The following is a 56,611-nucleotide window of genomic DNA, read 5'->3' on the forward strand; positions in this document are numbered from 1 at the left end:
GGCGAAGCGCAAGGTGGATCGCATCGACCGTTTCGTCCAACGGTGTCTTGCGTTCAAATTCACCGAGTTCTCGTCCTTCGCGCACGATCTGCAACACGAACTGCCTGACCTGCGCATCATATTTCAGTGTGCTGGGCCAGCTCTCAGACGCTGCAAATGCGGCGATGTCATAGAGCTTGCGGTCACTGAAGAACAAATTCACCCCGGTAGCGATCAGCGTTTTCACCAGGCGGCGAAAACGTTCGGTCGGCGAGATGTCCTCTACATTGATGGCTTGCTCTACTGCGGCAATGATTTCCGCCAGGCAATTGGCACAGATAGCCTCACCAATTGCCTGCTTGGAATCAAAGAACTTGTAGATGTACGCCTTGGAAAACCCGATCGCTTTGGCCAGGTCGGAGACCGTGGTTTTGCTGTAGCCGTATTGACTGAAGTGCTGATTGGCCGCTGCGACAATCTGGTCCCGGATCTCATGATCGGCTGGGCCACGGGTGCTGGGGGAAGCTATGGAGGTCTTGTTCATGCGGCTAGCTTACGCATCCGAAAAGCCCTTGACAACGGGTGACCGCTTTATAATTTCGTCACTAACTTGCAATGATAAACAGCGAGTACCCTCATCTTTTCAACGCCGCTTCGCCTTCGTCAGCTCAGCGATCAGAAAATCCCTGAACGCAGAAACCGCCGCCGGTAGATTGCGCCCCGCCATGCTTTGCAGTTCGATACGTCGTGCCTGCATGCCTTCATCAAGGATCGGCAAGCATTGCAACTGCTTGTCCGCCACCTGTTTGTGCAAGGTCATTTCGCTGGCCAGGCTGATGCCGCCCTCTTCACGGACGAAACTGTAGAGCGCGGCAACGTAATTAGTGGTCAAGACCGGATCGAACAACAACCCCTGTACACCGCAACAGATATCGAAGAGTTGCCGTATCGTAGTGTCAGCCTTGGGTAATGCAATGGGCCAGGGTTGCAACTCGGCGAGGTTGACAGATTGACGCCCGGCCAAGGGATGGGCGTTGGAGACCACGGCAAAAATCGCCCCGCTCAAGACATGTTCGACCTTGATTTCCTTTTGCGGCGTCAGGCTGAACGTCATCGCCAGATCGGCTTCACCGGAGCGAACCTTCTCGGTCGCTTCAGCGGGCGCACAGACCTCCAACGTGAAATGAATGCCCTGGTACTCACGCCTGAATGCGCTGATGCTCCTGGGCATGTATTCCAGTGCAAATCCTTCCGAGCAGGCAACATGCACATGGCCCCGCTTCAGGCCATGCAACTCGGTAATTTCCAGCACCACCTGCTCGGCCTCAAGCTGCGACTTGCGCGCATACGCCGCCAGTCGCGCGCCCGCCTCGCTGAGCACCATGCCGCGGGCACGACGCTCAAACAGGCTGGCATCCAGGGCCAACTCAAGCTTGGAAATTTGTCGGCTCACTGCTGAGGCCGCCACATTCAGCCGCACGGAGGCCTCGCTGATCGATCCGCATCGCGCGACCTCAAGAAAATAGCGCAGTGCCGTGGACTGCACGCCATACAGCTGCATCGGAGCCCCCAAGGATTGCCTTTTCGGCAAAGGAAGTATCGAAATATTGTGCTTGTGGCATTGATAGCCCTTCCCTACATTCGTGTCCAGACCAAAAAAAACAGTGCCCGACCTTTTCATCCTCCTTTACGCATTTGCGATTCGCTGCCCTTTGATTCAACCACTCTCGCCAACGGAGACGACGGCATGGGCATCAAAGGTTTCGCTTGCAGTCTTGCGCTGATGGGCCTTATCAGCAGCTTTCCGGCGCATGCCGGCAAAGCCAACGACACCCTGGTTTACGCTTCCGACAGCGAGCCTGAAAACATCAGCCCCTATCACAACGATTTACGCGAAGGCGTGATTCTCGGCCGGCTGATCTGGGACAACCTGATCTACCGCGATCCCAAAAGCGGCGAATACAAACCCATGCTGGCCACCAGCTGGAAGCAGGTCGACGACACCACCATCGACTTTGAGCTGCGCAAAGGCGTCAAATTCCACAACGGCGACGCCTTCACCGCCGACGACGTGGTGTTCACCCTCAACTACGTGGTGTCGCCCGAAGCGGAAGTCGTTACCGTGCAAAACGTAGACTGGATCAAGAGCGCCGAAAAAACCGGTGACTATAGCGTCCGCCTGTATTTGAAGAAGCCTTTCCCGCCGGCACTGGAATACCTGTCCAACGCCGTTCCGATGTTCCCCAAGCAGTACTTCGAGAAGGTCGGCCTGGCCGAATTCAGTCGCAAGCCAATCGGCACCGGGCCGTATAAAGCCGTGTCGGTGGTGGCCGGCGAAGGCGTGACCATGGAGATCAACAAGGACTACTTCCCGGACAGCCCGCAAGGCAAGCCACATATCAGCCACCTCAAGTTCCGCGTGATCCCGGATGCAGAAACCCGCCTGGCCGAGTTGATGACCGAGGGTGTCGACTGGACCTGGCGTGTGACCTCGGATCAGGCGGTCGACCTAAAGGGCATGCCGAACCTGACCGTGACCAGTGGCGAAACCATGCGCATCGGTTTCCTGATTCTTGATGCACGCGGCACCTCCACTGAAAACTCACCGATGAAGAACCTCAAGGTGCGCCAGGCCATCAACCATGCGATCAACCGCAATGCGCTGGCCACGCAATTGGTCGGTGGCGAAGCCAAGCCCTTGCAGGTTGCCTGTTATCCGGGCCAGTTCGGTTGCGATACCACCGCGGCCACGGTCTACAACTATGACCCCGCCAAGGCCAAGGCGCTGCTTGCCGAAGCCGGTTACCCCAATGGTTTCGAGACAGAAATCTTCGCTTATCGCGACCGTGATTACGTCGAAGCTATCATCGGCAACCTGCGCGCAGTGGGCATCAACGCCAAGCTGCGCTACTTGAAGTACGCCGCCCTGCGCGATCAGCAACGTGGCGGCAAGGTGCCCATGTCGTTTCAGGCCTGGGGCTCGTTCTCGATCCTCGACACCTCGGCGTCGGCCGGTACCTGGTTCAAGGGCAATCCGGACGACAATATCAAGGACCCACAAGTGCAGGGCTGGTTGCAGACCGCCGACAATGCCCTCGACCCGCAAGTGCGCAAGGACAACTACCGCAAGGCCTTGCAGCGCATCAGCGAACAGGCCTACTGGGCGCCGCTGTTCAACTACTCGATGAACTACGCCTACACCGCCGAACTCGCGTTCACGCCGTACCCGGATGAGCTGCCGCGCTTCGTCGAGTCCACGTGGAAGTAATACGTAACCTGGCGCACGGACTCTCGTGCGCCACGGACACGTCCTCACACTTGTCATCCATTGGATATGAGGAAACTTGCCATGCTTGGATTCCTTCTGCGCCGCCTGGGCATCGCGATTTGCGTTGCTATTACCGTGTCGGTGATCAGCTTTTCTCTTTTACATCTGTCCGGCGACCTCGCCACCGCCATTGGCGGACCGGAAGCCACCAGCGAACAGATCGAACAGATTCGCGTGCAGTACGGTTTGAACAAACCGCTCCCGACCCAGTACTTCAACTGGCTGGGCGATTTGCTGCGGCTGGACCTGGGCAACTCGTTTTTCTTTCAGGAATCGGTCTACAACCTCGTCGCCAGCCGCCTGCCGATTACTCTGGGGCTAGGTGCCATGGCGCTGGGAATTGCCTTGCTGGTGGCCATCCCACTGGGCGTGTTGGCTGCCGTCAAACGCGACACCTGGGTTGACCGACTGGCCTTGAGCATCGCGGTGCTGGGTCAGGCGATGCCAAGTTTCTGGTTTGCGCTGATGTTGATCGTGGTGTTCGCGGTGACGCTCAAGTGGCTGCCGGTGTCCGGCAACGCGACCCTGCTGCACTTCGTCATGCCGGCCATTGCCTTGGGCTACTACGCGACACCGGCAATCATGCGCCTGACCCGCGCCGGCATGCTTGACGTGCTCAGTTCCGATTACATCCGCACCGCCCGCGCCAAGGGCCTGCGCCCTGCCCGCGTATTGTTCAAGCATGCACTGCGCAACGCCCTGATTCCGGTAGTCGCGCTGGCGGCGGTGGAGTTCGGCTTCATGCTGGGCGGCTCGGTGGTGATCGAAACCGTGTTCTCCCTGCAGGGCATCGGGCAACTTGCCTGGGACGCCATCGCCCGTGACGACTTTCCGGTGGTACAGGCCGTGGTCCTGCTGATTGCAGTGATCTACATCATCCTCACGTTGCTGGCCGATGTGCTCAACGCACTGCTCGACCCGCGCATTCGCGTGCGCTAGGAGGCTTACATGAGCACCCCCACTACCCTCGCGATCAATGACTACCTGCCACCACCGAGCAGCATCAGCCGAGTACTTGGCAAGAGCTTGCGTCATCGTGGTTTCGCCATCGGCGCGGTGTTGTTGCTGATCATCTTCGCGGGTGCACTGTTCGCGCCGTGGCTGGCACCTTACGACCCTTATGCGCAAGACGTCATGCTGCGCATGAAACCGCCGGTATGGATGGCCAACGGCACCTGGGAATACGTGCTCGGCACCGACAAACTGGGCCGTGACTACCTCTCGAGGCTGCTCTACGGCGCACGTATTTCGCTGTTCATCGGCATTGCAGCGGCGCTGATTTCGGGCTTCATCGGCACGGTCATGGGGCTGTTGGCGGGCTACTACGGCGGCAAGGTCGATGCGTTTATCAGCTACCTGATCACCACCCGGCTGGCGATGCCGGTGGTGATGGTCGCGCTGGCCTCGGCCTCGCTGATGGGCGGCTCACTGAAAGTGGTGATCGTGCTGCTCGGCTGCCTGTTATGGGATCGCTTCGCGGTGGTGGTCAGGGCCTCGGTGCAACAGATTCGCGATGCTGAATATGTGGCGTCAGCCCAGGCGCTCGGTTGCTCGACCCTGCGCATTCTGGCCAGTGAAATCCTGCCCAACCTGGTCGGCGCACTGATCGTCGTCGCGACGCTGGAAATGGCCCACGCGATCCTGCTGGAGTCGGCCCTCTCATTCCTCGGGGTGGGCGTACAACCGCCAACGCCGTCCTGGGGCTTGATGATCGCGGAAGGCAAGCCCTACATGTTCTTTTCCCCGTGGGTCATCGCCATTCCCGGTGTCGCCCTGATGATTCTGGTGCTGGGCATCAACCTGGTCGGCGATGGCCTGCGCGATCTGATCCTGCCCGACGGCCGTAACTGATAGACCGCCGTAACTGATAGAGGGAACCGAACATGGCACTACTCCATGTGGAAAACCTGCGCGTGGACATCCCCATGGGCAACAGCCCGACGCCGGATGACATGCTGCACGCCGTACGCGGTCTGAATTTTGAAGTCGAGCGCGGTGAAATGCTGTGCATCGTCGGGGAGTCAGGCTGCGGCAAATCCCTGACCTCGCTGGCGTTGATGGACCTGTTGCCACGCAAGGCCAAACGCAGCGCGTCCCGGCTGACGCTGGACGGCATCGACATGCTCGGCCAAAGCGAGCGGCGCATGTGCGACCTGCGCGGCAACCGTCTGGCGATGATCTTCCAGGAACCGATGACCTCGCTGAACCCGGCCTACAGCATTGGCGATCAGCTCAGCGAAGTGCTGACCCAGCATCGCAAGGTCTCACGCAAGGATGCCCTGGCGCGCGCCGCGCAGATGCTGGAGAAAGTCGGGATCAGCAATGCCACCGAGCGCTTGCGTCAGTATCCGCATCAGCTTTCCGGCGGCCTGCGCCAGCGGGTGATCATCGCCATGGCGTTGATGTGCGAACCGGACCTGATCATCGCTGATGAGCCCACCACGGCACTGGACGTGACCATTCAAGCGCAGATCCTGCGCTTGATCCGCGACATTCAGAAAGAACTCGGCCTGGCGGTGATCTTCATCACCCACGACCTTGGGCTGGTGGCACGGATCGCCGACCGGGTCGCCGTGATGTATGCCGGGGAAATCGTCGAAACCGCCCCTGCCCTGCAACTGTTCGAAAACCCGCAGCATCCGTACACCCGGGGTCTGCTGGCGAGTATTCCAATCCCTGGCCGGACCAAACCGGGTGAGGCGCTGGGTTCGATTCCAGGCCTGGTGCCGAGCCTGGTCGGCGAACAGCAAGGGTGTGCGTTCCGCAATCGTTGCGGGCAAGCGATAGCGGCCTGCGCGCAACACATCCCCGAAGTCGAACAGGACGGGCATATGGCGCGCTGCCTGTTCGCCGCACCGGCCCCGGCACCGATTCGCCTTCAGGAGCGTGCAAGGTCATGAAAAAAGACATCGCTTTGGAGCTGTGTGACATCCGCCGCGAGTTTCGGATCAACACGGGCTTTTTCAAACCCGCAGCGACCCTGAAGGCCGTGGATGGCGTTTCCCTGCGCCTGATGCGCGGCGAAACCCTCGGCCTGGTGGGTGAGTCCGGTTGCGGCAAAGTACCCTGGCCAAGATGCTGCTCGGTCTGTTGCCGCCCACCAGCGGCGATGTGCTGGTCAATGGCAAACACCTGGCGGCGACTGATCGCAAGGCAATGTCCCGGCATATTCAGCCGATTTTCCAGGACCCGTACTCCTCGCTGAACCCACGCAAGACCCTGCGTGAAATCGTTACCCTGCCGCTGATCGTGCATGACATCGGCAGCACCGCCGAGCGACGCAGGAAGACCGAACAGATGCTTGATGTGGTCGGCCTGCCCAAGCGGGTGATCGACAGCTACCCGAGCCAACTGTCCGGCGGGCAACGCCAGCGGGTGGCGATTGCACGGGCGCTGATCATGCGCCCCGATGTGTTGATCTGCGACGAGCCCACATCCGCGCTGGATGTGTCGGTGCAGGCGCAGATTCTCAATCTGCTGCAGGACCTCAAGCGCGAATTCGGCCTGACCTATCTGCTGATCAGCCATAACCTGGCGGTCATCGAACACCTCGCCGACCGGGTCGCAGTGATGTACCTGGGGCGCATCGTCGAAGAACGCACGCGCGAAGCGTTGTTCGCTAAACCCGGTCACCCTTATACCCGCGCCTTGCTGGATTCGGTGCTCACGCCCGATCCGCGCCTGGGCATTCCCGACATTGGCCTGCACGGCACCTTCCCCAACCCCATGTCACCGCCGTCCGGTTGCGCCTTTCATCCGCGCTGCCCGAGCTGCTTCGCCCCCTGCAAAACGGCCTACCCGGCCAATGGTTCGCTTATCGGCGGCAACGTGCGTTGCCACCTTCACGACACTTCTGCCCAAACACTGGAGCTTGTCCACTCATGAGTCGTTCACTGGCTATCAGCAACACCACAGCGCAATTCGACAACGGCGCATTTTTCAATCTGCTCGAACGCAGCGTCGCCTTGCACACCGAAAGCCAGGCAGCGGACAGCCAGCCCGAGCTGTATCGCTACCTCAATGACTTCATCACCCCCCATGTCGAGGCAATGGGCTTCAGCGTCAAGATCTATGACAACCCGGTGGCAGAGCGCGGCCCCTTCATGATCGCCACGCGCATTGAACACCCGGACCTGCCGACCGTGCTCAGCTACGGCCACGGTGATGTGGTGCGCGGCTATGAGGCGCAATGGCGCGAAGGGCTGTCGCCGTGGCAAGTCATTGCCGAAGGCGATCGCTGGTACGGCCGCGGCACGGCGGATAACAAAGGTCAGCACCTGATCAACCTGACCGCGCTGGAACAAACGCTCAAGGCGCGCGATGGCAAGCTGGGTTTCAACGTCAAGCTGCTGCTGGAAATGGGCGAAGAAGAAGGCTCGCCGGGCTTGAATGCATTCTGTGCCGCGCACGGCAAAGAGCTTGCGGCGGATATTTTCATCGCCTCGGACGGCCCGCGCCTGGCGGCGTCACGTCCGACGATTTTTCTTGGCTCGCGCGGGGTATTCAACTTCGAGCTGGTGGTCAATTTGCGTGAGGGCGCCCATCACTCCGGCAACTGGGGCGGGTTGCTGGCCAATCCCGGCATCATCCTGGCCAATGCCATCGCGAGCATGGTCGATGAACACGGTCGGGTGAAAGTTGCGGGCCTGATGCCCGAGACACTGCCGGAGCCGGTTCGACAGGCACTGGCCGATATTGACGTCGGCGGCGGACCGGGCGATCCGGAAATCGACGCCAATTGGGGTAACCCGCAGCTCTCGCTGAGCGAAAAGGTGTTCGGTTGGAACACCCTCGACGTCATCGCCTTCAAGACCGGCAACCCTGACGCCCCTGTGCATGCGATTCCCGGCAAGGCTAACGCGCACTGCCATATCCGCTTCGTGGTCAACAGCGACTACACGACCTTTATCCCGGCGGTACGCACCCACCTGGATGCCCATGGTTTCAGCAATGTCGAGGTCAAGCAAAGCCGCATTGATGTGATGCATGCCACTCGGCTGGACCCGCAGAGCCCTTGGGTCGATTGGGCGCTCAGTTCCCTGGCACAGACCACCGGCAAAAAACCTGCGCTGCTGCCAAACCTCGGTGGCTCGCTGCCCAACGACGTGTTCGCGGACGTGCTGGGCCTGCCAACATTGTGGGTGCCGCACTCATACCCGGCCTGTTCACAGCATGCGCCGAACGAACACTTGCTGGCGCCAGTGGTCAAGGAAAGCCTGCAAATCATGGCCGGGCTGTTCTGGGACCTGGGCAACGACGCGGCACGCCTGGCTCATGAACATCGGTTACGGGAGCAGGCGCAATGAGCGCCACTCCACAACAGGCCCTGGACTGGCTGGCTGACCAGCGCCAAGCCATGGAAGCGCTGCTGCGGCGTATCGTCGACACCGACTCCAACAGCTATGACAAGGCGGGTGTCGACGCGGTGGGCGCGCTGCTCGCAGCTGAACTGGAAGCCGACGGCATCCTGCTCAAGCGCATACCGGTCGAGGGTTTTGGCGACGTGCTGCTCGCCGAAGTGCCAGGCGATTCTGGAAAACCGGTGCTGTTGCTGGGCCATCGCGACACAGTCTTCCCCAAAGGCACCACCACGACTCGCGGCTACAGCCGCGACGCCAACCTCGCCTATGGCCCCGGCGTCGCCGACATGAAAGGCGGCCTGGTGCTCAATTGCTTCGCCCTCAAGGCACTCAAGCGCGCCGGTCGGTTGCCCTATCCGGTGCAGGTTCTGTACACCGGTGACGAAGAAATCGGCTCCGGCAGTGCCAGACCCCATATCGAAAACACCGCCCGTGCCGCCCGCGCCGTGCTCAATACCGAACCCGGCCGGGCCAGCGGCAACGTGGTCAGCGCACGCAAAGGCGGAGCCACGCTGCTCATCGAAGTCAGCGGCCGCGCGGCGCATGCCGGCGTCAACCATGCCGACGGGGCCAGTGCCATCGAGGCCCTGGCCCGCAAGATCGTCAAGCTGCATGCCTTGACCGATTACCCGGCTGGCATCACCACTAACGTTGGGCTGATATCCGGTGGTACGTCGAGCAACACCGTCGCGCCCAGCGCCAGCGCCCGGCTGGACGTGCGTTTCATTGAGTTCAAACACTGGGATCGGATCTTCAGCGCAATCGAGGCCATCGTCGCCGAAGAAGAACTGATTGGCACCCGCGCCGTGCTCAAGGAAGCGACGACCTTTCTACCGATGGAAGCACGCCACAGCGAACGACTGCTGCACCTCTACCAACAAAAAGCGCTGGCGCTGGGTTTCAGCGTCGAGGGCGAATTCACCGGCGGTTGCGCCGACTCCGGCTTCACCGCCAGCCTGGGCGTTCCAACCCTGTGCGGGCTCGGCCCGGTGGGTGGCAAGGTTCACACTGAGCGTGAATACCTGGAACTGGACACCCTGGTGCCTCGCGCCCTGGCCTTGGTGGCGACCATTCTGGCGGTCGGCGATAACGTTTGAGGTCACGGGTTTCTACACATCGCCGAGGTCAGGGTATCCGACAGGTTCACAGGCAGCGCCTACCGCTGTCGGGTATCACTTCAAGTTGGCGCGAATGGCTTACTCGGGCGAAGTTTTTTACCTGTTCCACTGCCGCAAGGACGGAGCATTCGGCCGCCCCATCCGGCGCTATCGAGTAGATGCATCGTTTACCCATGGAGAGACTATGCAATAAACGCTCATCAAGTTCACCGAGCACTACAAAAGAACAGTCACTCTCGGTCACTTGCACATCAACGAGCTTGCCAGGCACGGTGTCCACCGTATCGACATGGATCAGCGCAACATTGTCAAAACAGCTGAACCCTTGATGAATCAAGTCAATATGAACGCTATCAAGTCCACACACGATGACCACGATGCGCGTGCCACTTGAAGGCTCGCGCATCCACTTCATTGCGTTGGGACGACAATCGACAGTTCGGCTCATAAGCGGTGCCTTTATTGTTCCAACAGCCGAATGGACCAGGTCCTTGGTTAAATGACGCCGCGTGCCTGCAACACGCTTTTCGCCAGGCTTCGGGTCGCCGCCAACACCGCCTCCACCTGCTGATCCATCTGCGCAGTGGAGGAAGCTACTCCTCCAAGTTCGACCACGCGCAACGGATGACCGCAAACAGATCCCAGCCACGTCATGCCGCAATTCGTGCCAGTTTCGACATCCAGTAAAAAGCTTCCGTGGGAGACGCAGCGCAACAGTTGGCTGGCATGGCACGCGTAGCCCCCAGCGGATTGCTCCGGGCTGGACCCGACCCGCAACCAGTCGAGCATCAACACCTCGGAGTGTTTGACGGCCAGATAAGCCACCTGGTCCCATTCCTCTATCGCCACGTGCAGCTTGTCGATCATGTATTGAGGCAACGCGGCGCTGGTAACGATCACCACTCCGGCATCCGCCGAAGGCTCCTTGATCCAGACTGCGGATTGCGTTATCGCATGCATGGCGGTACTCCCGACGGTTGGATAGGAGCCGCGTGCTCCGGGTGGTGATCCGACGCTGGGGTGGTGACATTCAACATTCATGCCGACCACCCCCAGCGTTTCGTGAGCAAGCTCGCGCCGAAAGGCTATTGGCGTTAATCAGCCGTTGCGGAACAGGAAGCTGTAGGCATTCAGCGCAGGCGCCCCGCCCAGGTGCGCATACAGCACTTTCGAGCCTTCGGGGAACTCACCACGGCGGACCATTTCAATCATCCCGTGCATGGATTTGCCCTCGTACACCGGATCGGTCAGCACACCTTCAAGGCTTGCGCACAGACGAATGGCTTCCAACGTGCCGTCGTTGGGCAAACCGTATTCCGGGTAGGCAAAACGTGTATCGAGCACCACGTCGTCTTCGGTGATCTCACGGCCCAGTTCCACCAACTCTGCGGTATGCCGGGCGATACGCAGGATCTGAGCCTTGGTTTTCTCTGGCTTGGCCGAGGCATCGATGCCGATAACGTTCTTCGAACGGCCGTCAGCAGCGAAACCGACGACCATGCCGGCCTGGGTACTGCCGGTCACAGAGCACACCACGATGTAGTCGAACGTGAAACCCAGTTGTTTTTCCTGCTCTCGCACTTCCTCGGCAAAGCCGACGAACCCCAGGCCGCCGTAGGGGTGTTCGGAACAACCCGCCGGTATCGGGAACGGCTTGCCGCCCCGCGCCACCACATCGTCCATGGCCTTCTCCCAGCTGGGCCGGATGCCAATGTCGAACCCGGCGGCGTCCAGTCGTACGTCGGCGCCCATGATGCGAGACATTTCGATATTGCCAACGCGGTCATACACCGCATCGGAGTAGTTCACCCAGTTTTCCTGCACCAGCACGCACTTCATACCCAGGTGAGCGGCAACGGCGGCCACCTGGCGAGTCTGGTTCGACTGGATGCCGCCGATGGAAACCAAGGTATCGCAGCCTTGCTCGATCGCTTCGGGAATCAAATATTCGAGCTTGCGCGTTTTGTTCCCGCCGAAGGCCAGGCCACTGTTGCAGTCTTCACGTTTGGCATACAACTCGACCTTGCCCCCCAGGTGTTCACTGAGGCGCTTCAAGGGCGTGATGGGAGAAGGACCGAAGGTCAACGGATAACGTTTAAAACGATTCAGGTTCATGACGCTGCTCCTTGATTACTGGACATCAAAGCGCCAGGCCGAAAGGCAAAGGTTGCATTCCAGGTTGTTTCAGGCGGGCTTCGATGAGTTCAATACTAAGAAGTTTTCTAAAAAGATGTGTTGCAAACTTTTATTGTTTAAAGAACTATAATTTCTCACTTAAAATACAAAACACACTTTAATTGCGAATAAACAATCATGAACGCAATAAACACTCGAAAGAAGCCAGGCGTATCAGCCCCGATGCCGCAGCCACTGGATCGAACCGACCGCGCCATTCTCAAGACACTGCAGCGAGATGCCTCCATCTCCAATGTGGCGCTTGCAGAGAAGGTGAAATTGAGTGCACCGGCGTGCCTCAGGCGCGTCGAAAGGCTCAAGCAAGTTGGCCTGATCAAAGGCATCGTTGCACTGCTGGACAATGTTGCGCTGGAGGCGGGGATGGTGGTGTTGATCGGCGTGGTGCTGGACCGCTCCACACCGGAATCCTTTGCCGCATTCGAGGCAGCCGCACAAAAAGTGTCCGGCTGCATGGAGTGCCATGTGGTGACGGGGGAATTCGACTACTTCATGTTGATACGAACCAAGGACAGCAACAGCTTCAACCGGCTCCACGCGGAGCAATTGCTTTACCTGCCGGGGGTTCGCCAGATTCGATCGTTCATGGGGTTGCGTCAGGTCTTGTCGACCACCCACATTCCCCTTTGAAGCGCCGCTAGTCGAGCATTCCGCCCTGCTCCCTTGCGTGCTTGATGTCTCTCGAGGGCGGGGCTCCGAAACGCCGGGCATATTCGCGGCTGAATTGAGCGACGCTTTCATAGCCGACTCGCAACGCGGCGGTGTTCACGTCTACCCGATCGGTCAACATCAGGCTGCGTGCGGCTTGCAGCCGTAACGCTTTTTGATACTGAACGGGGCTGGTGCCTGTCAGCTTGCGAAAACTGTGATGCAGCGTAGAGCTGGCCATTCCTGATAGCTCGGCGAGGTCGGCCACGTGCAGCGGTTTGTCGTAGTGATGTTTCAGCCATTCAATGGCTCTCACGATGCCCTTGTCTCGGTAACCGTCGCGCGTGACGCTGCGCAACCACTGCCCTGCACTACTTAGCAATAGCCGAACGCATATTTCCCGCTTGATCAGCTCCGACATCAAGCCTGCTTCCAGCGGCCGCTCGATCAGCGTGGCGAGTCGAGCGAATGCATCGAGCAGCTCAGTCGACGCCGCACCGGATACGAAGCCCCGCGCTTGAGTAGCCATTTCCTGCGTTGGGGGTTCCAAGGTCTGGATCACCTCGCTGAGCATGGAAAGGTTGAGCTTCAACACGACGGATAAATAGGGGGTTTCCTCGCTGGCGGCGGTAGTGCGGGCCAGTGTGGGAATGTCGACCGACGTAACGAAGAACGCGCCCTGCCCGAACTCACAGGCTTCTTCGCCGAAGGTGATCTCCTTCGCCCCCTGCAGAATGATGGCCACGCAAGGCTCATAAATGCAGTAAGTGGGCGTACCCAGGTCAGTCATTCGATAAAAGGCCAGGCCAGGAATCGATGTTTTGCAGACCTCGTTCAAACCAATCTGCCGGGTGACTTTTTCGATCAGCCGCCTGAGTGCCTGGAGACGTTCGTTGGGCTGTATGGGATCGCGCAACACCAGAGAATGCAGATGGCCGGAACCAAACTGCGAGAAGGACCCGCTCGTCATCACATGCGCCCCTGTTTACGGAATGTTCGAGTCTGCTGAGAGTGTGTGCTCAGCACAAGCATATCGGCAGGATTATGCAAAAAATATGGCGTATTAGGGTCACCCGGCTATCCCTGGTTGTTCTAACTTCTCGTACGAATACCGGCTTCGATGATCCCGTGAAACCTCGGTCGTGAAAGGAAAGTTGGATGGACAGACGAGATTTTCTTACTTACTCGGCAGTGGGTACTGTTGCAGCCGCGTTGCTGCCAGCATCGAGTGTCGCAAGTTCGGCGACCACAGCCCCAGCGCCGTCTTTACTGACGGAGCGCGGGAGCGTGATGCGGACTGAAGGCCGGCCAGTGCGCACAGACCTGCCCACCAATTCGCCCTCGCCTACCCTGCGATACATGACGCCTCAACGCTTTGGTATGGGCGGGACACAGATTGGCAATATCTTCGCACCGATCAGCGACGAGCAGGCAGGCCTGGTTCTACAGGCCGCTTGGAACGCAGGTGTAAGGCTGTACGACACGTCGCCGTTCTACGGGTTTGGCTTGAGTGAATATCGTGTCGGCCGCTTTCTGCACGGCAAAGATCCAAACGACTATGTGGTCTCCACCAAGGTGGGACGCGTATTGACTGCCGCGGGTGGCCCGCGCGCGGACCATGCCATCTGGAAGTCCCCCGCGCCCTTCAACTACCGGTATGACTACACCGCGGCAGGCGCGCGTCGTTCCGTGGAAGACAGCCTGCAGCGGCTGGGGCTGCCGCGTATCGATATCGTCTTTATCCATGACATCTCGCCCGATAACACCGAACTGGAAGGCGGCTGGGAAGCGGCGTATCAAATTGCGCGCACTGGGGCGATGGTTGAGCTTGAAAAGATGCGTGATGAGGGGCTCATCAAGGCATGGGGCTTCGGAGTCAATACGCCGAATGCTGTGGTTCAGGCAATGGCCGGTGATGACCCGACGCCCGACATCGTGTTGCTTGCCTGCCAGTATTCGCTCCTTGAGCACGGCGATGCGTTGCGCAACACCTTTCCGGCGTTGAGCCGTAAGGGCACCAGCGTTGTGGTTGGAACACCGCTGAACGATGGATTCCTGGGAGGGCGCAGCCGATATAACTTCAGCTTGGATCTGCCTGCCGGCGCGGTGGAAAAGCGCGCGCGAATCATGGCGGTTGCCAAACGACATGGCATCGACATTCATACTGCCGCCCTGCAGTTCGCGGCAGCACATCCGCAAGTGTCTGCGATCATTCCGGGGGCCCGCTCGCCGGGACAGATCGTTTCCAATGTGCAGGCGATGAAGGTCGGTATCCCAACAGCCTTTTGGGAGGAGCTCAAGAGTCGGAACCTGATCGATGCTCAAGCACCGGTCCCTTCCTGAGTAGGCGCTACGCCCGTGCTACCTGCTGATGTGGCGTTATCGTCGCTGGACTCATTTAACCCGTAACTTATCTTCCTGGTTGCTGCAACGCTATAGATAGCAGCCGCTTGATCAGCCTATTCCAGTCAATAAACTGCGCACGCGCCCAACTAAAAACACTCATCCAAGGCCGTAATAAATGAAGATTCGCACGTCTCTCATGGTTTTAGGCGGCCTGCTGGCGCTGTCCGGCAGTGGTCACTTACTCGCCGACACACTCGCGCTTAGCGTTCCATTGCCGGATCCACTCCCACAGCTAAAAGTGCTGACCCTCCTTATCGGTATACACCTGCTCGGCATGTGCTTCGGTCTTGGTGGGGCCACGATGCTGGACCTCTGGATCTTGCGTTGGATGCGCCGGGGCAGCCTCCCGGTTGAAATCGGACGCACCTTTCACTTCATCAGCGACGCGGTCACTATTGGACTCTGCCTACTGTGGCTTTCAGGCCTTGGTTTCCTTGCCCTTTACGCGATGGAGTCGCCGGAAAAGTTTGAAAACCCCAAACTCTGGGCGAAGGTCATTGTGGTGATCGTGCTGACCATCAACGGAATAATCATCCACGCGCTTGTGCTGCCAGAAGCCCTACGCGACGTGAGTCGCCCCCTGCTCTTTGGCGTGTCTCGCAAAAGAGCGGCCTTATTTCTTGCGTCCGGTGCAGTTTCGGGTGTGTCTTGGTACACGGCTTTTGCCTTCGGCATTTTTCGTGAGTTAAACAACAGTGTCACTTTCACCCTGCTGGTCATCATGTGGCTTACGCTGATAGTCGCCGCCTCTCTCGCCGCAATGCTGCTCTGGTTAAACTCTGCGGCAGGAGCCAGAAAACCTCCTTCGCTCAGTCATCCGACATAAAGATAAAGACCCGCTTGGACATTGCGTGTCACTGGGCGGTCGTCATGTGGGAGTTTGCGCGTCACTACCCGCCCTGCTCCAAAACTCTTCAGCAGATTGACTGAGGATTGCTTTCGGGCGCGTCAGATGAATTTCCAAAGGTATATCCCAGCTTTCGTCGAGTGCCCTGACTAAGCGCCCGTCCAGGATTTCTTGCTCGGTAAGGCTCTTGGGCAACCACGCCACGCCTTTGCTTTCCAGGGCCATGGACATGAGTACCGCTGCAAGGTGGCTGCTGAAAAGCGGCTTGAGGTGAAGGTAATCTTCTTTGCCACGCAATCTGTGGGCGACGATACGTCCCAGTCCAGACTCATGGGTGTAGGCGAGGTAAGGCAATGCCGCCGGCGAGGTGCCGAAGTGAGTGGAAGCACTCGCAAGCGGAACGAGGACGTCCTCCCCCACCTTCTTGCTGGTGAACTGATCAGGCGCCAGTAAAGGTGGAACGTCGGGATGGCGGTGACAAAGCAGGAACTGCACCTGGCCATGTATCAGCATCTGCTCACAGACGGCCATGCTGTCCGAGTGCAGCTTCACTGCCTCAATGGGGGCACCGTTTTCAGCGCTTCGAAGCCACTTGGGAAAAAACGTAAACGACAGCGAATGAGTTGCCGCGAATTGCAGTGATTTGGCCGCGATTCCTGCTACCTCTTGAGCCTCGTTACGCATCCTGTACAAGTGCCGGGCCGCTTCCTGGGCACTGGGCAAAATTTGCCTTCCGGCCTCGGTAAGGGTTGCGCCTTGTGGTGTGCGCACAAACAACTCGACGCCCATCCAATTCTCCAGTGACCGTACTCTTCGACTGAAGGCTGGCTGAGTAACGTGGCGTGCCTCGGCGGCACGGACAAAGCTGCCGTACTCCGCAAGCGCTGAAAGATCTTCGAGCCAAACGAGTTCCAAGGGGCCATGCCTCCTGTGCATAGGGTGCGGCATTAATAGCATTGGGCGGGTGACATCGCAAAGCATAACGTGGGGCCACAAACAACAAGAGGAGCCCGTCATGCGTATCGTAGACATCCGTGAAAAAACAGTTTCCATTGCCTCCCCAATTGCCAACGCCTATATCGATTTTTCCAAGATGACTTGCTCGGTCGTCGCTGTCATCACCGATGTGATTCGCGATGGCAAACCCGTCATCGGCTACGGTTTCAACTCCAATGGTCGCTATGGCCAAGGCGCTCTGATGCGGGATCGTTTCCTGGCGCGCATCACGGAAGCTGATCCCGACACGCTCGTCGACCATGAAAACAACAACCTGGACCCGTTCGCCATCTGGAAAACCCTGATGACCAACGAAAAACCAGGCGGCCACGGCGAGCGCTCTGTCGCGGTTGGCACCCTCGACATGGCTGTATGGGATGCCGTCGCCAAGATTGAAGGCAAACCGCTGTATCGCCTGCTGGCTGACCGCTACCGTAATGGCGTGGCAGATGACAAGGTCTGGGTCTACGCAGCCGGTGGCTATTACTACCCAGGTAAAGACCAGACCAAGCTCAAAGCAGAAATGCAGAGCTATCTGGATCGTGGCTACGACGTCGTCAAAATGAAGATTGGGGCAGTACCGCTGGATGAGGATATTCGTCGCATCGAAGCGGTGCTTGAAGTGGTGGGTGACGGTCGTCGCCTGGCGGTCGATGCCAACGGTCGTTTCGATCTACAGACCGGTATTGCTTACGCGGAAGCGATCAAGCAGTACAACCTCTTCTGGTACGAGGAGATCGGCGATCCGCTGGATTACGCACTCCAGGCAGAGCTTGCCAATCACTATGAGCTGCCCATGGCCACCGGGGAAAACCTGTTCTCCCACCAGGATGCCCGTAACCTTCTGCGTCACGGTGGAATGCGCCCTGATCGCGACTTCCTGCAGTTCGACTGCGCCCTGTCCTACGGGCTGGTGGAGTACATGCGCACCCTGAAAGTGATGGAAGAAATGGGTTGGTCTTCCCGCCGCGTAGTTCCACATGGTGGCCACCAGATGTCCCTGAACATCGCAGCCGGCCTGCACCTGGGCGGTAACGAATCCTACCCCGACGTGTTCCAGCCTTTCGGCGGCTTCGCCGACGGAATCAAGGTGGAAAATAGTTATGTCGGCCTGCCGGATATTCCAGGTGTTGGCTTCGAAGCCAAGTCCGCCTTGTACGCAGTCATGCGTGAGTTAGGCGAAGGCTGATCAACCTCGATCTGCGGTGTCTTTTAAAGGGGCCGCAGACTCAGGCGTCATCCACTGACGCCAAACCACATGCCCATCACAAAAATAAAATGAGGTGCTTCCGTGGAAATGTCCAAATCCCGCTGGTACAGCCAGCTGTATGTACAGGTGCTGATCGGTATCGTCATCGGCGCAGCGATTGGTCACTTTGAACCGCAATTCGGAGCCAAGCTTCAACCTTTTGCGGATGGCTTTATCAAACTTATCAAAATGCTGTTGGCGCCGATTATTTTCGGCACCGTCGTGGTGGGTATCGCCAAGATGGGCAGCATCAAGGAGGTCGGGCGGATTGGCGTCAAGGCGCTGCTCTACTTTGAAATCCTTTCAACCATTGCGCTGGTCATCGGCCTTATCGTGGTCAATGTCGTAAAACCAGGCGCCGGGATGAATATCAACGCTACCACGCTTGATGCCAGCGCTATCGCCAAGTACAGCCAGGCCGCCAGTGAGCAAGGCGGCACCATTGATTTCTTTCTCAACATCATTCCGGGCACCTTCATTGGCGCATTTTCGAATGGCGTCATGCTTCAGGTCATCTTGATTTCGGTATTGATGGGCATTGCCCTCGTTCAAATGGGCGAAACCAGCAAACCGCTGATCAATACCATCGACTTGTTTCTGCAAGGGCTGTTCAAGATCGTGGCAATGGTTATGCGCCTGGCTCCGATTGGTGCCGGCGCCGGGATGGCGTTCACGATAGGCAAGTACGGCATTGGTACCTTGCTGTCACTCGGCCAGTTGCTGGTCGCGCTCTACGTCACCACCTTGATTTTCATCGTGGTGGTACTGGGTACGGTTGCCAGATGGTCGGGCATGCCGCTTATGCAGTTCCTGCGTTATTTCAAAGATGAAATTCTCATCACGCTTGGCACCTGCTCAACCGAAGCCGTGCTTCCGCGAATGATGGTGAAACTTGAAAAGCTGGGCTGCAAGAAGTCGGTGGTGGGCATGGTGCTACCCACTGGATACGCCTTCAACGCAGATGGCACCTGCATTTACCTCACCATGGCGGCGATTTTTATCGCACAGGCAACCAACACGCCACTGACGTTTATGGATCAGATGATTCTATTGGGGGTCTTCCTGCTGACCTCAAAAGGCTCCGCCGGCGTGGCGGGTGCCGGGTTCATAACCCTTGCTGCAACGCTCACAACCATCCACTCCATTCCGTTGGTAGGCCTGGTCCTGCTCTTGGGCATCGACCGTTTCCTCAACGAAGCGCGAGCCGTGACCAACCTGATCGGCAACGGTATCGGCACCATCGCCATTGCCAAATGGGACAACTCCTTTGACGTCGAAGCCTGCGAGCGGGAGATTGCCGCAATGAAACACGAAAAAGCAGCGCGCAAAGCCTTGCTGCCGCAAAAGTAATCAGCACAGTTTACCGGTCATTTGCGCGTCAACCATGGCCATGACCGGTAGTGATTTCCTGGTCTGGTTCATCCCGAAGCAGGCCTCGAATGAATTGGGTGGATCCAAAAAAATGATCGAGCGATCTCATCATGAATTGCGCAAGGCGTTTGGTGATTTGCTCCAGGGAACCACGTGTAAATTTGCTGCGTCCGTATTCGATCCTATCTCGGTTCGTATGGCATCCGACCTTGGTTTTGAGGTTGCCATCCAAGGCGGTTCCATCGCCTCGCTTCAAGTGCTCGGGGCACCTGACATTGCGCTGCTCACGCTGGATGAATACGTCGAACAGGTTTCTAGAGTCGGGCGGGCCAGTCAAATCCCAATCATCGGCGACGCTGATCATGGGGTTGGTAACGCGCTTAATGTGATGCGTACAGTGACCGAGCTTCAGAAAGCCGGTGTTGCCGCCCTGACGCTGGAAGACACCCACCTACCGGCCCAGTACGACGCACAGTCGAACGTGCTTATCGACAGGGAAGAAGCCGCAGCCAAGATTTACGCTGCGCGATTTGCCCGGTCAGATGATGCGCTCGGCATCATCGCCAGAACAAATGTGGCCGTTACCACGCTGGAAGATTCCATCGCTCGCACCGCGGCCTACCAGAAGGCTGGGGCAGATGCTATTTGCCTGGTTGGCGTTAAGGATTTCCAGCACCTGGACGCGCTCACTGCGCACCTTGGCGTGCCGATCATGCTGATCAACTACAGCAATCAGGCCCTGAACGATGCCGAGAAACTGAGTGCCGCCAATGTACGGATCGTGGTCAATGGGCATGCCCCTTATCTGTGCGCAATCAAAGCGACCTACGAGGCGCTGCGCGAACAAAGCGGCGTACAGGGACGCGAACTTTCCCTTCCTGAGCTGCTATCAAAATACACGCTCTCGGATAATTATCGTGAGTGGGCCAAGACCTGCTTGACGTCAGGGCACGATTCAAATTGACCTTGAAACACCTGGGCGCAGTGACCACAAGGTCGCTGGCCATAGGCAGCCCTAACGGCTATGCGTTCTTCTTCAGGCTTTCGGGGCTGCCAGCGCACAGACCATCCATCACCAGGCTCATCAATCTGGCGAGACGCGGGCGCCATTCGCTCTGGGCATCCATTTGCCATATTCCAGCAATGGCCAGAAAGAAATCGTCGTTGGTAATCCCGCTACGAATCGTCCCCGCCTTTTCATTCGCCCTCAAGAGCAACTCGGCGGCGGCCTGGACTGGAGCGTATCCCGACTTCCCCGGGAACTCGTAAACGGACGCAGCTTGTTGAATCGCAGCAGCGAGTCCTGCCTTGGTCATTGCGTATTCAGCGAGGCAGTCCATCCATTCCCGGAGGGCCTCCTTGGGTGGTTTTGTCGCGACGAGATGTTCCGCCAACGAAGCCACCTGTTGCATCTCGAATTGATAGACCTCGAAGACCAGCTTCTCTCGGGTGGCGAAGTGGCGATAGAACGTGCCCTGCCCTACCCCAGCTTTCTTCGCAATCGTGCTCAACGCAACCGCAGGATCGCTGGTCAGCTCGTGCACAGCGACTTCCAGTATCCGTTCGCGGTTTTTCTTGGCGTCAGAACGCATCACCAATTCGTCAGTCATGGGCAAAGTTTTCCTTCAGTGCATTGCTAATCGGACAATTGTCCGGTAATTTTCATCAAGCGGACACCTGTCCGTTTAAGCGTCATTTCTGGAGTTTACTATGAACAGCACTGGCAACACGATTCTGGTTACCGGCAGCACCTCGGGCATCGGCCTCGGTCTGGCGCTCAGGCTTCACAAGGCGGGTAACACCGTCATCATCGCGGGACGTCGCAAGGCGCTGCTCGACAAGATCGTGTCGGAGCATCCAGGGATTGAATCAATCGTGCTGGACGTCTGCGATCCACAATCCATCCAACGCAGCAGCAAAGCGCTTGCGATCAGCCATCCGAACCTGAACGTTCTCATAAACAACGCCGGGATCATGCACTGGGAGGATCTGACTGATCCGCAAAGCCTGAGCACAGCCGAAGATATCGTAACCACCAACTTACTGGGCACGATTCGTATGGTCTACGCGTTCACTCCCCAGTTGATCAAGCAGCCCAGCGCAACGATTGTGAATGTCAGTTCGGCCCTGGCATTTGTCCCGCTGCCTGCAACACCGACCTACAGCGCAACCAAAGCCGCAGTTCACTCGTTCACTCAAAGTCTTCGAGTGCAGCTGGAGAACTCGCCGGTTGAGGTTATAGAGCTCGCGCCGCCGGGTGTGCGTACCACTTTGCTCGGGCAGGAAAACGATGAACACGCCATGCCTTTGGAGGAGTTCTTGGATGAAATCTTCGAACTGCTCGAGATCTCTCCGACCCCAAGCGAACTTGTCGTCGAACGCGCCAAGCCCTTACGGTTTGCTGAAGCGAGCGGGTCCCATGACGAGGTATTGAAAATGCTGGCGGGCTACAAACCACCGGCAGAATAATGTCAACCGTGTGAGTAGCCTCTGCTGCCATCGCGGTCACGGCTTTACCGCGCTTGCCGCGGGCAGCCTTGAAGACTCATGGCGTCAGCAACCCGGTACACCTGCCTATTGCACCGAACTGAAGTTGCCAGAGTTGAGGTTTGCCTTGTGCGCGGCAGATAAGTTGAAGGCGCCTCAAAACCGGGACGCCCTGATGGCCAAGTTCATGACGCCCGGTGGCCATTTCACCCACGAGGACATTGTTGCCATGAATCGGCAACTGACCGCCTGACTATCGGAGTGAATTTCCTATTCTCTCCTGTATTAACGTGTCAGGGCTCGGAAGCCCCTTATGAAACCTGTCGAGAGCGTTGTTCATCCAAAATTCTTGGCAGATTGTCTTCGATCCAGTCAGCCAGGCCTTCAACATGGCGGGCTACCTCAGTTCCCATAGGGGTGAGGCTGTACTCAACGTGAGGTGGCACAACCGGATAAGATTTGCGTAGAACGAAGCCATCAAGTTCCAAAAACTGAAGGGTCTGCGCAAGCATCTTTTCGCTGACGCCTCCAATCTTGCGACGCAGATCGCTGAAGCGATGCGTACCCGCGAGCAAGGCCACCAATACTAATACTCCCCACCGGCTGCTGACGTGTTGGAGTACGATCCTTGATGGACAATCCGGGGCGAATAATTCGCCGCTGTGCAGTCGGTTGGCCAATGTTGCGGGAGGGGTTGCTCCAGAGGACTCGGAATCCGGCATGTTCACTTACCTTTAGGTGCGTACTTACGAAAAGTTAGCTAAGGCCATATTCTGCCGGCTCTATCAAATTTTGTAAAAGGATCCACCTCATGATCGCCGTCACCGGAGCCACCGGCCAACTTGGCCGCCTCGTTGTCGAGAAACTCAAGCAAAAAGTACCCGCGTCGAACATAGTCGCGCTGGTGCGCAACCCTGACAAGGCGAGTGATCTTGGGGTGGACGCACGTGTTGCCGACTACGACAGTCCGAAAACGCTGGTCGCGGCGCTCAACGGAGTCGACACGCTGCTACTCATTTCCTCAAGCGAAATAGGCAAGCGACTTTCGCAGCATCGAAATGTCATCAACGCAGCAAAGCAGGCCGGTGTGAAGCGCGTTGTTTATACAAGTGTACTGCACGCTGATACCTCTTCATTGGACCTCGCCGAGGAGCATCGGCAAACGGAAGCAGAGCTCAAAGCGTCGGGGTTGGCATTCACGATAGTGCGTCATGGTTGGTATACCGAGAACTACACCGGCTTTATCGCTGGCGCGTTATCGGCCGGTGAATTAATCGGCAGCGCAGGTGACGGAAAGATTTCAGCGGCGACACGGGAAGATTTCGCCCAGGCGGCTGCCGTAGTGCTCACCCGCGACGATCAAGAAGGGAAGATTTACGAGTTGGCGGGAGACTGCGCCTGGACGTTATCGGAACTCGCAGCCGAGGTTTCTCGGCAAACGGGTAGGAACATTCCCTACAAGAACTTGCCTGAAACCGACTACGCCGCTGCGTTAATCAATTTCGGCCTCCCGGAGCCACTGGCACATGCACTGGCGGGCTACGATGTCAGCGCGTCCAAAGACGCGCTTTTCGATGACAGCCATCACCTTTCGACGCTGATCGGCAGAGCCACAACTTCACTTTCGGCTGCAGTGGCAAGCGCTCTCAAAGGGCAATGATCGCAGAACACCGTAGCGCCGCCTGTTCGCAGAACGATCGCCTGAGCAGCCACGCCAACAAAGAGCGCAAGGGCTGTAAACCCCTGCGCACCTTTGAGCAATGGCGAATTCGGGTCATTGACGATCGGGCGACCAGCAAGCCTGAAGGTTATTGCTGGTGCATGACTGCTCCAAACCGGCGCCCGTCAAAAATCGACGGTAGCCGATAGTTGCAAGGTGCGTGGATACCCCGGGGAAAACGCACTATAAGAGGCCACGCCGGACCAATACTCACGGTCGAACACGTTCTGTACCGTGGCGCGGAAAGTCGTCGGCCGCCCTTCTATTTTGGTGGCGTAACGCGCGCCGGCATCAATGCGGGTCCAGGAATCGAGTTGCTGAGTGTTGGCCTGGTTGACGTATTGGCTGTCGGTGTAGATCGCGCCGCCGGTGAGGGTAAAACCGTCCAGCCACGGGGTGTCGTATTCCGCCCACAGATTGGCCTGGATATCGGGTACGCCGACCGGCTTGTTGCCCTGGTTGGCGGCAGTCGCCGATTTGGTCAGCTCGCCATCGAGGAAGGTCACACCGCCCATCAAGCGGGTGCCGGTGGCCACTTCGCCGAACACGCTCAGTTCCAGGCCACGGTTGCGCTGTTCGGCCTGTACCGAATACACGCCATTGGCGCCCAGTTCGCCGGCAGGTTTCTCGATCTGAAACAACGCCAGTGTGGTCATGAAGGTGCCGTGCTCATACTTCACCCCCAGTTCGTGCTGCTTGGACTCATACGGCGCAAAAGTTTCCCCGGCGTTGCTCGCCGTGCCCGGTGCCGCGTCGCCCTTGCTCAGCCCTTCGACGTAGTTGTAGTAAAGGGAGACGTCCTCCCAAGGCTTGACCACCACACCCAGCAACGGCGTGGTGGCGTTGGCGCTGTAACGCGAGCTGACGGAGCCGGCGGCATTGTAGTTACGTGACTCGATAAACTGCCGGCGCACACCCAGGCTTAGTTGGAGACGGTCGTCGAGCATCCCCAAGGTGTCGGTCAAGGCCACGCCGGACAACTCCGACTCCGAGATCCGCAGCACCTTGGGCGTGTTGATGTATTGCTTGGGCGTGTCCACCGGGTGGTAGATATTGGAGAGGATTGTCGTGCCGTTGTTGATGCCCCGCGACAGCTCATCCTGGTAACGGGTCGCCATCAGCGTAGTGGTATGGGTGACCGGGCCGGTGGCGAAGAGTCCACGCATCCCCACATCGGCGGTAGAACGGTCGACGTTGAATTTGTAATAGCCCGGCACATTGCTGGTGTCACCGGCATCATTGAGGATGCGCGGCACCTGGTCGGACATGCGTTTCACATCCGACTTGCCGCCGCCTGCATGGGCGAACACGGTGAGGTTGTCGCTCAGGTCATATTCACCGCCGAGCAATGCGGACTGTTCCTTGGTATCCGACCAGCCCCACTTTTGCGGCAGGCTGGTGCGGCCATTGGGGGCGGATGGCACGTCAACGCCCGGTGCGATGCTGAACGGGCGTGAGGCGCCCTCGAAGCTTTCTTTCTGGCTGATGTAGTCGAGGTTCAGGCGCAGCCGCTCGCCACGGTAATCCAGGGCAATCGCACCGATCCCTACGTCGCGATGCTGGTCGTCCACGGCCGTGTCGCCACCCTGCAGGCTGCCGTTAAAGCGCACGCCGAACTGGTTTTCCGCACCAAAACGCCGACTGATGTCCAGGTGCCCGCCCGCCTGGGAGTCCGACGCGTAGCTGCCGGTAAACCGGGTCAGGTCTTCCTCCAACGGCCGCTTGGGCACGATATTGATCACCCCACCCACGCCACTGTTGGGCGAGATGCCGTACATCAAGGCGCCCGGCCCCTTGAGCACTTCGATACGCTCGGCGTACTCGGTAAAAGCCCGGTAGTTGGGGGCTACGCCGTACACACCGTCGTAGGCCAGCTCACCCAGGTTGCCTTCGCCGATGGCAAAACCGCGAATGAAAAACGAATCGACGATACCGCCCGTCTGCCCCGTGGAGCGCACCGAAGGGTCGCGTTCCAGGGCATCGGCTACGGTGACGGTTTGCAGGTCGGCAAGGGTTTTGGCGGTGTAGCTGGTGACGCTGAACGGCGTGTCCATCACGTCTTTGTTGCCCATCATTCCAAGCCGCGCGCCGCGCGCCACCTGCCCACCGGAAAGGACCTCGGGCAGCGCCGTCGGGCCGTTGTAGCGGCCGTCGATCCTGGTGGTGTCGAGGGTCAGGCTGGGCTTGCTGTCATCCGTGACGGCAGGCGTTGGTGTCTCAGCCCAGGCATTGGCGCCCGCTGCGACCATGACGAAATTCAACAGGGCCGTTCGAATGGCAAGTGTTAACGCGCGTTCACCGCAGGGCCGACTGGCAACAGGCATGACGAGAGGATCCTTTCAACGAGAGAAAATGGGAATCACTCCTAATGCCAGTCGACGTGCGAAAAAGTATCACCCTCCCGTTTAATTTTTTTGCACGGTGCGCAGGGTTGTACTGGACGCCGCGTTCCTCCCACACTTGCATGAAATGGCCCTGTGGCTGACCAAGGAGTACTCATGTCCCAAGCAGGTGCCATCCAGGGTTCGCGTGTGAGAATCCTCATTTATCTTCTGTTCGCGATCCAACTGGTCTCCATGGGCGCGATGGAAATGAGCGGGGCGTTCTGGCCCGTGCACCTGCGCGGGCTGGCCTCCTCGGAGTCGGTCTTCAGCTTCGCCAGCATCGCCGTGTACGTCGGGCCGATGCTGGGCATCATGCTGACCAGTGCATTCTGGGGCCGTATCGGCGATCGCTACGGGCACAAATTGATGATGATCCGCGCACTCGCGGGGTTGTCCCTGACCCAGCTCGGGCTGGCGTTTTTCAGCGACATCTGGGTCATCCTAGTGCTGCGTTTCCTGCAGGGCGCCTTTGCCGGCTATATCGCCCCGGCGCAGGCTTACGGGGTGAGTATCGAAGCGCCGTCGCGACGAGCGCGGCTATTTGCGATCCTGCAGATATCGACCAATGTCGGCTCACTGCTGGGTGCGGTTGTTGGCGGCCTGATCCTCGATTACGCGACGTTTTTCTGGATCAACATCGTCGCCTCGATGCTCTGCGCACTCTGTACCGTCATCGCCGCCGTGACATTGCCGGATGTGCCCCCTGTACCCAAGCAACCGACGGTGGCCACCCGCACGCCGGCCGCAGGCACCGACAGCGTATGGCGCAGCTCTCCCCTGCTGTCACTGCTGTGCGTCATGGGGATCCTGCTGCTGGCGCGCATGCTGCCGCAGACATCGTTCTCGCTGTACGTAAGCTCGACGTTCAAGGTCAGCAACTCCGTCGTCGGCCTGTGCTACGGGTTGCTGGCGCTGGGTTTTATCCTGTCGGCAACGGCATGGTCGCGCTACTTCGAGCATCGTTCCCAGGCAGAAACCCTGCAACGCATCACGTATATCGTCGTGGGTTGCATCGCCTTGACTGCCGTGGCGGGCGTAACGCGCAGCCCCGTGGTATTTATCGTCGCCTACTTCATTTGGGGGGTCCTGCTGGGAGCGACCACCCCCGTACTGATGGCATTGGTCTCGAAAACCGCCGACAGCTCGCGACAAGGCTACGTACTGGGGATTGCCCAAAGTACCGCGCAGTTCGCCTCGATTGCCGGCATCTCCATTGGTGGCTTGCTGAGCCAGGTCTACGGCCTGCAATACACCTATCTTTTCGTGTGCCTGGCCTATGCAGTGGCGCTGATTCCCATGGTCGCGTTGCGGTACTGGTCGGTGTCCGCGCCGCCCAATCGCTGATTAACGCCTCGATACGCATGTCACACGCCTGATCACCGGACATGATCGCGCTTGCGCTCACGTCGGTTTGTCAACTAGCATTGGGAATACTTCTCAATTACAAACAAATCTGCCGCCATGAGCGAAACCTCTTCCGCGAATCACCTCAATCACCTGCGCGCCATCGAGGCCCTGTACAGCGGGCATCACGGCTGGCTGTATGCCACGCTGAAGAGAAAACTGGGTAACGCCATGGATGCGGCGGATCTGGCCCAGGACACCTTCACCCGGATCCTGGCCTCACAAGTCACGGTGATCGACCAGCCACGGGCGTACTTGAGCTGCGTGGCCAAGGGCATTCTGGTCAACTGGTACCAGCGCAAGGCGCTGGAACGCGCCTACCTGGATGCACTGGCGAACGTGCCTGCCCACGAAGCGCCGTCGCCCGAAGCGCACTTCATGGTGCTGGAAACCCTGCACGAAATCGACGCCATGCTCGATACCCTGGCGCCGCTGGTCAAGCGCGCCTTCCTGCTGTCGCAGATCAACGGCCTCAAGTACGACGACATCGCCGAGCAGCTGGGTGTATCGCTGATCACCATCAAACGTTACATGAAGCAGGCCTTCGTACAGTGCCTGATGCTGGTGGAGTGAATGCTCGGTCTGCGCAAGGAACCGCCGCTGGACCCGCAGGTACTCGAAGAAGCCGCCGACTGGCTGATGCGCTTGAGCGAACGCGAACTGAGCGACCACGAACGCGCCGAATGGGAGCGCTGGAAGGTCAGCAGCCCGGAGCGGGATCGCGCCTGGTCGCGTGCACAATTGCTGCAGAGCAAGTTCGGCGGCCTGCCGTCGTCCCTGGCAATGTCGGCCCTGGACCGACCAAACAGCCCGGAACGTCGTGCAGCGCTGGGCAAGCTGGCGATCCTGCTGGCGGTGATGCCCGTGGGTTGGGGAAGCTGGAAGCTGGCGCAATCGCAGCAATGGTCAGCGGACTACCGTACCGACGTTGGCCAGCGCCGCGAACTGACCCTGGCCGATGGCTCGCGCATCACCCTGAATACCGATACTGCCATCGACGTCGTATTCGACGAGCGCCAACGGCTTATTCACCTGCGCGAAGGCGAAATCCTGGTGCAGACGGCCGTGGACACAGCCCCTCTGCCCCGCCCTTTCCTGATCAGCACCCGCCAGGGGCGCATGCAGGCGCTGGGCACACGCTTTACCGTACGTGAAGTGAGCCCACGCACGCACCTCGCGGTAATCGACGGCGCGGTGAGCGTGATATTGGCCGATAACCGCCAGACCCCGCCGCTGATCGTCAACGCCGGGCAACGCACCGACTTCTCCTCACAGACCTTTGGTGACCTGGCGCCGACCGATCGCTACATCGGTTCATGGACCCAAGGCATGTTGATGGCCGACAAGATGCGCCTGGCGGATTTCGTCGCGGAACTGACGCGCTACCGCCGAGGTTTCCTGCGCTGTGATCCCGCCATCGCCGACCTGCGCATTTCCGGGGCCTTTCCGATCAGTGATACCGATCGCACCTTAAGCATGCTGGTGCACACCTACCCCGTGCTGGCGAACAGTCATTTGCGCGGTTATTGGGTCACCCTGTCGCCCGCCTGAGCTCACGCAAAAATAAACCGTGGCCAGGGTGATACTTTTTTCGATCTCGACTGGCAAACACATGAACAGCCTTTTCCTCTCGTCCATTGGGTCATCCTTTCATGCTCGTAGCACGGCCCCTGCGTCCGGCTCGTCCGTTCAAACCGATGGTGCACGGCGTCGTGCTCAGCCTGCTGCTGGCCAGTGCTGTGCGCGCGCCGGCATTGGCGGGGGAACCGGCCCAATTGAACGCGGTCGCTGTGCAGACCTACCACATTGCCCCCGGCCCGCTCGGCGCTACGCTCTCAAGCTTTGCCGTGGACGCCGGCATTGCCCTGTCGTTCCAGCCGTCGATCACCGAGGGGCTGATCAGTCCCGAACTGAGCGGGACCTTCTCCACGCAGGAGGCCGTCACGCGTTTGCTCGCAGGCAGCGGCCTGGAGATGGTGTTGCGCAGCGATGGCAGCTACACCCTGGTCCTGCGCAGGGTCACGTTGTCGGCCACCACCGTGGAGGCGGCGCAACAACATACCGATAGCCTGCCGCCGGTGTACCCGGGCGGCCAGGTGGCCGAGGGCGGGCGTCTCGGCCTGCTCGGTAATACGGATGTGATGGACGCGCCCTTCAGCATCAGCACCTATACCGCGTCATTGATCAAGGACCAGCAGGCGACAACCGTGGGCGACGTGCTGGAGCGCGACTCCTCGGTCCGCTCCACCGGCCAGACGGGGGGTATCGTCGATTCATTCTTTATCCGTGGTTTTCCGGTGGGCGAAGGCAACCTCGGGGAACTCGCGTTCGACGGGGTGTACGGCGTGGCCTCCAATTACCGGGTATTCACCGACTACGCCGAACGCATCGAAGTGGTCAAAGGCCCCGGCGCCCTCCTCTACGGCATGTCCCCCAACAGCGCCGTCGGCGGCGTGATCAACGTGGTCCCCAAGCGCTCCCTGGACGAGGACCTGACCCGCGTCACTGCCACCTATGCCCAGGACCTGCAACTGGGCACCCACATCGACCTGAGTCGGCGGTTTGGCCAAGACCGTCAATTCGGCGTGCGCGTCAACGGCCGTGTGCAGCAGGGTGACACCGTCATCGACAAGCAATCGCGGGATGTCGGAGTCAGTGCCATCGCCCTGGATTACCAGGGCGATCGACTGCGCACCAGCCTGGACCTGATCGCCCAGCAAGAGCAATTTGACGCCGCGTCACGGCCCTTCCTGATCGCTTCCGAGGTGCCGATTCCCCACGCCGCCAACGGGCGAACCAACGTCAGCCAGGATTGGGGCTGGTCCAAGACCCGCGACGAATCGGCCTTGCTGGGTGGCGAGTATGACGTGAGCGACGCACTGACCCTGTTTGCCCATGCCGGCGGTGGGCAGTCGAACGTGGCACGCCTGTCCGACCAGACCCCGACCATCATCAACACCGCCGGCGACACCTCGTCGATTCCCGGCTACTACAAATTCAAGGTCCGGCGCTACACGGTCGACACCGGTGCCCGCCTGCGTTTCGACACCGGGCCGATCAGCCACAGCACCACGCTGCAAGTCACGCGTTATCGCGATGAGTTGTCGCGCGGCATCCTCTCAGGCCCGCCGATCCTGTCGAACATTTACCACCCTATCTCACGGCCCGAGGTAGACATTGCAACGCCTGCCACGCCAAAAGTCTCGGCGACCGAATTATCCGGCGTCGCGGTTGCCGACACTTTGTCGATGCTCGATCAGCGCCTGCAGGTGACTGCCGGCCTGCGCAGACAGACCATCCGCTCCAACAACTACAACGCGGCAGGCGCGGTGACGACGGCTTACGACGACGGCAAGACCACGCCGTTGTTCGGGGCAGTTGTCAGGCCGTGGGAGCATGTATCGCTCTACTACAACTACCTGGAAGGCTTGAGCAAAGGCGATATCGCCCCCGCCACGGCCTCGAACGCAGGCCAGGTCTTTGCCCCCTACGTTTCACGCCAGCATGAGGTCGGGGTCAAGCTCGACTACGGCACGGTCATGTCCACACTCGCGCTGTTCCAGATCACCAAACCCAGCGGCGAGCTGTCAGGCACCACCTTTGCGGTACAAGGCGAACAGCGCAACCGGGGCCTGGAGTTGAACGTATCCGGTGAGGCCGGCCGAGGCACACGCCTGCTCGGCGGCGTGACGTTGCTGGATGCACAGCTGACCAAAAGCGGAGTAGCCGCCAACCGGGGCAACACCCCGGTGGGGGTGCCCAAGGTGCAAGCCAACCTCTGGGCCGAGTGGGACGTGCCTTGGGTCGAGGGGCTGACGTTGACCAGCGGCGCGTTGTACACCGCCAGCCAATACGTGAACCAGGCCAATACCCAGCAGTTGGCCCCCTGGACCCGCTTCGATATGGGCGTGCGCTACAGCACGCGCATCGCCCAGCGGCCGACGACCTTCCGCGCCACGGTACAGAACGTGTTCGACCGTGAATATTGGTCGGGCGTCGCCTCCTATGGTGCGTTCTCTCAAGGCTCGCCACGCACCCTTCTACTGTCGACCACGGTCGATTTCTGAAACCTTCGGCCCGGCACGGCTATCTGCACCGCCACCCGGCTCGACCACTGCAAAGGCTTTAACCATGGTTACCATTGTTCGACGCAGCCACGCCTTCGCCGGGCTGCTATTTGCGGGTTTGTTGGGATGGGCACTGCCGTCAACGGCGGCCGAGCCGCAGGCAACGCGCAGCACCGTCACCGATTTGCTCGGGCGCCAGGTCAAGGTGCACCTGCCGGTCCGGCGGGTCATTCTGGGGGAAGGTCGTCAGTTGTACCTGGTTGCCGCGCTGGATACGCAAAACCCCATAGAGCGAATCGTCGGCTGGCGCAAGGACCTGATCCAGTCCGACCCGGACACCTATGGCGCTTACCTGCGTAAATTTCCCGCCATCGCCAAAATCCCCACCTTTGGCGGCTTTGAAGACGGCACCTTCGATATCGAGCAGGCCATCTCCCAGCGCCCGGACGTGATCATCCTCAATATCGAGGCCCAACACGCCACCGAGGATGCCCGGTATATCGAAAAGCTCGACGCCTTGGGGATTCCGGTGGTGTACGTCGACTTTCGCAACCACCCGATGCAGAACACCGAACCGACCATGCGCCTGTTCGGCCAGTTGTTCGGCAAAGAAGCGCGTGCCGAAGCATTTATCGACTTTCGCAACCAGCAGATCCGCCGCGTCACCGACGTGATCAACGCGCAACAGCCTAAGCGCCCCAACGTGTTCATCGAACGTATCGGTGGCTACACCGACGATTGCTGCCTGAGTTTCGGCAATGAAAACTTTGGTCTGTTCGTCGATATGGCCGGTGGCAACAATATCGCCAGAAACGTCATCCCCAGCACCTTCGGCCAGCTGAACCCCGAGCAGGTGGTGGTCGCCAATCCGGAACAGGTGGTGGTCACCAGTGCCAACTGGGAAGCCTTTGCCCCCGGTGGCCATTGGGTCGGTGTGGGCCCCGGTGCCGACATGGCGCAAGCCCGGCGCAAACTGGCCTGGTACACCCGGCGCCCGGCCTATGCCGGGATCAAGGCACAGGATGACCAGGCGTTCCACGCGATCTGGCACCAGTTCTACAACAGCCCGTATCAGTTCGTGGCCATCCAGCAGTTGGCCAAATGGTTTCATCCGACACTGTTTACCGACCTGGACCCTGAAGCCTCGTTCCGCGAATTGCACGAACGATTCCTGCCAGTGCCCTATGAGCCGGGTTACTTCGTGAGCCTCAAACCATGAGCGCGGTGATTCAACGCGACACCTACCGGCGCCTGGTGCTGCGCAAACGCCTGATCCTCGCGGGCCTGACCCAGCTGCTGTTGTGCAGCGTGCTGCTTGACCTGGCCCTGGGGCCGGCGCGCTACAGCTTCAATGAAGTACTCGGTGCACTCTTTGCGCCGGACAGTGCGCCGGCGCAGATTCGCGTGGTGATGTGGGACATCCGCCTGCCCATCGCCCTGATGGCGGTTGCCGTGGGTGCGGCATTGTCCCTGGCCGGAGCGCAGATGCAGACCATCCTCAACAACCCGCTGGCCAGCCCCTTCACCCTGGGCATTTCCGCCGCCGCCAGTTTTGGTGCGGCCATGGGGCTGGCGTTTGGTGTGGCGCTGTTTCCGTTGGCGGCGCAGTACATGGTGCCGGTCAACGCGTTCATCATGGCCATGCTTTCGGCGCTGCTGATTCACTTCCTGAGCATGCGTCGCGGGGTCACCGCGGAAACCATCGTGCTGCTGGGTATCGCCCTGGTGTTCACGTTTAACGCGTTGTTGGCCCTGGTGCAGTTTTTCGCCACCGAGCAAGCCGTGGCGGCCGTGGTGTTCTGGACCATGGGCAGCCTGACCAAAGCCACCTGGCCCAAACTCGGGGTGATCTGCCTGGTGATCGTGATCACCCTGCCGATCTTTGCCAAACGCGCCTGGGCCCTGACCGCACTGCGATTGGGCGACGACAAGGCCGCCAGTTTCGGCATCAACGTGCGCAGCCTACGCTTTCAGACGCTGATCATGGTCAGCCTGCTTGCCTCGTTCCCCGTGGCCTTTGTTGGCACCATCGGCTTTATCGGGCTGGTCGGCCCGCATATTGCGCGAATGTTGATCGGCGAGGACCAGCGCTTCTTCCTGCCGGCCTCGCTGCTGACCGGCGCACTGATTCTGTCCGCCAGTTCAGTGGTGAGCAAAACCCTGATCCCGGGCGCGATCTTCCCGATCGGGGTGGTCACTTCGCTGATCGGCGTGCCGTTCTTCATATCTCTGATCCTCAGCGGGAAGAAAAACTCATGGTGAAGATTCAACTGCAGGACCTGGGTGCCCGTTATGGCCAGCGCACGATCATCCGTGGCGTTACCACGGCCGCGTTCACCGGCGGCCAGGTGGTCGCGGTAGTGGGGCCCAATGCGGCGGGCAAGTCCACCCTGTTCAAACGCATGGCCGGGCTGATCGACGGGCCTGGGCAGGTGATCCTGCAGGACTCGAAAAAGGGCCGGCAGGGCATCTGCTATATGCCCCAGGGCTTGAATGCCAGTGCGCGGTTGACGGTCTACGAATCGGTGCTCCTGGCCCGCAAGCAACTGTCGCCGCAATGGGCCGTCCACGATGACGAGTTGAACCTGGTGGACGAAATGCTCGAGGCCCTTGGCATCAGCGACTTGTCCTTTCGCAACCTCGGCGAACTCAGCGGCGGCCAGCAGCAACTGGTGTCCATCGCCCAGACCTTGGTGCGCGAGCCGGAAATCCTGCTGATGGACGAGCCCACCAGCGCCCTCGATATGCATCGTCAGGTGCAGGTCTTGAACTTCATGGGCGCACTGGCCCGCAAACAGCAGGTCATCGTGTTTATTGCCCTGCATGACCTGAACCAGGCGTTGCGCTTTGCCGACCAGGTATTGGTGATTGCACACGGCACCGCACAGGGCAGCGGCGCGAGTCATGAGGTGATCACCGAACGCATGCTGCGCGAGGTGTACCAGGTTGAGGCGCGGATTGAGCAGTGCAGTCGCGGACAACCACATATTTTGATCGACGGGATAACGTGACAGCGTACCCAACGCCAAACTACGACCGCGCGTGCACAGACAGGGTTAGCGGCAGCTCAGGCAATGACACGCTCTGGAGCGCCGTCAGCCCAAGCAACGGGTACCCTGGCGACTGTCGACGCCACCAGGTCACTCACGGTATCAAGTCGGCCGATTTGCTCCGCTGAGAGCTGCAGTGTCAGCGCTCCAAGGTTATCGGTAAGTTGGCCAAGTGAGCGCGGGCCGATGATGGGAACCGCACCATGCGTGCCTGCCCAAGCAATGGCAACCTGGCCCGGGCTGACGCCGTGTTCGCCCGCTATAGCGACTACCGCGTCCAGCGTCTGCGTGCGCTGTGCCGAGTTCTCCGGCTGGAACACCCGGCCTGCGAACCCTTCAGCACGCCCCTTTTCACCTTGCCGGTACTTTCCGGTCAACATACCGCCGCCCAGGGGCGACCACGTCACGATGCCGAGACCGAGCGCATGCGATGCCTTGAACAAATCGGCCTCGGGCTCGCGATGTACCAAGCTATGTTCGAACTGCGCAGCCGCAATCGGAACGACATGGGAAAATTCGGCCAGCGTGACCGCGCGGGCGAGACGCCAGGCGGGGAAGTTCGACAGGCCCGCGTACAGGATCTTGCCGGCACGCGCCAGGTCCTCGAAGCCTCGGACGATTTCCTCAAGGGGCGTGATGCCATCCGGGTGATGCGCCCAGTAAATATCAATCCGATCGGTTTTGAGCCGTTTCAGGCTCGCCTCCACGGACGCCACCATGGCCTTACGGCTGTTGCCGGTGACCAGTCGGTTGGCATTCTGCGCTGCGCCATTGCTGAACTTGGTGGCGAGCACAAAATCCTCACGCCGCCCTTCCAGCAAGGTACCGAGCAGTTCTTCGGATTGCCCGAATTGGTAGACGTCCGCCGAATCGATGAAGTTGCCGCCGGCTTCGGCATAAGCGTTGAACACCGCTTTGCTGGCGTCGGGATCGGCGCCATAACCCCAGCCTGTGCCGAAGTTGCCCGTGCCGAGTGCCACCTGTGAAACCTGCAAACCGGTTCTTCCAAATGATGTGTACTTCATGCTGTGCTCCGTCAACTCAATCGGCCATGTTGTCGTGATCGACTGGACGCATGCCAGCCTCGACAGCACCCGCCAGCAACCTGCGAATCACCTCGATAGTGGTCCCCTGCGCGTGGGTGACCTTCATCTTCAAGATCTCTGTAGAGATACCATCAGTGAAGCCTACACGCTTCATTGATGTCAATCGCAATCAAAGATCTTGACGACGAAGATTATGATCGACATCATTCGATGTTCGCGGCCATGGTCCAGTAAAACGTCGCCGGGACGCGCAAAGACGTGGTCACCTCACCAGGAGAAGACGATGACATTCAAGGCACTGCTCGCCAGCAAGACCGACGACACCATTTCCACCCGCTTGGTCGACTTTGAGGACGAGGATTTGATGCCGGGCGACGTCACCGTCGCGGTCGAATACTCAACGGTTAACTACAAGGACGCGATGGCGCTCAGTGGCCGGTCACCGATCATTCGCAAGTTTCCGCTGATTCCGGGGATCGACTTTGCCGGTGTCGTAGAGTCGTCGACCTATCCCGGCATCGTGGCCGGAGACCGTGTGCTGGCCAACGGCTGGGGTCTCAGCCAGACTCACCACGGCGGCTTCGCCCAAAGAGCGCGCGTGAGCGGTGACTGGCTGGTCAAGATTCCGGCAGCCTTTTCGGCCCGGGATGCCATGGCAATCGGCACCGCGGGGTACACCGCCATGCTGTCCGTGCTGGCGCTGGAACATGGCGGTCTGACCCCCGCGCATGGCGACATCCTGGTGACCGGAGCCAATGGCGGCTCAGGATCGGTAGCGATTGCCCTGCTGTCCAAACTTGGCTATCGGGTGATCGCATCGACCGGGCGGCTTGATGAGGCCGATTACCTGCGCGCACTTGGCGCGAACGAAATCATCGACCGCCACACCTTGTCCGCACCGGGCGCACCGATTTCCGAAGAGCGCTGGGCGGGCGCCATTGACTCGGTCGGTAGCCATACGTTGGCTAACGTGCTGGCACACATCCGATATCGTGGCGTGGTCGCAGCCTTCGGACTTGCACAAGGCGCGGATCTGCCCGCCTCTGTGCTCCCCTTCATCCTGCGCAACATCACCCTTGCTGGTATTGATTCGGTCAATGCGCCTCAGCAGATACGGCTGCAGGCTTGGTCGCGCCTTGCCAGTGACTTGGATCTGGACAAGCTTGCCCGAACCTCGAAGGTGGTTGGCCTCGCCGACGTTCCCGACATCGCCAGCCGCGTACTCGCAGGAAAAATTCAGGGGCGCACCATCGTCGATGTGAACGCGTGACGGCGGCGTTTTTTTCCAGTACCACCACGAGCTTGTACCCGGAGCGCTGACCTTCCTCAATGAATGAAACAATCCAATGAGCAGGCGCGCCCTGGCGCGCGGACGCTATACGCCGACCGACGATGCGCGCACGTCGCTTGCGGTGCGCCCATAGTACGCCTTGAAGGCCCTGGCGAAATGCGCCTGGCTGGTAAACCCTTGGCGATAGGCAACTTCGGCAATGTCCAGCCCGCGACTGTCCGCCTGGCTCAGCAGACGGAGCGCTCCCTGTAAGCGCTTTTCCAGAATAAAACGATGGGGTTGTGTGTCTTCCAGGGCAAATAGCCTGGCCAGGTGGCGTGTGGAGACGCCGGTTTGATGAGCCACCCGTTCACAACTCAATGCAGGGTCGGACAGTTGCTCCAGGATGCATTGCTTGGCGGCCAACAGGTAGGACGCACTGAGCGCGTTGATCCGACGGTTACCCATCTGACCCGCAATAATAGTCCCCAGCAGCTCAAGAGCATCCTCTTGATAGTTGTCCGCCCCTTGGCTGAGCGGCTGCTCGAAAAAACCGCCGGTGCGCTCACTCAATGTCCTTAGCAGTAAACGCTGTGTGCCGGTGTGTGCGCTGATCTTCACGGCGTGATCAAAACGGCGCAGACAGCGGGAGGCAAACACGTCCTGGGGGATATCGAAGATAAACTTGTGCATCGAAGCGGAGAAGCCGAACAGGTAGGGCTTGTCGGTGCGATACACCATCATCTCGCCCGGTTCCAGCAGATGGCAGTTGCCGTTCTGAAAGAAAAACGACGCACTGCCCATGACCAGCGATACGAACACCGACTCTTTGGGCACGGTGCGAATCATTGAACCATCACGCTCGATGACGTGTTGGGTACCGGCAATATGGGCGACCCGCAGCCGGTCCAGACTCAGATTGTCCTCCCGCGCGCTGAACCCGGTTTCGCTGAAGGAAGAGCACTTCAGGCCGACCAGCGTCGATGCGTTGTACTGTTCCCAGAATGCCACGCGCTGATCCAGCGGAAGGTCATCGGTACTGGCACGCTGGGTATCAAGCAAGGCGACGGTTCGGGTCATTTTTTATTCTCGTTTTTATTGACTGCTCGGCCCCACACAAGGCGGATTACGGGGCCTGCAGCGCCCCATTAACCGCCCACCCAGGCACGCTGTCAATCGGTAGCCGATACAAAACCACGGCAACCGATGAACTGAAAATATCTGTCCGATGCAGACAACAATGACGTCAGTTTCGATCAAACCGCAGCGCCCCGTTCTCCCTAGAGTGGCCCCTGTATTCCAACAATCAGAGGCCCAACATGCCCGAATTAGCCCGCAACGAATTTTGGAAAGACCTGCAGCCCATCGCGAACTGCTTCAAGCCCGATGCCAAGCCTGAGGTTTACCTGCCGAATGCCGCCAGTGATGATCTGCGGCTCTACGTGCCCTTCACCGAGACGGTTTCTTCACGCCCTCTGTGGATCTCCCCCAGCGAAAACCGCTGGTGCGACATCTTGATGTCCAGCCATGCCGGCCTGGTCAATCGCCACTACCACCCGCACGAAGTGTTCGCCTACACCCTGTCGGGCAAGTGGGGCTACCTGGAGCACGACTGGACCGCCACCGCCGGTGATTTCGTTTATGAGACGCCCGGCGAGGGTCACACCTTGGTGGCCTATGAACACGAGGAACCCATGCGCGTGTTCTTCATCGTCAAGGGGCCGCTGATCTGGCTCGACGAGCACGGCGAATCCACCGGCTACTTCGACGTGCACTCCTACATCGCCCTGTGCCGTGAACATTACGAAAAGGTCGGCCTGGGCGCTGATGCAGTGGACCGTCTATTCCGTTAAACCCCGTGCTGCGGAGAACCGTCATGGCTCACAAAAATAATAAAGCCAGTTATGAAAATGTCCTGCTCTGCGTGTTGTTCCTGACGTTTGGTTTTGTGTTTTTCGATCGTCTAGCGCTGTCGTTCCTGTTTCCGTTCATGGCTGAAGAGCTGCATCTGAGCAACAGTCACCTCGGCATGTTGTCTTCGGTGCTGGCCTTGGCCTGGGCGATTTCCGGCACGCTGGTCGGCGCGTGGTCAGATCGCCGGGGGGTGCGCAAGCCGCTGCTGATCGCGGCGGTCATCCTCTTCTCGCTGTGCTCGGCCCTCTCGGGGCTGGTCGCGGGATTCCTTAGCCTGTTGCTGTTTCGCGCCATCATGGGGTTGGCCGAGGGCCCAATCCTGCCGTTGTCTCAATCGATGATGGTGGAGGCGTCATCGCCGCATCGCCGGGGCCTGAACATGGGCTTGCTGCAAGGCTCGGCAGCGGGCCTGTTGGGCGCGGTGATCGGCCCTCCGGTGTTGATAGCCCTGGCCGAGGCTTATGGCTGGCGACATGCGTTCATTGTGTCGCTGCTGCCAGGACTGCTGATCGCATGGCTCATCTGGCGTTATGTGCGCCAGGATGAACCTCGCCAGGCGCCGGTGAGTAACGTCAAGCTCACCGGGCAGCGACTGGCACTGCTTAAAAGCCGCAACATCGTGCTATGCACATTGATCAGTTGCGTGTTTCTGACCTGGTTCGTGATCCTGATCTCCTTTACCCCGACGTTTCTGGTCAGTGTCCGCGGTTACAGCGCGCCGAGCATGGGCACGATCATGAGTTGCCTGGGTGCGGCATGGGTTGTGTGGGGATTTGTGGTGCCCAGCATCTCCGACCGTATCGGCCGCCGTCCGACGCTGGTGCTGTTCTCGCTGATTGCGGCCTGCTGCCCGATAGCCCTGCTATTTGCGCCGTCGCCGATGATACTCGGCGTGCTGATGGTGCTCACCTTCACCGGGCTTGGCTGCTTCACGCTGTTCATGTCCACCATTCCGGCTGAAACCGTCCCGCGTGAAGTCATGGCCACGGCGCTGGGCATGATCATGGGCGTTGGCGAACTGGTAGGAGGGTTCGTGGCGCCGACCGTTGCCGGGTTCGCTGCCGATCAGTTCGGGTTGTCGATTGTGATGTGGATCTCCTGCGGCGGCGCCTTGCTGGCAGCAGGGCTGTCCCTGCTGCTCAAGGAAACTGCGCCTGGCGTGCTGCAACGCCGATCAATGCAAGCCTGCACACAGCGTGCGTGATCCGAGATCACCACGCTGCTCCATTTGCTCATCACAACAACAATAAAATGAGTCCCAGACCATGCACCCTACTCTTCGTTTGTGCGCGTTTTTGTTCCTGGTGTTTACCTACCCCCAAGCCTGGGCACTGGACCGAGAAGGTCCACTGGCCGGCCTGGGCGAGCATTTGGCCGACTATGGCATCCAGCCCCATGTGCAATTCACCAGCCTGTCGATGAAAAACCTCGACACCGGCCCGCGCCCCTACAGCTTCGGCAACAGCGGTGACCTGTACATCGGCGCAGACGTTAACCTCGCCACGCTCAGTGGCCTGGACGGCGCAGCCCTGCATTTCGAACAAACCGTCTTTATCCTCGATAACGGTACCGGCCAACCGACCGGGAACAAATGGCAAGGTGCCGTCGGCAGCTATTTTGGCGGTGCGCCCTTGCACAATGACATCGCCAGCAATCAGTTAAGCGTGTTGACCTACGAGCAAAAATGGCTCGACGGTCAGCTCGACCTGCACGTCGGACGGACCAATGGCCGACGGTACTTCTACATCTATAACTGCGAAACGGGCGTCACCTGCACCGACCCGATCCTGGACGCTTCAAGTGGCATGTTGCCGCCGCCGTTCGGCGCCTGGGGTGGCTACCTGAAGTATCAAGTGAACCCGCGTTTTTACGTGCACGCGGGTGCGTTCGAATCCAACCCGGTGGATTACCTGAAAAAGCGCAAAGGCCTGGACTTCAGCACTGACGACGCGAGTGGCACCAGCTTTCTGCTGGGCATTGGCAGCAAGCCGGGCGATGACACCACCCAGTACGAACTGAATGCGTACTTCAACTCGTCCAATCAGGTCGACCCATTGACGGGTGCCAGCGACCACGGCACGGCCGGCGGCTTCTTCAAGTTCCGCCAGACGCTATGGCGCGGCGGGCAGCAAGGCGTTCAGGTATTCGGCTCGCTGTCGGCGGCGGCTGACGATAAACAACCCTTCAGCCATTTCGCCGAAGCCGGGCTGACCTACCTTGCCCCCTTTGATCGGGCGCAGGACAAGCTCAATCTCAAAGCCAGCTACCTGCAAGTCAACGACCATCAGTTGCAGTTCCAACAACGCCTGCGCACGGCGGCCGGCGGCGATCCTGAATTGGGTGAGCGCAATGTCTACGCCGTGGAAGCCAACGGCCATTTTGCCTTGACCCGCCACCTGGCGATCGAACCGAGCATCCAGTACATCATCAATCCGGACAACTTCTACAACCCGGGTGCGACGCAATTGAGCAACAACGGCTTCGTGGTTGGCCTGCTGGTGGTGCTGGATGTGGGTTCGGTACTGGGTCTGTAAGCCTGTGCCTTGAATACAACGTTTAACTGACTCCATGGGGTAACGATGACTATGTTCAGCAGCACTCTGTTTGAAGGCAAGGTCGCGCTCGTCAGCGGCGGGACGTCCGGGATTGGCCAGGCGGCCGCCGAGTACCTGGCCCGGCATGGCGCCAGGGTCGTGGCGATCGGCTTGGGCGCCGACGCGACAATCGTCGCCGAGGGAGTTGAGCTCGATCTTCGCGAGGTTAACGTCACCGACGATGATGCGCTCAAAGGCGTGATCCAAAGCCTGGACCGCCTGGATATTCTGGTACCGGCCGCGGGAGGCACCCTGGGCGAAAAGGAGATGGAATGGGAGGCCTTCAACCAGGTGTTGTCGGTTCAACTCAATGCCGTTTACCGCCTCATCAACCTGGCGCATCCGCTGCTGGCCAGGCAAGGTGGGTCGATCATCAACATCGCGTCGATGTTCTCCTACTTCGGCGGGGGGAAACTGGTGGCTTACTCGGCAGCCAAAGGGGCGGTTGTCCAGATCACAAAATCCCTGGCGGAGGCTTACGCCCCTGACAACATTCGCGTCAATGCCGTGGCGCCGGGATGGATTACCACACCCCTGCTGGCGAAAATCGATGATCAACCGAGGATCGACCGCTTGCTGTCTCGCACGCCCATGAAGCGCTTCGGCAGTGCCGAAGAGGTCGCTAAGGTGATTGCCTTTCTGGCTTCGGATGCGGCGTCATTTGTGACCGGTGTGGTGCTGCCGGTGGATGGCGGTTACCTGACCACGGCTATCTGAAGACGCGCCTGAGGTCTCCCGGCCTACTGCTCGCTGCCTGGCGATAACGGCAAGGAAGCCGATACCCGGGCGTGGCAAACCTCGATTATTTCATCGGCGAGCGGCGAATCATCCGGACACGCTCGCGACAACACAATCGCGCCGACAGCATGAGCCAGTACGTCGATCATCTTCGCTCTCGTCTCGCCCGGCGCAGCGCCTTCGACGGTTGGATACTTTTGCACCAGCGCTTGCAGCATGCGGTCTATGCCTTCGGCGAAGGCACGCTTCAGCTCATCTGACTGACGCGCCGCGTCTCCACACAGGGCCGCCATGGTGCAGCCCTCGCCACGCCGGTCACGGTGATCCTTCGACACGTAGATATCGATGAACGTCTGAATATCAAGCGCTTCGGTGCCGGCCAGCGAACGGGAAAAACTGCAGGCAGCAGCCTCGGCCATCAAATCGGCCTTTGAGCCGAAATGCTTGTAAAAACCTCCATGGGTGAACCCCGCAGCGCCCATCAGATCCACCAAACCTACGCCGTCGAACCCTCGCTCACGAAACAACACGGAGGCCGTCTCGACGATGCGCTCGCGATTTGCCTGCGCCTGCGCTTTGGTCACTTTCACCTGCGATACCTCGATTCTGCTCAAAAACCCTACGCCATAGTACATAGATGTTGGTCGAAATCAAAATAATTGACAGCTTAGATTACGATCACCATCATAAAGGCGAACCTAATCCATCTCCAGCCACAGCCACAGAAGAAACCTCACATGACCGATCAGAATCTGTTTACCGCCTATACCCTTGGCTCGCTGACCCTCGCCAACCGCATCGTGCTCGCGCCACTGACACGCAATCGCGCTGGCACTGGACTGGTGCCCAGCGAGTTCGCCCCCACTTACTACAGCCAGCGCGCTTCAGCCGGGCTGCTGATTACCGAGGCCACCCAGATTTCGGCGCAGGCCCAGGGCTACCAGGACACACCCGGTCTTTACACCCAGGCGCAGATCGACGGCTGGCGCCGGGTCACCGACGCCGTGCATGCCAAGAGCGGCAAGATTTTTGTGCAGCTGTGGCACGTTGGCCGGGTCTCCCATGTAGACCTGCAACCGGGCGGTGCCGCGCCAGTAGCACCGTCGGCCATCCGTGCCCAGACCAAGACCTTCGTCAATAACAGCTTTGCCGACGTGTCCGAGCCACGCGCGCTCGAACTCGACGAGTTGCCCGGCATCGTCAACGATTTCCGCCAAGCGGCAGCAAACGCCATTGCGGCCGGCTTCGACGGCGTGGAAATTCACGGTGCAAACGGCTACTTGCTCGATCAATTCATCAAGGACGGCGCCAACCAGCGTACCGATGCCTACGGTGGCTCGATCGAAAACCGAGCGCGTCTGTTGCTGGAAGTGACCGCCGCCGTGGTCGCCGAGATTGGCGCGAACCGCACCGGCATTCGCCTTTCGCCGGTCTCGCCCGCCAATGGTGTATCGAGCAGTGAGCCGCAGGCTCAGTTCGATTACATCGTCGACCAACTCAATGCGCTCGACATCGTTTACCTGCACGTCGTCGAAGGCGCGACCGGTGGGCCACGCGACGTGGCGCCGTTTGATTTCGACGCCTTGCGCCAGCGCTTCCAGAACACCTACATCGCCAACAATGGCTACGACCAAAACCTGGCCAGCGCGCGGCTTGCGCAGGGCAAGGCTGACCTCATCGCCTTTGGCCGCCCGTTTATCGGCAACCCGGATCTGGTGGAGCGGCTCAAGGCCGGTGCGCCGCTGTCCGCCTTCGACCCTACCACCCTCTACGGCGGCGGTGCGGCGGGCTACATCGACTACCCGACACTGGCCGAATCAAGCGCTGCAGCCAACTAGGCAGTGGCTGATCGGGCTCGTCTCACTGCGTGTTCCTCAAGCAGTCCGCTGTTGCACAGTGTTATCCAGCCCAGGCGTGATCGTTCTGTAATCAAAGCTGGCTCGTTTGGTGCCAGAACACAGGTAATGGCACCAAGCGCGCCATTTATACGGAGTTACCTAAACCTTCCCGGATACACACTTCGGTCGGTTCAACAACTGACGGCACACGGGTAAGGCGGGAGCGCGCAAAAGGCTGGAAAGATGAAGCTGACTAACGATAAGCGCGACATCAACGAGTGCGTTGAATCAATCGCAGCCGCAACACACGATACAAAACACACAGGCCCACATCAGGATCAAGCGCCACAACGTGAAGACGCGACACCTGCGCAGTCGCCGACCAATAACGTGCCCGAAGCCGCTGCTCAGCCGGTAATCGTCTGGCGTAGCTTGATGTTGCAGCAGTGAAGCTGCGAAGTTGCATGGCTACGTCAACACCCGTCGCAGTGCCGCCAGAAATGGAGCCCGGTGCGGACAAAGTGTGGCGGTCAATAAAGAAGATGTCGCGATTCAGATCAGGCTGAAGGCCGATAAGCCTATGGCCAACCCAGTAACGGATGTTGTGCAAGGAACGCATCCAAATGCCTTACGACATAGCCCGGCGCGGAATCGGGAAAGAAATGCCCGCCTGGAATTGCGGCGGCGTCCAGGGCCGTAAAACGCTCCGACCAGGTGGCGGGAATGTCATAGTGTCGCGCCATCGCTCCGGACGCTCCGTAGAGAATCTGCGCGGGGATCGCACTACGTCGTCCTTGATCAATCGCGTCGTCCGCGAAATCGACCGCCAGTGCAGCGCGATAATCGTTGCAATAGCCGGCGATGGTCGCCGGGTCTCTCCATGATTGCCGGTACGCCAGCAGTTGCTCAGCATTGAAGTCTTCAGGCCCGGCCGCGCCCCATCCAAAAAGGCAACTCTCGAAGAAGAAATCAGGATCAGCCTCGATCATTCGTTCTGGAAAAGGCGCTGGCTGGGCCAGGAAGAACCAGTGCCAGTAGCTTTGCGCGACTTCCTTGCGCAGATCGGTCAGCAACACCGTCGTTGGCACAATGTCCATCAGCGTCAGGCTGGCGACCGAATCGGGGTGGTCGAGCGCCAAGCGATACGCCGCTCGAGCACCGCGGTCGTGACCGACAAGGTGGAACCTTGCATGCCCGAGTTCGCGCATTAGCGCCAATTGGTCCAACGCCATTGTCCGGAACCCGTAGTTTGCCAAGCTGGCCAGGGCCGTGGGCTTGCTCGAGGCACCGTATCCGCGCAAATCCGCGCAAACGACCCGATAGCCTCGCGCAACCAGCGCGGGCGCAATCTGCGCCCAAACGGCCATGGTTTGCGGAAAGCCGTGCAGCATCAGCACCGGTTCACCTTCACCTGCAACGACACAAGCGATTTCAACTTCACCTACGTTGATCTGAAGCTGCTTGAACCCTTCAAACATAAGCCCTCCCCAAAGCCACAAGCTATATTTTTTGTATAGCATTCACGGTATACAAAACGTATAGTTAAATCAATGGCGATACCCGACCCACTGCAAGCAGCGAGCAGCACATGACAACGGCTATGCGTTCACCAGCAGAAGGTGCCCAATCGATAGCGACCCGGTCAGCGGAGCTGCCGGATGGAAGAGCTTCTGGTATTGAGCGGTGGGTGCTCGTCTATCCAACGCATCGCGCTACAAATCGGCTGAGCGAAATAGGTACAATAAGTCATGACAAACAAAACCTATGGTCAACTCTGCCCAATCGCCCGGTCGCTGGATGTGCTCGGAGACCGCTGGACGCTGCTTTTGATCCGCGAATTCCTGCTCGGTCCCAAGCGATTCAAGGACCTGCTCGCGATTCTGACCGCGATGGGTCCAAACCGGCTCTCAGAACGTCTCGCCATGCTGGTGCAGAACGGCGTTATTCAACCCGTCACGCTACTCACGCCTGCCGCTACGCCCGCTTACGAGCTGACGGAGCTTGGCGAGCGACTGCGCACGCCAGTGCTCGCGCTGGGTTTCTGGGGGCTGGGCTTGCCGGTCGACGAGCGCATCGATCCGTCCAGTGCGCGAGCAGAACTCATAGCGCTTTGCCTGACCGGCGCGAACGATCCGACGGCGAGCGTTGGTTTGCAGGAACTGTACGAATTTCAAGTGGGGCCGGAAGTCTTCCATATTCGAGTCAGCGACGGCAGCCTGTTGGCGCGGTCCGGGCCCTGCACGGAGCCGGTCGACGTCAAGATCCAGTGCGACATGGACACCTTCATTGCACTGGTTCTACGCCACATCACGCCAACCCAGGCGCTTCGCGAAGGACGCGCAAAACTGCTGCACGGCGATCGCCCAGCGTTTACGCGAGTGTTCAAAGTCCTCGAGTACAAGCCCTAAGCCCTGGGCTACTCCACCCTGACACTTACCTGCATCCGATGCCATTCGGTGGTAACCCCGTGCACGTCAAGCGCTCATGCGGCGTGTAACCCCTTGTAGAGAACTCACCATGACCGCCTCCTCACCTGAAGAAAACTTGCTGAACCGGCCCTTATACCTTCCGAACGGCAGCGCTATCCGCAATCGCCTGGCCAAAGCGGCCATGAGCGAAACGCTGGGCACCTACGACAATCACCCAACATTGAAGCTGGTCGAACTGTACCGACGCTGGTCCGCGTCAGGCATCGGGTTGCTCATCACCGGAAACGTCATGATCGACCGGCGTGCACTCGGTGAGCCAGGCAACGTGGTGATTGAGGATGAAACAGACCTGCCGCTGCTCCATCAATGGGCCCGTGCCGCAACCGGGCAAGGCGCAGCGATCTGGGTGCAGCTCAATCACCCGGGCAAGCAGTCGACCAAAGGCCTGAACCGCAGCAACCTGGCACCCTCCGCCGTGCCGTTCCGCAAGGACATGGCCTCTCTTTTCGAGACGCCACGCGAGGCCACAACGGCCGAGATCGAAGACATCATTCAGCGCTTTGGACGCAGCGCAGCCATCTGCAAGAAAGCCGGCTTCAGCGGCGTGCAAATCCATGGGGCGCACGGTTATCTGATCAATCAGTTCCTGTCGCCCCACCACAATCGGCGCACGGATGAGTGGGGTGGCAACTCGGAAAAACGCCGGCGTTTCGTGCTGGCCGTCTATAGAGAAATCCGGCGCCAGGTCGGTACCGATTTTCCGGTCGGCATCAAGCTCAATTCAGCCGACTTCCAACACGGCGGCTTCACTGAACAGGAGTCCATGGCAACGATCCATGCACTCGCCGAAGCCGGCATCGATCTGATTGAGATTTCCGGCGGCACCTATGAGGCACCCGCCATGAGCGGCGGCCTCGAAGCCACTAAAAAAGCGTCCACCGTTGCGCGTGAGGCTTACTTTCTAGAGTTTGCCGAGAAGGTGCGCGCCTCGATCAACGTCCCACTGATGGTCACAGGCGGTTTCCGCAGTGCCGCTGCAATGAACGCTGCACTGCGCTCCGGAGCACTGGACGTCATCGGCCTGGCGCGGCTGTTAGCGATTGATCCCGAAGCACCGGCCGCCCTGTTGCAAGGGCAGGACAGCGCGCAGCGAGTACGACCGATCACCACCGGCATCAAACAGATTGATCAGATGGGGGTCATGGAAATTCTCTGGTACACGCTGCAGCTCAAGCGAATCGCCAGTGGCGGTAATCCAAAACCCGATGAAAGCGGGCTTTGGGCGTTTGCCAAATCGGTGCTGAAAAGTGGCTGGGGCACCTTCCGTACGCGGCGTGCGCGCGCATGAGCCCGGCCGTCGCTGATGATGCCTGCACAACATGACAACCTCTTGGAGGACTTCAACATGAGCTATACGCATCTAAACGCCCCTACCCTCTATGTCGACGTCGATGGGGACACGTTTGCCTATCGCCGCTGGGGCAATGACAAGACAGACCAGCCGCCCCTGTTCTTCCTCCAACATTTCCGTGGCGGCATGGATCATTGGGACCCCATCATGACGGATGGGCTGGCGGCGGGACGCGAGGTCATTCTCTACAACGGTCGCGGCGTTGCCTCCTCTTCCGGCAAACCGCGTAACCGCATTGAGCTGATGGCCGACGACGCGGCCGCAGTGATCCGCGCACTCGGTCTATCAACAGTCGATGTGCTGGGTTTCTCGCTTGGCGGTTTTATCGCCCAGGACCTGACACGGCGCCATCCCGACCTCGTGCGCAAACTGATGCTGCTGGGTACCGGGCCGCGTGGTGGTAACCCGGACTCAGACCCTGGCGTGCTGGAGGCCGCACCACGGCCCATCCCCACCGTGGACGATTTTCTGTTTCTGTTTTTCGGTCGATCCGAAGCGGCGCGACAGGCAGGCCGCGAGTTCTGGGAGCGCCGTCATCAGCGTGTCGATCAGGATCCCCCCAGCTCTGTGCAGGTGATGCAGGCCCAGATCGAGGCCCATATGCACTTTATGCCCAAGCTGGACCCCGATGCTCCGTTCGAGCATCTACGTGCGATCAAACAGCCAACGCTCATCCTCAACGGCATGAATGACATCATGATTCCAACGGTCAACTCCTGGTACATGGCCCAGAACATCCCGAACGCCCAGTTATTCCTGTACCCGGATGCGGGCCACGGCGCCCAATTCCAATGCCCTGAGCGCTTTCTGAAACACGCCACCGCGTTCCTCAGCGAATAACCCCTACGGAGCCAGCACATCATGCTGAAATTCAAATTTTTGTTGTGGGCGCTGACCCAGCTGTTACAGCGAGCCATCAAGAAAAACCCCGGCTGCGCAAAACTGGTTAATGGCAAGTCGCTGGTCTTTCAGATTCGAACAGAGGATGGCGTGGGTCGCTACTTCACCGTTGCGAACGGAAAGATAAAATCCGCCGCAGGTTTAACGCAAAAGCCGGCATTCACGCTGTCGTTCAGAAACGCAGAAAGAGGCTTCGCCATACTGTCGGCTAAAGACAGCAAGGATGAATTCCTGACAGGCTTGCGTACAGGCGATCTGAACATCAGCGGTGATTTTGTTGAGGTGATGTGGTTCCAGGGATTAACAGAATACTTGCAGCCGACCAAAGACCCCGCGCAGGTCTTTTTTACCACGCGCTAGGGCTCGACACACTCAACTCTGGAGAAAAACCCATGCATCGCTTATTTGCAATGGCCGTGCTGTGCTTCACGTTTGCAGCAACCTTCAATACGGCATCCGCCCAGACCCAGACAGTGGGCGCCACCGCGCCAAGCCCATCATCAAGCGAATCTAGCCCAGGGGGCGAATGGCGAAATGTGCGCACCCAGTTCGTCTCCACAGGTGGTGTTTACTACGCCTATCGTGAGCTTGGACAGAATCAGGGTGGCACGCCCGTCGTGTTCCTAAACCACTTGGCCGCCGTGCTGGACAACTGGGATCCGCGTGTCGTGGACGGGATCGCGGCGCAACACCACATTATCGTGTTCGACAACCGTGGCGTCGGCGCTTCAACTGGCGAACCCGCGGCAACCATCGAACAGATGGCGGATGACGCAATCAGCTTCATAAAAGCCAAGGGCTACACGCAGGTCGACCTGTTCGGCTTCTCGATGGGAGGCATGATCGCCCAGGAAATCGTGCTCAAGGAGCCGCAACTGGTGCGCAAAATCATCCTGGCCGGTACCGGCCCGGCAGGTGGCGAGGGCATCAGCACCGTCGCCGGCGTCTCCAATAGAGCCCTGATCCGGGGCCTCTTCACGTTCCAGGATCCGAAACAGTTTCTGTTCTTCACCCGTACCGCTAACGGAATCGCCGCAGGCAAGGCGTTCCTGGAGCGGCTGAAAGAGCGTTCTGAAAAGCGCGACGATGAGATCAGCTTTTCCGCATATCGCGCGCAGTTAAAGGCCCTGCGCGCCTGGGGCCAGAAAGCACCCGCCGATCTCTCTGTCGTCAAGCAACCGGTGCTTATCGCCAATGGAGAAGACGACCTGATGGTGCCAATCGAAAACTCGCGTGATCTTGCACGCAGGCTCCCCCACAGCGAATTGATCGTCTACCCTGATGCGGGCCATGGAGGCATCTTTCAGTTTTACGCCGACTTCGTACCCGCTGCGCTCACGTTTCTCGCTCGCTAACACACGCTTGCATTCGCCTGGCTCAAACGTCAGGCGTCGCTGACGCGCTCGCTGCTGATGCCTCCCCCCCAAAACAATAAATTGGTCGGTCCAATTTTCATTAAATTAAATTGGTCTTGCCAATAATTTTCTCGGTGTGTAGCTTTAAAGCCCTGTCCCGCTGTACGACATTCGTCGCCTGCGCCCCGGCCAAGGAGCATCAACATGCTGACTGTCATCTGTAACGAACCTCACTCGTTAACCGCCGTCGAGCGTGAAAAACCGCTCAGAAAGTCAGGGGAAATACTCATCCGCATCAAGCGCGTCGGGGTCTGCGGCACCGACCTGCACATTTTCACCGGCAATCAGCCCTACCTCGAATACCCACGCGTGATGGGCCATGAGTTCTCCGGGGTGGTGGAAGAAGCTGACAGCGCCAGCGACCTCAAAAGTGGTGATGTCGTCTATGTGATGCCCTATCTTTCCTGCGGGACATGCATCGCCTGTCGCCAGGGCAAGACCAATTGCTGCACGCATATCCAAGTACTGGGGGTTCACCGCGACGGTGCCTTTACCGAATACCTGAGCATCCCCCGTGCGTTCGTTCACAAAGCCGTGGGCGTGTCCCTTGACCAGGCCGCGATGATCGAATTTCTGTCCATCGGCGCTCACGCCGTACGTCGTTCAAACATCCAGGCGGATAAACGCGCGCTGGTGGTCGGCACCGGGCCGATCGGCATGGCCGCTGCGATCTTCGCCAGCCTGCGGGGCGCTCAGGTCACAGTTCTGGATACGCGGGACGACCGCCTATCCTTCTGCAAGGAACACCTGAAGATTCACGCTGCGGTGAAAATCGGCGAAGGCGACAAGGAGCGCTTGGCGGCACTCACCGAGGGTGATTTCTTCGACGTGGTGTTTGATGCCACCGGCAATGCGCGGGCCATGGAGCGCGGGTTTGAATTCATCGCGCACGGCGGTACCTACGTGATGATTTCGGTGGTGCGCGATTCCATCACCTTCTCCGACCCTGAATTCCACAAGCGCGAAGCCACGTTGATGGGCAGCCGCAACGCCACCCACGAAGACTTCCAGTATGTGGAAGAATGTTTGCGCAACGGATTGATTCCGCACGCCGCCCTCAATACCCATCGACTGACGCTCAGCGATGTCCCCAGCGCGTTCGCCACATTGCTCGACCCGAAACAAGGCGTCGTCAAAGCAATCATCGAGTGTTAGGAGAGAGGTGATGAGTGATAGTCAATCCCTGCTTGTGTTGACCCCCGGTGACGATGTTGCCGTGGCTCGAGGCGATATCGCCGCAGGCCAACACCTCAGCGCCGACGGTATTGCGCTGATCGCCCGGCAACCGATTCCATCCGGCCACAAGATCGCCCTGCGTTCGGTGTTGGCTGGCCAACAGGTACTCAAGTACGGCCAGACCATAGGCCTGGCCACCCACGGCATCGAACCCGGTGATTACGTCCATGTACACAACCTGGACATGCCCGCCACCACCGCCGAACACAGCGTGCAGAACCTCTATGTACCCACGGTGTTCAGCCATGAACCGGCGACCTTCGAGGGGTTTGTCCGCGATGATGGCCGCGTCGGTACACGCAATTACATCGGTGTTATTTCCAGCGTCAACTGCTCGGCAACCGTCTGCAAACACATCGCCAATGCGTTCTCTCCCGAGCGCCTGAAAGACTTCCCTTACGTCGATGGAGTGGTCGCAATTACCCATGGCAGCGGTTGTGGCATGGGGGCGAACGGTGAAGGGATCGACATCCTCAAACGGACCTTGCGCGGCTACGCCAATCACCCCAATTTTGCCGGGGTGTTATTGATCGGCCTGGGCTGCGAAGTCAACCAGCTGACGCCTTTGATGAATGAACTGGGGGATCGGCCAGCCACGCTCAAGGCCAGTTTGATCATTCAGGAAGCGGGCGGTACTCGCGAAACCGTACAGCGTGGCATCGCGCATGTTGAAGCGATGCTGCCCATCATCAACAGTTTCCGGCGTACCACCGTTGCGGCCAGCCATCTCAGCGTGGGATTGCAATGCGGCGGCTCGGATGGTTACTCAGGCATTACCGCGAACCCGGCACTCGGGGCAGCGGTAGACCTGCTTGTAAGGCACGGCGGCAGCGCCATTCTTTCGGAAACGCCAGAAATCTATGGCGCTGAACACCTTTTGACGGCGCGCGCCGCATCGGCCGAGGTGTCGGCAACGTTGATGGCGCGAATCCATTGGTGGGAAGCCTACGTGCGCCACAATGACGGTGACATGAACAACAACCCCTCCCCTGGAAACAAGGCCGGCGGGATCACCACCATTCTGGAAAAATCCCTTGGCGCCGTGGCGAAAGCCGGCACCACTGGATTAATGGGCGTTTACCACTACGCGGAAACGATCGATACCTGCGGACTGGTATTCATGGACACACCAGGCTACGACCCCGTATCGGCCACCGGCCAGGTGGCGGGGGGCGCAAACCTCATCTGCTTCACCACTGGCCGTGGCTCGACCTACGGGTGCAAACCCACCCCCTCTTTAAAGATTGCCACCAACACCCGCCTGTTCCATCGCATGGCGCTAGATATGGACTTCAATGCCGGCGGTATTGTCGATGGCCTGGAATCGGTGGCGCAGGCCGGTGAGCGGCTGTTTCAACTGATGCTCGACACCGCTTCCGGACGCCCCACGTGCAGCGAAGAAAACGGCTTGGGCGACAATGAGTTCCTACCCTGGCAGATGGGCGCGGTGATGTGAAACGAACAGCCACTGACTATGGCTGTGGTAGCCTTCGCAAACTTCCCGATGGACGCCGTACCGATGGCCGCACCGACAAACGCCTCTGAGCGAAAGCCGTATCAAAAAATCGCCGACCAACTTCGAAACTACATCTTGCAGGGGGATTTCAAACCCGGCTCAAGGCTTCCTCCCGAGCGCGATTTGACGCAACGCCTCGGTGTTTCCAGACCCTCCCTGCGCGAAGCGCTCATAGCCCTGGAAATAGAAGGCGTCGTCGACATCAAGATGGGCTCAGGCGTGTACGTCAGAACCCTGGCCCTGGAAGGAACAAATAACACCGTAACGCTCGGCGAGAGCCCCTCGGAACTTATGCAGGCGCGTGCCTTGATCGAAGGTGAGTCGATAATTCTGGCTTGTCTGCATGCTAGAAAAAGCGACTATCGCTACCTTCAGGAATGTATTGATGCCATGCGCGCCTCCATCGAAAAGGGTTTGCCGCCCTTGGAGGATGACCGCAAGTTTCACCATCGCCTGGCTAAAATGAGTGGCAACTCGGCTTTGGTCCGGATCATCACGGGGCTCTTTGATGAACGTCATAACCCTATTTCAGCGCACCTCAGCAGACATTCAGAGAACGCGTTGACCTGGGAAGCGGCCGTCATCGAGCATGAAGCAATCCTTCACGCCGTAGCCCAAAAAGACGTGCTCGGCGCACAAACCTCAATGCGCCAGCATTTGAGCCGTTCGGAAAATCGTTGGCTGCAAGCGCTGGAGCCGCAAGAGCACACGGCCAATGGGCAGCACAAGTAGCCAACGGTTTGCACGCTGGCGACTTGCTCCGTTTTCATGCCATCAAAGCAGTTGTTGGCGCACCGCCAATTCCACACCGCGGATTTCCGCCAGGCCCTTGAGACGACCGATCAGCGAATAGCCGGGGTTGCTTTTACGCTGCTGATCGTCGAGCAGTTGATGCCCGTGGTCCGGGCGCAACGGCAAGCGCGGGCCACCTTCGCGCTCACGCCGGCGCTCTTCGGCCACCAGCGCTGCGATGACCCCGACCATGTCGACATCGCCGTCCAGGTGGTGCGCTTCGTGGAAGCTGCGCGGGTCGGCCTCGCGGCGGGTTGAACGCAGGTGGGTGAAGTAGATGAACGGCGCAAATTGCTTGGCCATCGCCACCAGATCGTTGTCTTCACGCACCCCATAGGAGCCGGTGCAGAACGTCAGGCCGTTGGCCGGGCTTGGCGCGGCGTCCAGTAACCATTGGGCATCTTCGGCAGTAGAGAGGATGCGCGGCAAGCCGAGCAACGCCCGCGGTGGATCGTCCGGGTGAATCGCCATGCGCACACCCACTGCCTCTGCCACCGGCACCACCGCGCGCAAAAAATACCCCAGGTGTTCACGCAGCCTGGCTTCATCGATGTGCGCGTAGGTGCGCAGCAAGGCGCGAAAGTCGTCCAGGCTGTAGTGTTCTTCGGCACCGGGCAAACCGGCAATCAAGGTATTGACCAGGCTTTCGCTCTGGGCGGGCGTCAGTTGCTCGAAGTAGGCCTTGGCCCGCTGGATGTCCTCGACGCTGTATTCGGCGTGTGCCTCCGGGCGCTTGAGGATAAACAGGTCGAACGCAGCAAACGCGGTGTGATCAAAACGCAGCGCCCAACCGCCATCCGCCAACTCCCAGGCCAGGTCGGTACGGGTCCAGTCCAACACGGGCATGAAGTTGTAGCACACGATATCGATGCCGCAGCTCGCCAGGTTGCGCACGCTTTGCTGGTAGTTGGCGATGTACTCATCGCGCCGACCGCAGCCGCGCTTGATGTCTTCATGCACCGGAATGCTTTCCACCACCGACCAGCTCAAGCCTGCGGCTTCTATCATCTGTTTGCGCGCCGCGATGGCCTCCACCGGCCAGACTTCGCCATTGGGGATTTCGTGCAACGCGGTGACGATACCGGTCGCACCGGTTTGGCGGATGTCCGCCAGGGAGATCGGGTCTTTGGGGCCAAACCACCGCCATGTCTGTTCCATGTTGTTCTCCGTTCTTATCAGGGGTGTGATGCAAGGGTGCGCACAATGTTGCCGATGCCGTCGCGGACCAGCGCACCATAGGCAGCGTGCACGCCCGTGCGAAAGGCCGCGTGAGCGGACAATGCGGCCGGGAACACTTCGTCCAGATCCAGAAAGGCATCCACCAGCGATGCGCCTTCGAACCTGCCTGCGAGATCGGCAAAAGTCGCACTCAAGGGATCGTCAATCGCCTGCGTCGAGCCGCCAGGCAGCGGTTGCGTACAGTAGTGAATCCATGCTGCGATCCCCAATGCCGTGCAGGCGATGCCGCGTCCGTCCTCAAGCAACTGCTGCGCGCCGAGCAACCAGCGCTGGGGCAGTTTCTGCGAGCCGTCCATGGCGATCTGGCGCAAACGGTGTTGCAGGCTGTCATTGGCAAAACGCGCCTTAAGATCGTGGGCGTAGCGCACCAGATCGATACCCGCCGGCATGTCCAGGGTCGGCGCGGCTTCCTGAGTCATGTAGCGTTCGATAAAACCCGCCAAGGCCGCATCATTCATGGCCTCGAACACCGACGCGTGACCGACCAACAACCCCACATAGGCCAGCAACGAATGGCTGCCGTTGAGCATGCGCAGCTTCATCGTTTCAAATGGGCGCACGTCGCCCACCATCTGAACGCCCTCCTCCTCCCAGTCCGGACGCCCGAGAGGAAAGTGATCTTCGATCACCCATTGGCTGAAACGTTCACAGACCACGGCCGCACGGTCGTGGCAATCCAGTTGCTGTTCCAGTCGCGCGAAGGACTCGCCGTCCATGGCGGGGACGATCCGGTCAACCATGCAGCCAGGGAACGCCACATGCTCGTTGACCCATTGCGCCAACCCTGCGTCCTGCATCGCCGCCAACCCACTCACTGCCTGGCGAGTGCGCTGGCCGTTGTCTGGCATGTTGTCGCAGCACAACACCGTGAAGGCAGGAATGCCTGCGGCGCGGCGGCGACGCAAGGCTTCGAGGACAATGCCGGGCGCTGTGCGCGGCGCCTGCGGATGCGCGATGTCATGGACAATCGCCGGATCTTCAGTGCGCAACTGCCCGGTGGCTGGGTTCAGGCAGTAACCTTTCTCGGTGACAGTGAGGGTGACGATCCGCGTCTGCGGCTCAGCCATGCGTTGCAACAACACTGGCAGCTCATCGCCGCCCTCACCCACATACAAGGTCTGGCGCACTACACCGATCTCCCGCAGCGTCACTTGCTCGCGGTCGCGATACTCGGCCACATGGTAGCGACCGTCCTGCTCACGCAATTGATCAACCAATGTGCGATTCGAGCGCAGGTTGGCGCTGCACAGCCCCCAATCACTTTCACCCTGGCGATTGAGATGGCGTTGCAGGTAGACCGCCTGGTGGGCGCGATGAAACGCCCCCAGGCCAAGATGCACAATCCCGATCTCACGGACAGAGCCGGTAGAGGGCACACGGTTCACAATAGGCATCGACACGCTCCTTTCATGACGGGTTATGGCCGGCTAAGGACCGAGACTGGTTGCGGGCTGTGTGTCGGCGAATTACCGCTATCCGCCGCCGAAAGCGGTTTGACATAGCGCGCTACACACACGGCGCCAATCACGGTCAACAGTCCCGCCAGCAAAAATGCACTGGTGAACGAACCGGTGAATTGCACCAAAAAGCCCGTCAAGGTCGGGCCAATGATGCCCGAGGTGTTAGCCAGAAAATGCATGAAGCCACTGACCCCACCCACTCGTGC

The 56,611-nt window shown here is 59.4% G+C and carries 54 protein-coding genes and 2 pseudogenes (2 of these 56 running past the window's edge); 38 read left to right on the top strand and 18 right to left on the bottom strand.

Annotated elements, in window-relative coordinates; all coding sequences use genetic code 11:
- Both AB1462_RS07540 and AB1462_RS07545 read right to left on the bottom strand, forming a co-directional pair.
- Positions 1 to 523, bottom strand: partial view of a TetR/AcrR family transcriptional regulator gene (locus AB1462_RS07540; RefSeq protein WP_090404517.1) — the 5' portion only. The gene continues 98 nt to the left of window position 1, outside the view; the window shows 523 of its 621 coding nt (coding positions 1-523); its start codon is at positions 521 to 523; its stop codon lies off the left edge, out of view.
- Between the two features lie 99 nt (positions 524 to 622).
- Positions 623 to 1,540: a LysR substrate-binding domain-containing protein gene (locus AB1462_RS07545; protein WP_090404520.1), complete on the bottom strand. Its 918-nt coding sequence runs from the start codon at positions 1,538 to 1,540 to the stop codon at positions 623 to 625.
- Positions 1,541 to 1,726: 186 nt separating this feature from the next.
- On the opposite strand from AB1462_RS07545, the gene AB1462_RS07550 reads away from it, so the two are divergent.
- The 7 genes and pseudogenes from AB1462_RS07550 (at position 1,727) to AB1462_RS07580 (ending at position 9,764) form a co-directional block, all read left to right on the top strand.
- Positions 1,727 to 3,247, top strand: a complete 1,521-nt coding sequence (locus AB1462_RS07550) for an ABC transporter substrate-binding protein (protein ID WP_367246491.1) — start codon at positions 1,727 to 1,729, stop codon at positions 3,245 to 3,247.
- An 81-nt stretch (positions 3,248 to 3,328) separates the two neighbouring features.
- Positions 3,329 to 4,246 (top strand): ABC transporter permease, encoded by a 918-nt coding sequence (locus AB1462_RS07555; RefSeq protein ID WP_027603429.1) that lies wholly within the window; start codon positions 3,329 to 3,331, stop codon positions 4,244 to 4,246.
- Positions 4,247 to 4,255: 9 nt separating this feature from the next.
- Entirely contained in the window at positions 4,256 to 5,158 is a 903-nt protein-coding gene (locus AB1462_RS07560) for an ABC transporter permease (protein WP_367246493.1), read from the top strand.
- A 32-nt stretch (positions 5,159 to 5,190) separates the two neighbouring features.
- Positions 5,191 to 6,207 (top strand): ABC transporter ATP-binding protein, encoded by a 1,017-nt coding sequence (locus tag AB1462_RS07565; RefSeq protein ID WP_259194048.1) that lies wholly within the window; start codon positions 5,191 to 5,193, stop codon positions 6,205 to 6,207.
- Positions 6,204 to 7,192, top strand: a pseudogene (locus AB1462_RS07570) (ABC transporter ATP-binding protein). Before AB1462_RS07565 ends, AB1462_RS07570 begins: the two are co-directional and overlap by 4 nt.
- Positions 7,189 to 8,613, top strand: a complete 1,425-nt coding sequence (locus AB1462_RS07575) for a M20 family metallopeptidase (RefSeq protein WP_259194050.1) — start codon at positions 7,189 to 7,191, stop codon at positions 8,611 to 8,613. Before AB1462_RS07570 ends, AB1462_RS07575 begins: the two are co-directional and overlap by 4 nt.
- Positions 8,610 to 9,764, top strand: coding sequence for a M20 family metallopeptidase (locus AB1462_RS07580; protein WP_367246495.1), 1,155 nt, complete (start codon positions 8,610 to 8,612; stop codon positions 9,762 to 9,764). Before AB1462_RS07575 ends, AB1462_RS07580 begins: the two co-directional genes overlap by 4 nt.
- A gap of 46 nt (positions 9,765 to 9,810) precedes the next feature.
- Here the strand turns inward: AB1462_RS07580 and AB1462_RS07585 are convergent, their stop codons facing one another.
- The 3 genes from AB1462_RS07585 to AB1462_RS07595 all read right to left on the bottom strand — a co-directional run bounded on the left by AB1462_RS07585 (position 9,811) and on the right by AB1462_RS07595 (position 11,900).
- Positions 9,811 to 10,233 carry a hypothetical protein gene (locus AB1462_RS07585; protein ID WP_090404541.1) on the bottom strand — a complete coding sequence of 141 codons (423 nt, stop codon included), beginning with the start codon at positions 10,231 to 10,233 and terminating at the stop codon, positions 9,811 to 9,813.
- Between the two features lie 47 nt (positions 10,234 to 10,280).
- On the bottom strand, positions 10,281 to 10,745 hold the full coding sequence (locus AB1462_RS07590) for a transketolase (RefSeq protein ID WP_090404544.1): 465 nt from the start codon (positions 10,743 to 10,745) through the stop codon (positions 10,281 to 10,283).
- Between the two features lie 138 nt (positions 10,746 to 10,883).
- Positions 10,884 to 11,900, bottom strand: a complete 1,017-nt coding sequence (locus AB1462_RS07595) for a 1-aminocyclopropane-1-carboxylate deaminase (protein WP_315337719.1) — start codon at positions 11,898 to 11,900, stop codon at positions 10,884 to 10,886.
- A gap of 198 nt (positions 11,901 to 12,098) precedes the next feature.
- Between AB1462_RS07595 and AB1462_RS07600 the strand changes: the two genes are divergently transcribed.
- Complete coding sequence (locus tag AB1462_RS07600) at positions 12,099 to 12,608, top strand: Lrp/AsnC family transcriptional regulator (protein WP_259194053.1); 510 nt, start codon at positions 12,099 to 12,101, stop codon at positions 12,606 to 12,608.
- A gap of 7 nt (positions 12,609 to 12,615) precedes the next feature.
- On the opposite strand, the gene AB1462_RS07605 is transcribed toward AB1462_RS07600, so the two are convergent.
- A complete protein-coding gene (locus tag AB1462_RS07605) occupies positions 12,616 to 13,596 on the bottom strand; it encodes an AraC family transcriptional regulator (RefSeq protein ID WP_259194054.1) in 981 nt (326 codons plus the stop codon).
- 188 nt (positions 13,597 to 13,784) lie between these two features.
- On the opposite strand from AB1462_RS07605, the gene AB1462_RS07610 reads away from it, so the two are divergent.
- Complete coding sequence (locus tag AB1462_RS07610; RefSeq protein WP_315337717.1) at positions 13,785 to 14,969, top strand: aldo/keto reductase; 1,185 nt, start codon at positions 13,785 to 13,787, stop codon at positions 14,967 to 14,969.
- Positions 14,970 to 15,147: 178 nt separating this feature from the next.
- Positions 15,148 to 15,858 (top strand): hypothetical protein, encoded by a 711-nt coding sequence (locus tag AB1462_RS07615; protein ID WP_315337716.1) that lies wholly within the window; start codon positions 15,148 to 15,150, stop codon positions 15,856 to 15,858.
- A 42-nt stretch (positions 15,859 to 15,900) separates the two neighbouring features.
- Here the strand turns inward: AB1462_RS07615 and AB1462_RS07620 are convergent, their stop codons facing one another.
- Complete coding sequence (locus AB1462_RS07620; protein ID WP_259194057.1) at positions 15,901 to 16,794, bottom strand: LysR family transcriptional regulator; 894 nt, start codon at positions 16,792 to 16,794, stop codon at positions 15,901 to 15,903.
- Between the two features lie 100 nt (positions 16,795 to 16,894).
- Here AB1462_RS07620 and AB1462_RS07625 point away from each other — a divergent pair, with 100 nt between their 5' ends.
- The 3 genes from AB1462_RS07625 to AB1462_RS07635 all read left to right on the top strand — a co-directional run bounded on the left by AB1462_RS07625 (position 16,895) and on the right by AB1462_RS07635 (position 20,459).
- Positions 16,895 to 18,064, top strand: a complete 1,170-nt coding sequence (locus AB1462_RS07625) for a mandelate racemase/muconate lactonizing enzyme family protein (RefSeq protein ID WP_259194058.1) — start codon at positions 16,895 to 16,897, stop codon at positions 18,062 to 18,064.
- A gap of 102 nt (positions 18,065 to 18,166) precedes the next feature.
- A complete protein-coding gene (dctA, locus tag AB1462_RS07630; protein ID WP_259194059.1) occupies positions 18,167 to 19,474 on the top strand; it encodes a C4-dicarboxylate transporter DctA in 1,308 nt (435 codons plus the stop codon).
- 112 nt (positions 19,475 to 19,586) lie between these two features.
- The gene (locus AB1462_RS07635; protein ID WP_315337733.1) at positions 19,587 to 20,459 is read left to right on the top strand and encodes an isocitrate lyase/phosphoenolpyruvate mutase family protein; all 873 of its coding nucleotides are present in this window, start codon (positions 19,587 to 19,589) and stop codon (positions 20,457 to 20,459) included.
- Positions 20,460 to 20,517: 58 nt separating this feature from the next.
- On the opposite strand, the gene AB1462_RS07640 is transcribed toward AB1462_RS07635, so the two are convergent.
- A complete protein-coding gene (locus AB1462_RS07640; RefSeq protein WP_259194060.1) occupies positions 20,518 to 21,105 on the bottom strand; it encodes a TetR/AcrR family transcriptional regulator in 588 nt (195 codons plus the stop codon).
- 100 nt (positions 21,106 to 21,205) lie between these two features.
- Between AB1462_RS07640 and AB1462_RS07645 the strand changes: the two genes are divergently transcribed.
- Together AB1462_RS07645 and AB1462_RS07650 are read left to right on the top strand one after the other, a co-directional pair.
- Positions 21,206 to 21,964, top strand: a complete 759-nt coding sequence (locus tag AB1462_RS07645; RefSeq protein WP_259194062.1) for an SDR family oxidoreductase — start codon at positions 21,206 to 21,208, stop codon at positions 21,962 to 21,964.
- 40 nt (positions 21,965 to 22,004) lie between these two features.
- Positions 22,005 to 22,235, top strand: a pseudogene (locus tag AB1462_RS07650) (3-hydroxyisobutyrate dehydrogenase); the annotation flags it as partial.
- A gap of 58 nt (positions 22,236 to 22,293) precedes the next feature.
- Here the strand turns inward: AB1462_RS07650 and AB1462_RS07655 are convergent.
- Positions 22,294 to 22,704, bottom strand: a complete 411-nt coding sequence (locus AB1462_RS07655; protein ID WP_090404560.1) for a helix-turn-helix domain-containing protein — start codon at positions 22,702 to 22,704, stop codon at positions 22,294 to 22,296.
- A gap of 89 nt (positions 22,705 to 22,793) precedes the next feature.
- Between AB1462_RS07655 and AB1462_RS07660 the strand changes: the two genes are divergently transcribed.
- Positions 22,794 to 23,642, top strand: coding sequence for an SDR family oxidoreductase (locus tag AB1462_RS07660; RefSeq protein ID WP_367246500.1), 849 nt, complete (start codon positions 22,794 to 22,796; stop codon positions 23,640 to 23,642).
- A 185-nt stretch (positions 23,643 to 23,827) separates the two neighbouring features.
- Here the strand turns inward: AB1462_RS07660 and AB1462_RS07665 are convergent, their stop codons facing one another.
- A complete protein-coding gene (locus AB1462_RS07665) occupies positions 23,828 to 26,026 on the bottom strand; it encodes a TonB-dependent receptor (protein ID WP_367246501.1) in 2,199 nt (732 codons plus the stop codon).
- 174 nt (positions 26,027 to 26,200) lie between these two features.
- On the opposite strand from AB1462_RS07665, the gene AB1462_RS07670 reads away from it, so the two are divergent.
- The 7 genes from AB1462_RS07670 (at position 26,201) to AB1462_RS07700 (ending at position 34,568) form a co-directional block, all read left to right on the top strand.
- Positions 26,201 to 27,430 (top strand): MFS transporter, encoded by a 1,230-nt coding sequence (locus AB1462_RS07670; RefSeq protein WP_367246503.1) that lies wholly within the window; start codon positions 26,201 to 26,203, stop codon positions 27,428 to 27,430.
- 117 nt (positions 27,431 to 27,547) lie between these two features.
- Positions 27,548 to 28,063: a sigma-70 family RNA polymerase sigma factor gene (locus AB1462_RS07675; protein WP_259194068.1), complete on the top strand. Its 516-nt coding sequence runs from the start codon at positions 27,548 to 27,550 to the stop codon at positions 28,061 to 28,063.
- The gene (locus AB1462_RS07680; protein WP_090404575.1) at positions 28,064 to 29,041 is read left to right on the top strand and encodes a FecR domain-containing protein; all 978 of its coding nucleotides are present in this window, start codon (positions 28,064 to 28,066) and stop codon (positions 29,039 to 29,041) included.
- A 101-nt stretch (positions 29,042 to 29,142) separates the two neighbouring features.
- Positions 29,143 to 31,557 carry a TonB-dependent siderophore receptor gene (locus AB1462_RS07685; protein WP_367246505.1) on the top strand — a complete coding sequence of 805 codons (2,415 nt, stop codon included), beginning with the start codon at positions 29,143 to 29,145 and terminating at the stop codon, positions 31,555 to 31,557.
- Positions 31,558 to 31,621: 64 nt separating this feature from the next.
- On the top strand, positions 31,622 to 32,776 hold the full coding sequence (locus tag AB1462_RS07690) for an ABC transporter substrate-binding protein (RefSeq protein WP_090404581.1): 1,155 nt from the start codon (positions 31,622 to 31,624) through the stop codon (positions 32,774 to 32,776).
- Positions 32,773 to 33,819 carry a FecCD family ABC transporter permease gene (locus tag AB1462_RS07695; RefSeq protein ID WP_367246507.1) on the top strand — a complete coding sequence of 349 codons (1,047 nt, stop codon included), beginning with the start codon at positions 32,773 to 32,775 and terminating at the stop codon, positions 33,817 to 33,819. Before AB1462_RS07690 ends, AB1462_RS07695 begins: the two co-directional genes overlap by 4 nt.
- A complete protein-coding gene (locus AB1462_RS07700; RefSeq protein ID WP_367246509.1) occupies positions 33,813 to 34,568 on the top strand; it encodes an ABC transporter ATP-binding protein in 756 nt (251 codons plus the stop codon). The genes AB1462_RS07695 and AB1462_RS07700 overlap by 7 nt, the downstream gene beginning before the upstream one ends.
- 56 nt (positions 34,569 to 34,624) lie before the next feature.
- On the opposite strand, the gene AB1462_RS07705 is transcribed toward AB1462_RS07700, so the two are convergent.
- Positions 34,625 to 35,632: an aldo/keto reductase gene (locus AB1462_RS07705; RefSeq protein WP_315337711.1), complete on the bottom strand. Its 1,008-nt coding sequence runs from the start codon at positions 35,630 to 35,632 to the stop codon at positions 34,625 to 34,627.
- Between the two features lie 16 nt (positions 35,633 to 35,648).
- On the bottom strand, positions 35,649 to 35,807 hold the full coding sequence (locus tag AB1462_RS07710) for a hypothetical protein (RefSeq protein ID WP_315337710.1): 159 nt from the start codon (positions 35,805 to 35,807) through the stop codon (positions 35,649 to 35,651).
- 129 nt (positions 35,808 to 35,936) lie between these two features.
- On the opposite strand from AB1462_RS07710, the gene AB1462_RS07715 reads away from it, so the two are divergent.
- A complete protein-coding gene (locus AB1462_RS07715; RefSeq protein ID WP_315337709.1) occupies positions 35,937 to 36,923 on the top strand; it encodes an MDR family oxidoreductase in 987 nt (328 codons plus the stop codon).
- Positions 36,924 to 37,028: 105 nt separating this feature from the next.
- On the opposite strand, the gene AB1462_RS07720 is transcribed toward AB1462_RS07715, so the two are convergent.
- Positions 37,029 to 38,003, bottom strand: a complete 975-nt coding sequence (locus AB1462_RS07720; protein ID WP_315337708.1) for an AraC family transcriptional regulator — start codon at positions 38,001 to 38,003, stop codon at positions 37,029 to 37,031.
- 239 nt (positions 38,004 to 38,242) lie between these two features.
- Here AB1462_RS07720 and AB1462_RS07725 point away from each other — a divergent pair, with 239 nt between their 5' ends.
- From AB1462_RS07725 to AB1462_RS07740, 4 genes are all read left to right on the top strand, one after another.
- Positions 38,243 to 38,776: a 2,4'-dihydroxyacetophenone dioxygenase family protein gene (locus tag AB1462_RS07725; RefSeq protein WP_108538433.1), complete on the top strand. Its 534-nt coding sequence runs from the start codon at positions 38,243 to 38,245 to the stop codon at positions 38,774 to 38,776.
- Positions 38,777 to 38,799: 23 nt separating this feature from the next.
- Positions 38,800 to 40,041, top strand: coding sequence for an MFS transporter (locus tag AB1462_RS07730; protein WP_367246512.1), 1,242 nt, complete (start codon positions 38,800 to 38,802; stop codon positions 40,039 to 40,041).
- A 61-nt stretch (positions 40,042 to 40,102) separates the two neighbouring features.
- A complete protein-coding gene (locus AB1462_RS07735) occupies positions 40,103 to 41,371 on the top strand; it encodes a carbohydrate porin (RefSeq protein ID WP_315337706.1) in 1,269 nt (422 codons plus the stop codon).
- A 45-nt stretch (positions 41,372 to 41,416) separates the two neighbouring features.
- Positions 41,417 to 42,148 (top strand): SDR family NAD(P)-dependent oxidoreductase, encoded by a 732-nt coding sequence (locus AB1462_RS07740; RefSeq protein ID WP_367246514.1) that lies wholly within the window; start codon positions 41,417 to 41,419, stop codon positions 42,146 to 42,148.
- A 23-nt stretch (positions 42,149 to 42,171) separates the two neighbouring features.
- On the opposite strand, the gene AB1462_RS07745 is transcribed toward AB1462_RS07740, so the two are convergent.
- Positions 42,172 to 42,759, bottom strand: coding sequence for a TetR/AcrR family transcriptional regulator (locus AB1462_RS07745; RefSeq protein WP_315337704.1), 588 nt, complete (start codon positions 42,757 to 42,759; stop codon positions 42,172 to 42,174).
- A gap of 147 nt (positions 42,760 to 42,906) precedes the next feature.
- Here AB1462_RS07745 and AB1462_RS07750 point away from each other — a divergent pair, with 147 nt between their 5' ends.
- On the top strand, positions 42,907 to 44,007 hold the full coding sequence (locus AB1462_RS07750; protein WP_315337703.1) for an alkene reductase: 1,101 nt from the start codon (positions 42,907 to 42,909) through the stop codon (positions 44,005 to 44,007).
- A gap of 243 nt (positions 44,008 to 44,250) precedes the next feature.
- Positions 44,251 to 44,457, top strand: a complete 207-nt coding sequence (locus AB1462_RS07755; protein WP_367246516.1) for a hypothetical protein — start codon at positions 44,251 to 44,253, stop codon at positions 44,455 to 44,457.
- 128 nt (positions 44,458 to 44,585) lie between these two features.
- Here AB1462_RS07755 and AB1462_RS07760 read toward each other — a convergent pair whose 3' ends face one another.
- Entirely contained in the window at positions 44,586 to 45,485 is a 900-nt protein-coding gene (locus tag AB1462_RS07760) for an alpha/beta hydrolase (protein WP_315337701.1), read from the bottom strand.
- Between the two features lie 270 nt (positions 45,486 to 45,755).
- On the opposite strand from AB1462_RS07760, the gene AB1462_RS07765 reads away from it, so the two are divergent.
- The 8 genes from AB1462_RS07765 (at position 45,756) to AB1462_RS07800 (ending at position 53,646) form a co-directional block, all read left to right on the top strand.
- Positions 45,756 to 46,415, top strand: a complete 660-nt coding sequence (locus AB1462_RS07765) for a winged helix-turn-helix transcriptional regulator (protein ID WP_231807658.1) — start codon at positions 45,756 to 45,758, stop codon at positions 46,413 to 46,415.
- 109 nt (positions 46,416 to 46,524) lie between these two features.
- Positions 46,525 to 47,784, top strand: coding sequence for an NADH:flavin oxidoreductase/NADH oxidase family protein (locus tag AB1462_RS07770; RefSeq protein ID WP_367246518.1), 1,260 nt, complete (start codon positions 46,525 to 46,527; stop codon positions 47,782 to 47,784).
- A gap of 57 nt (positions 47,785 to 47,841) precedes the next feature.
- On the top strand, positions 47,842 to 48,687 hold the full coding sequence (locus AB1462_RS07775; protein WP_367246519.1) for an alpha/beta fold hydrolase: 846 nt from the start codon (positions 47,842 to 47,844) through the stop codon (positions 48,685 to 48,687).
- A 21-nt stretch (positions 48,688 to 48,708) separates the two neighbouring features.
- Positions 48,709 to 49,107 carry a helicase gene (locus tag AB1462_RS07780; RefSeq protein ID WP_074845484.1) on the top strand — a complete coding sequence of 133 codons (399 nt, stop codon included), beginning with the start codon at positions 48,709 to 48,711 and terminating at the stop codon, positions 49,105 to 49,107.
- Between the two features lie 32 nt (positions 49,108 to 49,139).
- Positions 49,140 to 50,102: an alpha/beta fold hydrolase gene (locus AB1462_RS07785; protein ID WP_367246521.1), complete on the top strand. Its 963-nt coding sequence runs from the start codon at positions 49,140 to 49,142 to the stop codon at positions 50,100 to 50,102.
- Between the two features lie 204 nt (positions 50,103 to 50,306).
- Complete coding sequence (locus AB1462_RS07790; RefSeq protein WP_367246523.1) at positions 50,307 to 51,317, top strand: zinc-binding alcohol dehydrogenase family protein; 1,011 nt, start codon at positions 50,307 to 50,309, stop codon at positions 51,315 to 51,317.
- Positions 51,318 to 51,327: 10 nt separating this feature from the next.
- Entirely contained in the window at positions 51,328 to 52,854 is a 1,527-nt protein-coding gene (locus AB1462_RS07795) for a UxaA family hydrolase (protein WP_367246524.1), read from the top strand.
- 63 nt (positions 52,855 to 52,917) lie between these two features.
- A complete protein-coding gene (locus AB1462_RS07800) occupies positions 52,918 to 53,646 on the top strand; it encodes a FadR/GntR family transcriptional regulator (protein ID WP_367246526.1) in 729 nt (242 codons plus the stop codon).
- Between the two features lie 42 nt (positions 53,647 to 53,688).
- On the opposite strand, the gene uxuA is transcribed toward AB1462_RS07800, so the two are convergent.
- The 3 genes in view from uxuA to AB1462_RS07815 are tightly spaced (at most 23 nt apart) and all read right to left on the bottom strand, a layout consistent with a single transcriptional unit that may run on beyond the window.
- Positions 53,689 to 54,864 carry a mannonate dehydratase gene (gene uxuA, locus AB1462_RS07805; protein ID WP_367246528.1) on the bottom strand — a complete coding sequence of 392 codons (1,176 nt, stop codon included), beginning with the start codon at positions 54,862 to 54,864 and terminating at the stop codon, positions 53,689 to 53,691.
- Positions 54,865 to 54,881: 17 nt separating this feature from the next.
- Positions 54,882 to 56,339 (bottom strand): mannitol dehydrogenase family protein, encoded by a 1,458-nt coding sequence (locus AB1462_RS07810; RefSeq protein WP_315337692.1) that lies wholly within the window; start codon positions 56,337 to 56,339, stop codon positions 54,882 to 54,884.
- 23 nt (positions 56,340 to 56,362) lie between these two features.
- Positions 56,363 to 56,611: the 3' end of an MFS transporter gene (locus AB1462_RS07815; protein WP_315337691.1), read on the bottom strand. 1,044 nt of this gene lie beyond the right edge of the window; only the last 249 of its 1,293 coding nucleotides appear in the window; its start codon lies off the right edge, out of view; the stop codon is at positions 56,363 to 56,365.

The organism is Pseudomonas sp. SB113, assembly GCF_040754745.1.
GTDB classification, from domain to species: domain Bacteria; phylum Pseudomonadota; class Gammaproteobacteria; order Pseudomonadales; family Pseudomonadaceae; genus Aquipseudomonas; species Aquipseudomonas grimontii.

Bases quoted from the DNA above. Each gene is read 5' to 3' on its own strand.
- AB1462_RS07545 (WP_090404520.1), bottom strand. From the start codon at position 1,540: ATGCAGCTGTATGGCGTGCAGTCCACGGCACTGCGCTATTTTCTTGAG.
- AB1462_RS07550 (WP_367246491.1), top strand. From the start codon at position 1,727: ATGGGCATCAAAGGTTTCGCTTGCAGTCTTGCGCTGATGGGCCTTATC.
- AB1462_RS07555 (WP_027603429.1), top strand. From the start codon at position 3,329: ATGCTTGGATTCCTTCTGCGCCGCCTGGGCATCGCGATTTGCGTTGCT.
- AB1462_RS07560 (WP_367246493.1), top strand. From the start codon at position 4,256: ATGAGCACCCCCACTACCCTCGCGATCAATGACTACCTGCCACCACCG.
- AB1462_RS07565 (WP_259194048.1), top strand. From the start codon at position 5,191: ATGGCACTACTCCATGTGGAAAACCTGCGCGTGGACATCCCCATGGGC.
- AB1462_RS07575 (WP_259194050.1), top strand. From the start codon at position 7,189: ATGAGTCGTTCACTGGCTATCAGCAACACCACAGCGCAATTCGACAAC.
- AB1462_RS07580 (WP_367246495.1), top strand. From the start codon at position 8,610: ATGAGCGCCACTCCACAACAGGCCCTGGACTGGCTGGCTGACCAGCGC.
- AB1462_RS07585 (WP_090404541.1), bottom strand. From the start codon at position 10,233: ATGAGCCGAACTGTCGATTGTCGTCCCAACGCAATGAAGTGGATGCGC.
- AB1462_RS07590 (WP_090404544.1), bottom strand. From the start codon at position 10,745: ATGCATGCGATAACGCAATCCGCAGTCTGGATCAAGGAGCCTTCGGCG.
- AB1462_RS07595 (WP_315337719.1), bottom strand. From the start codon at position 11,900: ATGAACCTGAATCGTTTTAAACGTTATCCGTTGACCTTCGGTCCTTCT.
- AB1462_RS07600 (WP_259194053.1), top strand. From the start codon at position 12,099: ATGAACGCAATAAACACTCGAAAGAAGCCAGGCGTATCAGCCCCGATG.
- AB1462_RS07605 (WP_259194054.1), bottom strand. From the start codon at position 13,596: ATGACGAGCGGGTCCTTCTCGCAGTTTGGTTCCGGCCATCTGCATTCT.
- AB1462_RS07610 (WP_315337717.1), top strand. From the start codon at position 13,785: ATGGACAGACGAGATTTTCTTACTTACTCGGCAGTGGGTACTGTTGCA.
- AB1462_RS07615 (WP_315337716.1), top strand. From the start codon at position 15,148: ATGAAGATTCGCACGTCTCTCATGGTTTTAGGCGGCCTGCTGGCGCTG.
- AB1462_RS07625 (WP_259194058.1), top strand. From the start codon at position 16,895: ATGCGTATCGTAGACATCCGTGAAAAAACAGTTTCCATTGCCTCCCCA.
- AB1462_RS07635 (WP_315337733.1), top strand. From the start codon at position 19,587: ATGATCGAGCGATCTCATCATGAATTGCGCAAGGCGTTTGGTGATTTG.
- AB1462_RS07640 (WP_259194060.1), bottom strand. From the start codon at position 21,105: ATGACTGACGAATTGGTGATGCGTTCTGACGCCAAGAAAAACCGCGAA.
- AB1462_RS07645 (WP_259194062.1), top strand. From the start codon at position 21,206: ATGAACAGCACTGGCAACACGATTCTGGTTACCGGCAGCACCTCGGGC.
- AB1462_RS07655 (WP_090404560.1), bottom strand. From the start codon at position 22,704: ATGCCGGATTCCGAGTCCTCTGGAGCAACCCCTCCCGCAACATTGGCC.
- AB1462_RS07660 (WP_367246500.1), top strand. From the start codon at position 22,794: ATGATCGCCGTCACCGGAGCCACCGGCCAACTTGGCCGCCTCGTTGTC.
- AB1462_RS07665 (WP_367246501.1), bottom strand. From the start codon at position 26,026: ATGCCTGTTGCCAGTCGGCCCTGCGGTGAACGCGCGTTAACACTTGCC.
- AB1462_RS07670 (WP_367246503.1), top strand. From the start codon at position 26,201: ATGTCCCAAGCAGGTGCCATCCAGGGTTCGCGTGTGAGAATCCTCATT.
- AB1462_RS07675 (WP_259194068.1), top strand. From the start codon at position 27,548: ATGAGCGAAACCTCTTCCGCGAATCACCTCAATCACCTGCGCGCCATC.
- AB1462_RS07680 (WP_090404575.1), top strand. From the start codon at position 28,064: ATGCTCGGTCTGCGCAAGGAACCGCCGCTGGACCCGCAGGTACTCGAA.
- AB1462_RS07685 (WP_367246505.1), top strand. From the start codon at position 29,143: ATGCTCGTAGCACGGCCCCTGCGTCCGGCTCGTCCGTTCAAACCGATG.
- AB1462_RS07690 (WP_090404581.1), top strand. From the start codon at position 31,622: ATGGTTACCATTGTTCGACGCAGCCACGCCTTCGCCGGGCTGCTATTT.
- AB1462_RS07695 (WP_367246507.1), top strand. From the start codon at position 32,773: ATGAGCGCGGTGATTCAACGCGACACCTACCGGCGCCTGGTGCTGCGC.
- AB1462_RS07700 (WP_367246509.1), top strand. From the start codon at position 33,813: ATGGTGAAGATTCAACTGCAGGACCTGGGTGCCCGTTATGGCCAGCGC.
- AB1462_RS07705 (WP_315337711.1), bottom strand. From the start codon at position 35,632: ATGAAGTACACATCATTTGGAAGAACCGGTTTGCAGGTTTCACAGGTG.
- AB1462_RS07710 (WP_315337710.1), bottom strand. From the start codon at position 35,807: ATGAAGCGTGTAGGCTTCACTGATGGTATCTCTACAGAGATCTTGAAG.
- AB1462_RS07715 (WP_315337709.1), top strand. From the start codon at position 35,937: ATGACATTCAAGGCACTGCTCGCCAGCAAGACCGACGACACCATTTCC.
- AB1462_RS07720 (WP_315337708.1), bottom strand. From the start codon at position 38,003: ATGACCCGAACCGTCGCCTTGCTTGATACCCAGCGTGCCAGTACCGAT.
- AB1462_RS07725 (WP_108538433.1), top strand. From the start codon at position 38,243: ATGCCCGAATTAGCCCGCAACGAATTTTGGAAAGACCTGCAGCCCATC.
- AB1462_RS07730 (WP_367246512.1), top strand. From the start codon at position 38,800: ATGGCTCACAAAAATAATAAAGCCAGTTATGAAAATGTCCTGCTCTGC.
- AB1462_RS07735 (WP_315337706.1), top strand. From the start codon at position 40,103: ATGCACCCTACTCTTCGTTTGTGCGCGTTTTTGTTCCTGGTGTTTACC.
- AB1462_RS07740 (WP_367246514.1), top strand. From the start codon at position 41,417: ATGACTATGTTCAGCAGCACTCTGTTTGAAGGCAAGGTCGCGCTCGTC.
- AB1462_RS07750 (WP_315337703.1), top strand. From the start codon at position 42,907: ATGACCGATCAGAATCTGTTTACCGCCTATACCCTTGGCTCGCTGACC.
- AB1462_RS07755 (WP_367246516.1), top strand. From the start codon at position 44,251: ATGAAGCTGACTAACGATAAGCGCGACATCAACGAGTGCGTTGAATCA.
- AB1462_RS07760 (WP_315337701.1), bottom strand. From the start codon at position 45,485: ATGTTTGAAGGGTTCAAGCAGCTTCAGATCAACGTAGGTGAAGTTGAA.
- AB1462_RS07765 (WP_231807658.1), top strand. From the start codon at position 45,756: ATGACAAACAAAACCTATGGTCAACTCTGCCCAATCGCCCGGTCGCTG.
- AB1462_RS07770 (WP_367246518.1), top strand. From the start codon at position 46,525: ATGACCGCCTCCTCACCTGAAGAAAACTTGCTGAACCGGCCCTTATAC.
- AB1462_RS07775 (WP_367246519.1), top strand. From the start codon at position 47,842: ATGAGCTATACGCATCTAAACGCCCCTACCCTCTATGTCGACGTCGAT.
- AB1462_RS07780 (WP_074845484.1), top strand. From the start codon at position 48,709: ATGCTGAAATTCAAATTTTTGTTGTGGGCGCTGACCCAGCTGTTACAG.
- AB1462_RS07785 (WP_367246521.1), top strand. From the start codon at position 49,140: ATGCATCGCTTATTTGCAATGGCCGTGCTGTGCTTCACGTTTGCAGCA.
- AB1462_RS07790 (WP_367246523.1), top strand. From the start codon at position 50,307: ATGCTGACTGTCATCTGTAACGAACCTCACTCGTTAACCGCCGTCGAG.
- AB1462_RS07795 (WP_367246524.1), top strand. From the start codon at position 51,328: ATGAGTGATAGTCAATCCCTGCTTGTGTTGACCCCCGGTGACGATGTT.
- AB1462_RS07800 (WP_367246526.1), top strand. From the start codon at position 52,918: ATGGCCGCACCGACAAACGCCTCTGAGCGAAAGCCGTATCAAAAAATC.
- uxuA (WP_367246528.1), bottom strand. From the start codon at position 54,864: ATGGAACAGACATGGCGGTGGTTTGGCCCCAAAGACCCGATCTCCCTG.
- AB1462_RS07810 (WP_315337692.1), bottom strand. From the start codon at position 56,339: ATGCCTATTGTGAACCGTGTGCCCTCTACCGGCTCTGTCCGTGAGATC.